Source organism: Ignisphaera sp. (assembly GCA_038831005.1).
Classification (GTDB): Archaea; Thermoproteota; Thermoprotei_A; order Sulfolobales; family Ignisphaeraceae; genus Ignisphaera.
In genome coordinates this window covers 1-53521 of record JAWBKZ010000007.1, presented here as the reverse complement: position 1 = coordinate 53521, position 53521 = coordinate 1, and the positions used below count along the sequence as shown (strand labels likewise).

General features: G+C 36.4%; 47 protein-coding genes and 1 tRNA gene. 31 read left to right on the top strand and 17 right to left on the bottom strand.

Annotated features, from left to right (window positions below; genetic code table 11):
- The 8 genes from QXK50_08380 to QXK50_08345 all read left to right on the top strand — a co-directional run.
- A partial coding sequence (locus tag QXK50_08380) for a DUF3782 domain-containing protein (protein MEM2009164.1) occupies positions 1-638 on the top strand: 638 nt, incomplete at its 5' end.
- A 603-nt stretch (positions 639-1241) separates the two neighbouring features.
- Positions 1242-1445 (top strand): hypothetical protein, encoded by a 204-nt coding sequence (locus tag QXK50_08375; protein MEM2009163.1) that lies wholly within the window; start codon positions 1242-1244, stop codon positions 1443-1445.
- Positions 1446-1646: 201 nt separating this feature from the next.
- Positions 1647-1769: a hypothetical protein gene (locus tag QXK50_08370; protein MEM2009162.1), complete on the top strand. Its 123-nt coding sequence runs from the start codon at positions 1647-1649 to the stop codon at positions 1767-1769.
- 434 nt (positions 1770-2203) lie between these two features.
- The gene (gene pstS / locus QXK50_08365; GenBank protein MEM2009161.1) at positions 2204-3454 is read left to right on the top strand and encodes a phosphate ABC transporter substrate-binding protein PstS; all 1251 of its coding nucleotides are present in this window, start codon (positions 2204-2206) and stop codon (positions 3452-3454) included.
- A gap of 79 nt (positions 3455-3533) precedes the next feature.
- Positions 3534-4451: a phosphate ABC transporter permease subunit PstC gene (gene pstC / locus QXK50_08360; GenBank protein ID MEM2009160.1), complete on the top strand. Its 918-nt coding sequence runs from the start codon at positions 3534-3536 to the stop codon at positions 4449-4451.
- A complete protein-coding gene (locus tag QXK50_08355; protein ID MEM2009159.1) occupies positions 4444-5289 on the top strand; it encodes a PstA family ABC transporter permease in 846 nt (281 codons plus the stop codon). The genes pstC and QXK50_08355 overlap by 8 nt, the downstream gene beginning before the upstream one ends.
- Positions 5286-6038 (top strand): phosphate ABC transporter ATP-binding protein, encoded by a 753-nt coding sequence (locus tag QXK50_08350; GenBank protein MEM2009158.1) that lies wholly within the window; start codon positions 5286-5288, stop codon positions 6036-6038. The genes QXK50_08355 and QXK50_08350 overlap by 4 nt, the downstream gene beginning before the upstream one ends.
- 2 nt (positions 6039-6040) lie before the next feature.
- Positions 6041-6658 (top strand): PhoU domain-containing protein, encoded by a 618-nt coding sequence (locus tag QXK50_08345; protein ID MEM2009157.1) that lies wholly within the window; start codon positions 6041-6043, stop codon positions 6656-6658.
- 672 nt (positions 6659-7330) lie between these two features.
- Here the strand turns inward: QXK50_08345 and QXK50_08340 are convergent.
- Positions 7331-8131, bottom strand: a complete 801-nt coding sequence (locus tag QXK50_08340) for an undecaprenyl-diphosphate phosphatase (protein MEM2009156.1) — start codon at positions 8129-8131, stop codon at positions 7331-7333.
- 468 nt (positions 8132-8599) lie between these two features.
- On the opposite strand from QXK50_08340, the gene QXK50_08335 reads away from it, so the two are divergent.
- The 3 genes from QXK50_08335 (at position 8600) to QXK50_08325 (ending at position 11818) form a co-directional block, all read left to right on the top strand.
- A complete protein-coding gene (locus QXK50_08335) occupies positions 8600-9643 on the top strand; it encodes an ATP-binding protein (GenBank protein ID MEM2009155.1) in 1044 nt (347 codons plus the stop codon).
- A 673-nt stretch (positions 9644-10316) separates the two neighbouring features.
- On the top strand, positions 10317-11186 hold the full coding sequence (locus tag QXK50_08330) for a DUF2099 family protein (protein ID MEM2009154.1): 870 nt from the start codon (positions 10317-10319) through the stop codon (positions 11184-11186).
- A 509-nt stretch (positions 11187-11695) separates the two neighbouring features.
- Positions 11696-11818, top strand: coding sequence for a hypothetical protein (locus QXK50_08325; GenBank protein ID MEM2009153.1), 123 nt, complete (start codon positions 11696-11698; stop codon positions 11816-11818).
- A 690-nt stretch (positions 11819-12508) separates the two neighbouring features.
- On the opposite strand, the gene QXK50_08320 is transcribed toward QXK50_08325, so the two are convergent.
- The 3 genes from QXK50_08320 to QXK50_08310 form a co-directional block, all read right to left on the bottom strand.
- Positions 12509-13717 (bottom strand): pyridoxal-phosphate dependent enzyme, encoded by a 1209-nt coding sequence (locus tag QXK50_08320; GenBank protein ID MEM2009152.1) that lies wholly within the window; start codon positions 13715-13717, stop codon positions 12509-12511.
- Positions 13718-13908: 191 nt separating this feature from the next.
- A complete protein-coding gene (gene gltA, locus QXK50_08315) occupies positions 13909-15288 on the bottom strand; it encodes an NADPH-dependent glutamate synthase (protein ID MEM2009151.1) in 1380 nt (459 codons plus the stop codon).
- Positions 15269-16144, bottom strand: coding sequence for a sulfide/dihydroorotate dehydrogenase-like FAD/NAD-binding protein (locus QXK50_08310; protein MEM2009150.1), 876 nt, complete (start codon positions 16142-16144; stop codon positions 15269-15271). Before QXK50_08310 ends, gltA begins: the two co-directional genes overlap by 20 nt.
- Positions 16145-16996: 852 nt before the next feature.
- Between QXK50_08310 and QXK50_08305 the strand changes: the two genes are divergently transcribed.
- The 4 genes from QXK50_08305 to QXK50_08290 all read left to right on the top strand — a co-directional run bounded on the left by QXK50_08305 (position 16997) and on the right by QXK50_08290 (position 19449).
- A tRNA-Arg gene (locus QXK50_08305) sits at positions 16997-17074 on the top strand.
- 175 nt (positions 17075-17249) lie between these two features.
- Positions 17250-17528 carry a hypothetical protein gene (locus tag QXK50_08300; protein ID MEM2009149.1) on the top strand — a complete coding sequence of 93 codons (279 nt, stop codon included), beginning with the start codon at positions 17250-17252 and terminating at the stop codon, positions 17526-17528.
- A gap of 544 nt (positions 17529-18072) precedes the next feature.
- Entirely contained in the window at positions 18073-18780 is a 708-nt protein-coding gene (locus QXK50_08295; GenBank protein ID MEM2009148.1) for a type I restriction endonuclease, read from the top strand.
- 522 nt (positions 18781-19302) lie between these two features.
- Positions 19303-19449, top strand: a complete 147-nt coding sequence (locus QXK50_08290; GenBank protein ID MEM2009147.1) for a hypothetical protein — start codon at positions 19303-19305, stop codon at positions 19447-19449.
- Between the two features lie 231 nt (positions 19450-19680).
- On the opposite strand, the gene QXK50_08285 is transcribed toward QXK50_08290, so the two are convergent.
- On the bottom strand, positions 19681-20352 hold the full coding sequence (locus QXK50_08285; protein MEM2009146.1) for a hypothetical protein: 672 nt from the start codon (positions 20350-20352) through the stop codon (positions 19681-19683).
- An 827-nt stretch (positions 20353-21179) separates the two neighbouring features.
- Here QXK50_08285 and QXK50_08280 point away from each other — a divergent pair.
- The 10 genes from QXK50_08280 to QXK50_08235 all read left to right on the top strand — a co-directional run bounded on the left by QXK50_08280 (position 21180) and on the right by QXK50_08235 (position 32197).
- Positions 21180-21929 carry a DUF3782 domain-containing protein gene (locus tag QXK50_08280; GenBank protein ID MEM2009145.1) on the top strand — a complete coding sequence of 250 codons (750 nt, stop codon included), beginning with the start codon at positions 21180-21182 and terminating at the stop codon, positions 21927-21929.
- Positions 21930-22279: 350 nt separating this feature from the next.
- A complete protein-coding gene (locus tag QXK50_08275) occupies positions 22280-22705 on the top strand; it encodes a hypothetical protein (protein MEM2009144.1) in 426 nt (141 codons plus the stop codon).
- A gap of 692 nt (positions 22706-23397) precedes the next feature.
- The gene (locus QXK50_08270; protein MEM2009143.1) at positions 23398-26124 is read left to right on the top strand and encodes an ABC transporter substrate-binding protein; all 2727 of its coding nucleotides are present in this window, start codon (positions 23398-23400) and stop codon (positions 26122-26124) included.
- Positions 26125-26308: 184 nt separating this feature from the next.
- Positions 26309-27388, top strand: coding sequence for an ABC transporter permease (locus tag QXK50_08265; GenBank protein MEM2009142.1), 1080 nt, complete (start codon positions 26309-26311; stop codon positions 27386-27388).
- A gap of 1 nt (position 27389) precedes the next feature.
- Complete coding sequence (locus tag QXK50_08260) at positions 27390-28817, top strand: ABC transporter permease (protein MEM2009141.1); 1428 nt, start codon at positions 27390-27392, stop codon at positions 28815-28817.
- A 16-nt stretch (positions 28818-28833) separates the two neighbouring features.
- Positions 28834-29796, top strand: coding sequence for an ABC transporter ATP-binding protein (locus QXK50_08255; protein ID MEM2009140.1), 963 nt, complete (start codon positions 28834-28836; stop codon positions 29794-29796).
- Positions 29783-30775: an ABC transporter ATP-binding protein gene (locus QXK50_08250; protein ID MEM2009139.1), complete on the top strand. Its 993-nt coding sequence runs from the start codon at positions 29783-29785 to the stop codon at positions 30773-30775. Before QXK50_08255 ends, QXK50_08250 begins: the two co-directional genes overlap by 14 nt.
- Entirely contained in the window at positions 30768-30980 is a 213-nt protein-coding gene (locus QXK50_08245) for a hypothetical protein (GenBank protein MEM2009138.1), read from the top strand. The genes QXK50_08250 and QXK50_08245 overlap by 8 nt, the downstream gene beginning before the upstream one ends.
- Positions 30981-31406: 426 nt before the next feature.
- The gene (locus QXK50_08240; protein MEM2009137.1) at positions 31407-31829 is read left to right on the top strand and encodes a HEPN domain-containing protein; all 423 of its coding nucleotides are present in this window, start codon (positions 31407-31409) and stop codon (positions 31827-31829) included.
- A complete protein-coding gene (locus QXK50_08235; GenBank protein MEM2009136.1) occupies positions 31802-32197 on the top strand; it encodes a nucleotidyltransferase domain-containing protein in 396 nt (131 codons plus the stop codon). The genes QXK50_08240 and QXK50_08235 overlap by 28 nt, the downstream gene beginning before the upstream one ends.
- A 362-nt stretch (positions 32198-32559) precedes the next feature.
- Here the strand turns inward: QXK50_08235 and QXK50_08230 are convergent, their stop codons facing one another.
- Together QXK50_08230 and QXK50_08225 are read right to left on the bottom strand one after the other, a co-directional pair.
- Positions 32560-34161 (bottom strand): PQQ-binding-like beta-propeller repeat protein, encoded by a 1602-nt coding sequence (locus QXK50_08230; GenBank protein ID MEM2009135.1) that lies wholly within the window; start codon positions 34159-34161, stop codon positions 32560-32562.
- Between the two features lie 76 nt (positions 34162-34237).
- Complete coding sequence (locus QXK50_08225; protein MEM2009134.1) at positions 34238-35422, bottom strand: hypothetical protein; 1185 nt, start codon at positions 35420-35422, stop codon at positions 34238-34240.
- A 529-nt stretch (positions 35423-35951) separates the two neighbouring features.
- Between QXK50_08225 and larE the strand changes: the two genes are divergently transcribed.
- The gene (gene larE / locus QXK50_08220; GenBank protein ID MEM2009133.1) at positions 35952-36833 is read left to right on the top strand and encodes an ATP-dependent sacrificial sulfur transferase LarE; all 882 of its coding nucleotides are present in this window, start codon (positions 35952-35954) and stop codon (positions 36831-36833) included.
- 85 nt (positions 36834-36918) lie between these two features.
- On the opposite strand, the gene QXK50_08215 is transcribed toward larE, so the two are convergent.
- A complete protein-coding gene (locus QXK50_08215; protein MEM2009132.1) occupies positions 36919-37938 on the bottom strand; it encodes an AIR synthase family protein in 1020 nt (339 codons plus the stop codon).
- Positions 37939-38073: 135 nt separating this feature from the next.
- Here QXK50_08215 and QXK50_08210 point away from each other — a divergent pair, with 135 nt between their 5' ends.
- Positions 38074-39879, top strand: coding sequence for an ATP-dependent DNA helicase (locus QXK50_08210; GenBank protein ID MEM2009131.1), 1806 nt, complete (start codon positions 38074-38076; stop codon positions 39877-39879).
- 256 nt (positions 39880-40135) lie between these two features.
- Here the strand turns inward: QXK50_08210 and QXK50_08205 are convergent, their stop codons facing one another.
- Positions 40136-40930 carry a hypothetical protein gene (locus tag QXK50_08205; protein MEM2009130.1) on the bottom strand — a complete coding sequence of 265 codons (795 nt, stop codon included), beginning with the start codon at positions 40928-40930 and terminating at the stop codon, positions 40136-40138.
- 528 nt (positions 40931-41458) lie between these two features.
- Here QXK50_08205 and QXK50_08200 point away from each other — a divergent pair.
- From QXK50_08200 to QXK50_08185, 4 genes are read left to right on the top strand one after another with little or no spacing between them, the layout of a single operon-like run.
- Positions 41459-42214, top strand: a complete 756-nt coding sequence (locus tag QXK50_08200; protein MEM2009129.1) for a 4Fe-4S dicluster domain-containing protein — start codon at positions 41459-41461, stop codon at positions 42212-42214.
- Positions 42207-43058: an FAD/NAD(P)-binding protein gene (locus tag QXK50_08195; GenBank protein ID MEM2009128.1), complete on the top strand. Its 852-nt coding sequence runs from the start codon at positions 42207-42209 to the stop codon at positions 43056-43058. The genes QXK50_08200 and QXK50_08195 overlap by 8 nt, the downstream gene beginning before the upstream one ends.
- Position 43059: 1 nt before the next feature.
- On the top strand, positions 43060-43827 hold the full coding sequence (locus tag QXK50_08190) for a hypothetical protein (protein MEM2009127.1): 768 nt from the start codon (positions 43060-43062) through the stop codon (positions 43825-43827).
- Positions 43828-43835: 8 nt separating this feature from the next.
- Entirely contained in the window at positions 43836-45116 is a 1281-nt protein-coding gene (locus tag QXK50_08185) for a nickel-dependent hydrogenase large subunit (GenBank protein MEM2009126.1), read from the top strand.
- Positions 45117-45316: 200 nt separating this feature from the next.
- Here QXK50_08185 and QXK50_08180 read toward each other — a convergent pair whose 3' ends face one another.
- The 8 genes from QXK50_08180 to QXK50_08145 form a co-directional block, all read right to left on the bottom strand.
- A complete protein-coding gene (locus QXK50_08180; protein ID MEM2009125.1) occupies positions 45317-45652 on the bottom strand; it encodes a hypothetical protein in 336 nt (111 codons plus the stop codon).
- Between the two features lie 24 nt (positions 45653-45676).
- On the bottom strand, positions 45677-47086 hold the full coding sequence (locus tag QXK50_08175; protein ID MEM2009124.1) for an ATPase domain-containing protein: 1410 nt from the start codon (positions 47084-47086) through the stop codon (positions 45677-45679).
- 66 nt (positions 47087-47152) lie between these two features.
- Complete coding sequence (locus QXK50_08170; GenBank protein ID MEM2009123.1) at positions 47153-47653, bottom strand: molybdopterin-binding protein; 501 nt, start codon at positions 47651-47653, stop codon at positions 47153-47155.
- A gap of 35 nt (positions 47654-47688) precedes the next feature.
- Entirely contained in the window at positions 47689-49557 is a 1869-nt protein-coding gene (locus QXK50_08165; protein ID MEM2009122.1) for a hypothetical protein, read from the bottom strand.
- 124 nt (positions 49558-49681) lie between these two features.
- Entirely contained in the window at positions 49682-50959 is a 1278-nt protein-coding gene (locus QXK50_08160; protein MEM2009121.1) for a hypothetical protein, read from the bottom strand.
- Between the two features lie 191 nt (positions 50960-51150).
- Positions 51151-52005, bottom strand: coding sequence for an ABC transporter permease (locus QXK50_08155; protein ID MEM2009120.1), 855 nt, complete (start codon positions 52003-52005; stop codon positions 51151-51153).
- Positions 52006-52008: 3 nt separating this feature from the next.
- On the bottom strand, positions 52009-53037 hold the full coding sequence (locus QXK50_08150) for an ABC transporter permease (GenBank protein MEM2009119.1): 1029 nt from the start codon (positions 53035-53037) through the stop codon (positions 52009-52011).
- Between the two features lie 166 nt (positions 53038-53203).
- On the bottom strand, positions 53204-53521 hold a 318-nt coding region (locus QXK50_08145; GenBank protein MEM2009118.1), incomplete at its 5' end, for a hypothetical protein.

Below are 53521 nucleotides of genomic sequence, written 5' to 3'. Positions count from 1 at the left end.
GATTTGCTGAACTCTCTGAAAGAGTTGCAAAATTAGAAGAAAGGTTTGCTAGATTGGAGGAGAGGGTGATTAAGCTTGAAGAGAGATTTGCTGAACTCTCTGAAAGAGTTGCAAAATTAGAAGAAAGGTTTGCTAGATTGGAGGAGAGGGTGATTAAGCTTGAAGAGAGATTTGCTGAACTCTCTGAAAGAGTTGCAAAATTAGAAGAAAGAGTTCTAAGAGTTGAAGAAGAGTTACGGGATTTCGGTAGAATTATGAATGCTATAGCTCATAGATTTGGTATTCTAACTGATGAAGGATTTAGAGAAGCTATGAAGTATGTTGTTGAAGAAGCTCTAGGTGTTGCTAGAGTATCTCGATGGATTTACTATGACGATAAAGGTGTTGTTTATCAGAGACCTTCTATTGTTGAAGTCGATATTGTTATAAGAGATAAGGAACACATATTGCTAGAGGTTAAATCAAGAGTTGATAAAAGTGATCTTCTCGAGCTCTACAGAATAGGAAAATTATATGGAGAAGTACATAACCTAAAGCCAAAGCTAGTAATAATAGGGGCATTCTTTGCCAAAGGTGTTGATGAATTAGCAAAAGACTTAGGAATAGAATTAAAACCTATAGTTAAAGCGTATAGTTGAAACATCTATATTTACTAAACCTCGTTACGTTGTTATTAAGGGATACAAAGAACTATTTGTTACTTAATTTTCTAGTTTTGACAAGAAAAATGTGACACAAAGGTTCAAGGTAATGCTATTCCATCTTGAATTCTAATAAATACATATAAACTCCATGACTATTTTATCTATTTATTGTTTAACAAGTGATGTTATCTTAAATTATATAAAAATTATGTAGAAGCTAGCCATAGATTTTTTAAAAGAGTTTCGTTAGTTAAGTTAATTATTGAAAAGCATGTTTCGTGTACTAAAAGATCATGATTTAACTTAACATCTCTTGCCATAGGTATTGTTATTGGTATAGCCATAGGCTACTTAGCAGGATACATATCGCTTCCCTATATAGTAAAACTTCAGCAACTTGTTACTGACCATACAAAGTTTACTCTTGACTGAGCACATCAAGGTCCTCAAGCACTTTTCTTAGTGCTCTATACAAAGGGTTCTTTGCTGAAGAAGTACTTTCAGTAACTATTGATAGAGGCTATGATTCAGCTAAAGCTGTTAGTGATGTAGCTACAGGGGTGTTCGATATGAGTTTCGGTGACTTTAGCTCTTTGGTTGAGTTTAAAGCTAAGAATCCTGATGAAAGAGTTAAAATGTGTAGCTATTGCTCATCTAAGGGCTCCTCATTCTATCGTTACGCTAAGGGACAGGGGTATAGAGGATCCAAGGAACTTAGAAGGGAAGGAGCTAGAGGCATTCACAGGCGATGTTTTCAGAAGACTTTTTCCAGCATTTGCAAAAACTGTTGGTATAAATTGACAAGGTTTCGTGAGTCACTATGGATGTATTTAGAGAGCCTATACTTGTTAAAGGTGAGGTTGATGCTGTATCAGGATTCTACTATACAGTACTTGGTAAATACATCTGTAAACGATGTGATTGTGTTTAAGTATGCTGACTACATACCCATAGACGAGAACTACATTCTAAGCAATAACTGTTTTAATAGAAGCCATGGTGATGAAAATCGTTAGAGATGCCTTAGGAGAGTTTAGAACAGTATTTTCAGCACTCATAATGATTATAGTAATTTTAGGGCTAATGCCTATACACACTATCTATAGAAATACATGCGGCCCTTAGCTAAAAAGAAAACAATTATAAAAACCTAGGTTTATTGTATTGAAAACCTAGCCAAAATAATGATTATATCAAACCATAGAACAAAGTAAACATTATTCATTTATTGTAGTAGACCTTAGTATATACGTTTGACATTATCTTAACTACTTTAGATTCCTTACATCGTATTCTTCACATAGTATAGATCAATAGAATAAAGGTATTCTCTACCAATCTCATACAATCACTATTCATGACTCTAAATCAAGATACATCCTGATCATACTATATAAATACCTACGGTAACTATATATGTTTATAATGAGCTATGTATATATGTATATTAGAGTGTGTATACTGTTTAATGCAATCTATAATTCTGCTGAAGATATTATAGAGTATAGAAATTAATGTTTATATTGTTGAATTAATGTACAGATACTTGGGTGAACGTGATGATAACTTTAAGTAGAATGGTTATAGTTATAGCTGTAGCTGTTATAGTTACAGCTATAGCTGTATACTCATTAACACACATAATGTTAGCTAGCGATAGAAAAGAGCAATATGTTACTCTAACTAGAACTGTCCAGCAAACTATTCACCAAACGGTTACTGTGTTACAGACAACTACAATTATGACAACGGTTACCCCAATTACTACAACGGTCACTGTTCCAGCTACCGTAAGATATACACCTAGACCAGAAGTCAGAGGCTTATCTGTATCTGGTGCTGGCGCTTCCTTTCAGTATCCACAGATAGCTCAATGGGCTCGTCTATTCAAGGAGGTTGCTGGTGTTGAGGTTACTTATCAGTCTGTTGGAAGTGGTGCTGGTCAGAAGATGTTTCTAGTTGATCGTGTTACTGATTTTGCTGCTAGTGATCCACCTTTAACTAAATCTCAATATGAACAGTATAGAGGTCAGGTTATGCAGATTCCATGGATTATGGGGGCTGTTGTTGTTGTATACAATGTTCCAGAGATTAAGGGACATAATCTTAAGCTTACTGGAGAAGTCATAGCCAAGATATATCGTGGAGAAATAGAGTACTGGGATGATCCAGCAATAAAAGAGTTGAACCCAGATATAGCCAATATCCTTCCACGTAAACAGATCATAGCTATCCACAGATCAGATTCAAGTGGTACTACAGAGATATTCACGGTATTCCTAAACAAGGCTGCACCAAACATATGGGGTAAGGACCTCGTTGGTAAGGTAGTTAACTGGCCTATTGATGCTACTGGGAGAGGTATTGGTGCTAAAGGTAATGAAGGAGTTACAGCTACAGTTTTACAGACGCCTTACTCTATTGGATATGTTGAACTAAGTTATGCGCTAGAGAACAATCTACCTATAGCAGCTATAAGGAATGCAGCAGGAAGATTTGTTCTACCTACAGATGAAGCTATAAGGAATGCAGCTAAAGGTGTACCTATACCCTCTTCGCCTCTAGAGGATTTTAGTGAAATGTTTGTAGAAGTAATATACTCTCCACATGAAGGTTCTTACCCGATATCATCTCTGGCATTCCTATTTGTATGGAGAGAATATGGAGATCGCAACAAAGCTCTAGCTCTTAGTGAGTTTCTGAAGTGGATAGCTATAGAGGGATACAGCAATATGGTTCAAGGATATGTAGCTCCTCCGCAACAAGTAGTAGAACTACTTTTATCTGCAGCTAGACTACTAGAGAGCTAGGTAATAGCTGATATAGAGTTAAATACTGATCCTATTAGCTAGAGATTTCGAGACACTATTAAGATGCAAGGTATGGTATATGTCTAGATCGAAACATGATAGGCTTTTTTTGATTTCCTTTCTACCTACAGCTTTCATAATCTCGAGCATTCTTGTGCTCTTTCTCATAATATTCTCCTCCAATTCTCTAGACTCTATCAAGATGTTTGGAGTAAAACTATTTACGGAAAGTATATGGGATCCAGAGAAAGAGGTGTATGGGGTTCTGGCACCTATTATCGGTACATTTACAGCTTCTTTTATCGCTGTCTTTATCTCTCTATTCTTTTCATTACCTCTATCGATACTCATCACCGAGTTCTTGAGGGGTAGAATTAGGGATATATTTTCATCAGTTGTAGAGCTTATGGGCGGTATACCGACGATCGTATATGCTGTCTGGTCTCTAAACTATTTAGCGCCCTTCCTTCGGAGTTACATCATGGAGCCTCTACATATGTATCTAGGATTTATACCTTTCTTCTCCTGTAGACCTGTAACAGGTTTCTCTATATTTACTGCTGGAATAGCTATAGGTATATCTATTGTGCCCTACATGACATCGATTATAGTAGAATCCTATAGATTGATTCCATCGATATACAGAGAAGCTTGTCTAGGTATAGGGGCTACTAGATACGAAACAACAAAGATACTTCTATCTCTAGCCAAGCCAGCGATACTTGCATCAGCTATACTTGGTTTCGCTAGAGCTGCTGGAGAAACAACTATAGCTGTAGTGACTATAGGGAACTCGATGAATCTAAGCCCATGTATTTTTGCACCTGGGTACACAGTATCTGCATTAATAGCCTCTAACTACGAAAACGCAGGTCTGTATATATACGCTGAATCAGTTCTACATGCATCTGCACTAGTGATACTTTTTGCAACACTTATCCTTAGTTTCGCTGGATTGATGATTCTAGATAGATGGAGGGTGAAAATCGTTGTCTAGATGGAGAGATGTGAGAGATAAGCTCTTTATATTATTAGTGATCTTGATGTCTGCTATAGCTCTACTGCCATTACTACACATGATTATAACTATAGCAATAAACGGTATACAGACTATAGCTAGAGCAGGTATTAGATTCTTTACAGATATACCTCCACCACCCATATCGAGAGATATAGGCGGTATAGCTCCATCACTTGTAGGCTCCTTCATAACTACACTAACATCTCTACCTATAACCATAGCCTTAGCATTATCGGCGGCAATACTTTCTACAGAATTTCCCTCTAACCCTCTATCCAGACTTACAGATATTCTCTCTAGATCTTTTGCAAGTATACCCACTATAGTTGTATCAATGTTTGTCTATGCACTAGTTGTTGTTCCGATGAATAGGTTCTCTGCTCTAGCGGGAGCAGTAGCTTTATCCCTGATATCTCTCCCATATGCATATACATCATTTTCATCTGCATTAAGATCTGTTCCACAGACCTATAGAGAAGCCTCTTACTCTATAGGTATGAACAGGTGGCAAACAGTAATCAAGGTGTTTATACCAATAGCTAGAAAAGCTATTGTTGTAAGCATATTGATAACGTTTGCAAGAGCTATGGGGGAGACAGCAACTCTACTCTTTACTGTTGGAAGATATAGAGTTGGTGTAAACATAGATATTAGAGCTCCTACAGATACTATACCTCTACTTATATTCGATTTCATAACAACTCCATTCAAAGTTTATCACGAGATAGCTTGGGGAGCAGCACTAGTACTTCTATTCATCTATATAGCTATATTTATCACAGTTAAAACAATCGTTAAAGAGGTGAAGTTATGAGGTATGCTATAGAGATCAAGAATCTGAACCTCTATATAAGTGATAGACATATCCTTAAGAACGTGTCTATGGATATAGAGCCCAACACAATTCATGTAATTATGGGTCCCTCTGGTTCAGGTAAAACAACTTTATTGAGGGTTATAAACAGACTCATAGACTTGACACCGAATATTAAAGTTTCTGGAGAGGTATATGTATTGGGTAGAAATGTATTTGAGATAGATCCATATACTCTAAGGAGAGATATAGGTATGGTTTTCCAGGTACCTAACCCGTTTCCCCATATGTCTATATACTGGAATATAGCGATAGCTGCTAGACTCAATGGTGTTGCTAGAAACAAGAGAGATCTAGATGAAGTAGTTAGATGGGCTTTAGAAAAAGCTATGCTTTGGGACGAGGTTAAGGATAGACTGAATAAGTATCCAAACGAGCTTAGTGGAGGTCAGAGACAGAGACTGTGTCTTGCTAGAGCGTTAGCCATGAAGCCAAAGATACTTCTACTAGATGAACCAACAGCAAATATAGATCCTGTTAATGCTAGAAAACTTGAGGAGGCTATAGTGTCGCTTAAAAACGATGTAACGATAGTTATGGTGACTCATTCACCACATCAAGCAGCTAGAGTTGCTGATAGTGTTACACTTATATATGATGGAGCTGTAGTTGAACAAGGGGCTGCTTCAAGAATATTTCTCCATCCATCGAATGAGTTCACAGCTAAGTTCCTTAGAGGTGAGATATAGGTATGCTCTTGATAGATGAGCTCGAGAGACTTAGATCTATACTACTCCATATGGCTGAACATACACACAAGGTAATGATCAAGACCTCTGAACTCTTTAACGAAAGCAATACCTCTGTTAGAGAAAGTCTATGGAGAGAGATAGACGAGATCTCATCTATACTCGATAGGATAAGGAGAGAATTCGTAAATGAGGTTCTGGTATTCATAGCCAGAAGACAGCCTTTAGGTAAAGAGCTCCTCATTGCTCATACATTGATAAGTATAGCATACGATGTCTATAGAATATCTAGATACTGTAGAGAGATAGCAAGAATAGACATAATGCTGACACCAGAAAGTATAGCAAGTATCAAGGGAGCTTCAGAAATGTTCAGATATGCAATTAAAGCAGTTGAAAATGCATTAAAAGATCTTGTAGAGCTTAAACCAGTAAACGAAAGAGCAATTCTGGAGATAGACAATAATGTAGATACACAATATAGAGCACTATTAAAAGAGGTTATATCGAGAGAATATGTAGATCGATCAACATCACTAAAAGTACTCATAATGAGGCATATAGAGAGAATAGTAGATCATGCAAACTACATAGAAGACCACCTAAAACTACTAACATAAAACAAAACAAATATTTCCATAAACAAAAACTCAGTGGGTAACCACACAATCATCGGTATCCTCACATTCCCCGAAAAACTCATCATCAAACATCATCAAACTCTCTACACTACTTTAAGTCTTTCTCAAATCAATACAAACATAACCTTCTGCAACAATTCTATACTAGACTATACAAAAGTCTCAATAAATAAACCTTCTACAGACTTTCTGCATCCTTTGATAGTTTCTAACACTATTGATAATGATCTTTGAGTTAGAGACCTTAGCACTATTGAGTTCTCTCAATGTGTGAGTCTATAGTGTTTGACGTGCTTCTCTACCTATCTATTATGAGGTTATAAAAGTTCTTATGTTTATGGGATAGAGAATATTGTTCGTAGAGAATTATGTTGGTTTAACATGATGATTTATAGAGAAGTTGTAGCTAGAGTTCATGTATCTTGAAGTTCTGTTATTTAGTGAATATTGTTGTTGATTTGTGTTCTAGGTATTGGCTGGATGTGTTGAAGCTGGTTAAAGGTTTAGTTAAAGAAGAGTATTGTTATAGTTATGATTATCTACGATCTGATTAATGTTTTTAGGTCATTGAGTGAAGTGATGATGTAGATATAGATATGGTTATACCTTATGTTGCTGTTTCTTCAATTAGTTCAAGGTGTTGTTTTGTGTCTAGTGTATGGTTATAGCTGTAGCTAATCCAATTAAAAGTGCTACTATGCCTAGTCCTGCTGTTAATTTGTATCTGTATTTCTTGGCTATGAACAGTAATAGTTTGATTGTGGCAAAACCTGTGATTACTGATACTAGAGATGCTAGTCCTAGTAATGTGATGTCAAGGTGTATAGTAGTTAGTTCTTCTAATGTTATTGTAAGGATTGTGGCTCCAAGATTTACAGGAATAGAGGCTAGAAAGCTTAGCTTAAGAGCATCATCAATAGTATAGCCTAGGTAGAGTAGTGTTGCTACTGTTACACCTGACCTACTTACACCAGGTGCTATAGAAAGTCCTTGAATAAGGCCTAGAACAAGTGAGTCGAATATATCTATATCTGTGATTTTCTTCAATCCTGTATCTAATCTACTTAAGACTAATGCTTGAAGTAGGAGAATGAAGCCTATTGCAATGGTTATAAAACCTATGAACTCTTCTCTTAGTAATAAGAACTTGGTGAACACTATGTATATAGGTAGACCTGTTAAGCACGATGAAAATGTTGTAATAATTAAATATGTTAACAACTTTGTATTCTTAAACAAAATTATATCGAGAACCTCACGCCTAAAATAAACTATTGCTGCAAAAACTGTTCCACCCTGAACAGCTAATCCGACTAAGTAAGAAATAGTGAGAGGTCTTCTTAACACAAGTGATGAGAAAAGCATAACTATAGTCTTGCTAGAAACAGGAAGCCATTCAAAGATGCCTTGGAGAACTCCTATCCCCAGTATTTCTGCAACAGAGCTACACATTCTAGACAACACCACAACTCATTTTAGCACTAACATAGGGTCAGCTAGACTAATATAGATATCTAGCAAATCTATGGTTTCTATAGCTATACAAAATAATCCAGAACTATCTTAAGTTCATATAAACACCAACTATGTCTCAAATAAACCTCTGAACCTTTTCCATAGCAATCTACTTCAACTATAACCACATCGACAAGAATCTGTATAAGCTATATCAATAAGGTTTGTATTTGAACCAAACCTATATAATGTGTTTAGAATCAAAATAATACAATAATACATTTCTATATCATCTTGAAGCTAGATGTAGTTGAAGATCTATTGAGAATCCTCAATACTTGTTATAGAGAAGAGAGCATCAATATCTAAAGTCTTTAGAGAGAACCTAGACTGTGTATAGTATCCAATGTTCTACCTCAAAATTTATAAGTTCTGACCCAGAATCTAGATTCTGGGGTAGAATAATTGTTATTTGATCCTAGACCTAAAACTAATAGAAATGAGCTTTTCGGAAGAGATCAAGAACTCGAGATACTGCACAAAAATATAGATTCACCTCTCACAATTATTTCTGGTATCAGGAGGATAGGTAAGACTTCTCTATTGAGTGTTTTCCTTAATGAAGTTGATATTCCGAGTGTATTGATTGATTTAAGGAGTCTACATACTAACTATGGTCTACGTGATCTATATTCATTGATTTCAAAAGCGTTTTCATCGAGACTCGATAAGCTGTATGATGTTCTTAAATCTATATCTGGTATAAGTATTAGGGGTGTTGAGGTAGAGATTAAGTGGAGAGGTAGAGGTTCTATTACTCTTTCTTCACTTTTCGATGCTCTCAATAGGAAGAGAATTATAGTGGCTTTTGATGAAGCTCAGAAACTCAGAGGTCCTCGTTCTCAAGAGTTTCTCAATGCTTTAGCACATGCCTATGATTACGATAGAAACATTACATTCATACTTACTGGTTCAGAGATCGGTTTACTTTACGGATTTCTGGGAATCGATAAACATAACTCACCTCTCTACGGTAGATACTGTTTTAATCTCAAACTCGAAAGGTTTGATAGAGATACTTCACTAGAGTTCTTAAAGACTGGATTCAGAGAGCTGAGAATAGATGTAAAAATGGATGTTCTGGAAATAGCTGTTGAAGAATTTGGTGGAATACCGGGTTGGCTAACATTCTTTGGTAATGAATATTCTAAAGGAAATAAGGATATCGTTAAGATAAAAGAGCTAGCAATAGGTGTTGCTTTAGGAGAGCTACAGAATATTGTTAGAGAGAGAGGTAAGAGGTATGCATTGGTTTTAAAAGGAATCGCTAAAGGAATTACGACGTGGAGTAGTCTAAAGAGGTATGTTGAGGAAAAAGAGGGTGTTACGATATCCTCTAGCATACTATACAATATCGTGAAGAACCTTGAAGATATGAGTATAATCCATAATTATCAGTTTCTAGACCCTATATATCGAGAAGCATCGCTAAGAATTCAGATAACATAGCGCTATATCATTAATGAACCACTTTCTCGATGAAACTATCTCTACACAATTCTGTTTAACCTAGACGCTATACTCTAGTACTCTAGATAACGTAGCATGTGTTCAATACCTTATGGAAGTACTGAACATCTAGTCCTTATCCCATATAGTAAAACTTTAACGCATCTATAGAAAATGTATTATGTTTATTGATAACCTCTTCTCTAAAGAGTTTTTAGGTTGATAAAGCAAGTATTGCTCTAAACATTTGAGCAATACAAAAATAAATCACACAATGAGAAACTATATATATGGTTCTTTTAGATAGCTTAAGGCATTATTCAAAGATATTCTGATTACTGATGATGTTTATGGCCAAGGCTTCAACAATTTCGTTAACTTGCTAGAAAAAAGTGCTATAACCTTAGCTCTTGTTTATTGTAACATAAAATTCGATACTATTAAGCAACCTATATGTCTTAAAGCTGATGAAAGAATGTTGAAACATGATACTCTAACTCTTTGATATATAACTTAAGCACCGCTACTCGATACACAGAACTCAATAAATATCGTTCTTTAATAAATATAGCATTACTAGGTATGTGTAAAGCTCAATAGTTTAGAGCAATCTGAAACATAATCTTAAAGTAGTTATGCACAAAACATGTGGTCTGGAGAAGAGGTTTATGGAATGAGGTATCATGAAACCCTTATTATGGGGGCTATAGCGAGAGTATATGAAGATGAATCAATAGAAGTTATTTCAGAACCAAAACTTCAGCATTGTACCTATATGCATAGAGTTTATGGTATACGAAAAGTTTGTGAAGATGTTGTAAAATATGTGTTGAAGCTTAAGATAAAGGAATACGGATTATTTACACCTAAAAGAAGATTCGATTTAGGGAGAATAGTTGCTTTCGGAACTTCTGAGATCATGTCTTGGGGAATAGAGAAAGAGTTTTTTGATTGTGCTGTAATTGTATGTGATGGAGCTGGAACTATTATTGCAAGATCTCCACAATTGGTTCAAGGTGTTGGAGCAGTTATGAATGGTCTTCTCAAGACCTACCCTATCAATGAGGTTATTGAGAGTATTGAGAAACTAGAAGGTTTTGTTCTAGATAAAGATAATGCGACTATAGATCAAGTTGAAGGTATTGTAAAAGCTATTGAGTTAGGATGTAGGAAAATTGCTGTTAGTGTTATAGGTTTGAGATGCTGGGAGATATCTGAGATTAGGAGAATAGAGGATAGGTATAGTGTTAGTGTAACAGTATTCTCTACCTGTAATACCTTAACTAAGGCTAGCTGTATTACATATATAGAGAAAGCTGATTACGTTTGTACAAGCGTAAACCATATGTTGAGAAAAGCATTAGCAAAGAAAACACTAATACAGTTAGGTGTAACAATACCTGTCTATATACTAACAAATAAAATGAAAAACTTGGTGCTAGAGTATATGAAAGATTTTGATGAGCAGTTCATTATCAGGAGAGCTACTCTACCATATGAAGAAGAATACACAACAAAGTGTACTCAATGTGAATGGCTATAGCTATTAGCTATGAAATAGCAAAACAGATGCCCTTACTCCCTAAACATATATCATAATATTATATATATTTTATTTACTAGAAAACATAAACAATACATATGTAGTAATCCATAGCTTCGACCTATATATAGAGTTTATGTAAACTGTTCTATCTAGATACACAAACCAAGTATTATAGATCTAGTGTTATTATAGATCTAGTGTAAGAGTCAACAATAAGTATCTATATCTATATCTAGTAGCAAAATGATTCCCAATCACTATGTAGAAGTGTTGTCAATATACTGTGCTCACCAGATAGAGACATAGAAACCTAAATCCAAGTGGTTTAAAACATGTAAACAGTAAGACGATTAAGAAGAATGCAACACATGTAACTCTGAGATCCATTGAGATGCTGATGCAATTAATTCTCAAAGCCATATCGACATCTAGATATGAGAAACAGAAGATGTGAATAGTGGTTTAGATTTTGTGAAAGAACTCGACACATAATTCTATATGTATATATGGTAAAAAAGAATTATAGGTTAGAGATACTGAAGAAAATTCATAACGTTATCGATAGTCTTCCAGGAAGCATCTCTAGTAATGCTATAGGTTATGTGAGGAAGGGTCATGATAATAATTGATGCTTCATCTCTAGTCAAGTATGTTTTGAGAGAACTCGACTGAATTAAGGTAGAGCTCTATTGTCTCTAAGGATAGTCTATAGAACATATCGTTAAAGAGATTTCTAACACTATATGGAAACACTATGCTATATATAGGAAGATAGATAGAGATATAGAGATACAGTATTGAAGCTAGTAAAGATGCTAAAGATACTCATAGACAAAATAGCTATAGTTCTAGAGAATCAGGATGAATATCTTTCAAGAGCATTACAAGATATTTCTTGAGTATTTACTGCCTATATACGATACACTCCATATAACGCAAACAAGAAAAAATAGAACAAAATTACTAAAATCAAATAAGAATACAAACAGAAGATGGTCATAGAAGCTATTAAACACCATAGATATATAGATACTAGCATAGAGAAATGATGTACATGTGATGATGCTCCTCTATCAACTCTGTATCTTTAGAAACATACCTAAGATATAGTGTATGCTCTTGAGATAAGCAGTATCGCTTCTCTAGATAGAGTATTATCTTTATCATTATCAATATAACCTCAATAAGTTATTATAGTAATATACTCAGTTCTATCATAATCAAACAGATACTTTTTATCGATAATCATGTAGCTTGATAATTGTTAATCTATATCTTAAGCTATATAGTTTATCAATTATTATCATTCTTATGTTACTTCAAATTTCTGAATCCATAGGTTTTATATTGCTATTGATACTGTTTAGGTATCTCTGTAGATGTTCAGTATATTTGTATCCATGATCTGGGAACACCAGTATATAGTCACCTTCATTTAGTTCACCATTTTCTACAAGTTTTCTATAACCTGTATATACAGCGCCACTGCTTAATCCAATTAGTATACCTTCTCTTCTAGCTATATGTATGATAGACTGTATAGCTTCTTCGAGTGAAACCTCTATAACTCCATCTATATCGATATAATGTATCCACTTCATACCTGATTCGATTCGCCTTATACCCTGTATAATTGTTCCTTCTCTAGGTACTACACCATAGATCTTGATTCCTCTGAACCTGCTCTTGAAGTAGAGGGCTATGGCAGACATATGTCCAGAGGTCCCTAGGCCACCGATTATGGCTCTAGGAGCTATACCTGCTTCTCTGATCTGTAGCTCTAACTCTTTTGCTGTATACCTTAGATGAACCTCGAAATTAGCATCATTGTAGAACTGGTTAAGATGTATAGCCTTCTCTTTTCTAGCTATCTCATTAACTTCATCTATAAGCTCTACTGTTAACTGTTTAGTAGATCTTACAACATCAGCACCAAATACCTTTAACATAAGCTCACCTGTTTGTGAAACTGTTGAAGGTATGTATGCTCTAAGTTTAGAGAGATACATATTGGCTATAGCAGCTATAGCTAGACCTGTGTTTGTTGATGTTGATTCCACGAGAAGCCCCAGATTTCTTCTGCCGTAGGCTTCAGCAACTTTTCTATACATATACCATCCCACTCTATCCTTAATACTCATACTCCATGGATTGAATCCCTCTAGTTTAGCCCAAACAACTCTATCATCTATAGAGACTCTAGAGAGCTTCACTAGAGGTGTTGGCCAATTCTTGTAGAGAAGTTCTTCAGTATCTCTAAAAACTCTATAGATACTGGGTTGAATATCTTCGAAAAATCCCATTACCTCGAGAGGTACAAATGTATTCTCAATGCCACGAGATACAGGTATTCTTCTAACCCCGAGTTTCTTAAGTGTTTGGAAAAGCTTGCAGTTCTCTATAACTCTATATCCATCAACAACAATAGCTCTATCTATACCACCTCTACTCAAAATCTCTCTAGCTAAACTAATGAATTCTTGAGTATCTATACCTTCTTCACAGTAGAGATTTTCAACATCTTGCATATACAGATACTGATCACCATCACTACTAGATAACAAAGAGTGTCTTTAAAGCTTTACCCTAGTTTTTGATGTTTATTTATCTAGACTATTGTATAGAATTTAGATTTTCTTAGAATAGTTAAATCAAACAATCTCTATACTTTGTAACATTATCTGAATAGTCTAGAATCAATGTCATGTACACACAATCACTATCTCTCTAACGATAAGTCTCTGTGTATTGTTTGTGTAGCTATTTTACCCCATCTCATAGCCTCTATTACTGTCCCTTCTCCTACCACTATATCTCCTCCAGCATAGACTCTCGATAGAGTTGTTCTCCCTTCTCTATCAACTACTATCCTCCCTTTATTGTCTATCTTTATCTCGGGTACAGTCATAGGTATTAATGGATTGGGGTGAAAACCTATAGCATTAACAACTGTATCAACTTGTAGCGATATTGTTTCACCTGTTGGTATAGGTCTCGGTCTTCCAGTTTCATCTGGTTCACTAAGCCTCATTTTCATTAACTTTATCTCTGAGACAGAGCCATTGCCTATGAACTCTATTGGTTGAACTAAGAACAAAAACTTAACACCTTCTTCTTCAGCATTGCTTATCTCTTCTGATCTTGCAGGCATCTCGTTTCTAGATCTACGATAAACAACAAAAACTTCTTTTGCTCCTAGCCTAAGAGCTGATCGAGCTACATCTAGAGCTGTATTTCCTCCACCAATAACAGCTACATATCTACCTCTACGTATTGGTGTATCATAACATGGGAAGAGGTAGGCCTTCATCAAGTTTACTCTAGTTAGATACTCGTTAGCTGTATAGATGTGGTTAAGATTTTCTTCAGGAATCTCTAGAAGTCGTGGATGACCTGCTCCAGTACCTATGAATACTGCATCGAATTTGTCTAAAAGATCATAGATAGAGATTGTTCTACCAACTATGACCCCAAGTTCTATGTTGATCTCTAGATCAAGTAGACGTTTTACTTCGTAATCAACTATCTTCTTCGGTAACCTAAACTCTGGGATACCGTACATCAGAACTCCTCCAGCAGCATGAAGAGCCTCAAATACTGTTACTTCGTATCCGAGTCGAACTAGATCGTAAGCAACAACTATTCCAGCTGGTCCAGAACCTACAATAGCAATTCTACCTCTTCTACACCCTCTGTACTTATCCTCTATATCCACACCGTGTTGGTGAATCCAATCAGCTACAAATCGCTCAAGAGCACCTATAGCTATTGGTTCACCCAGTTTAGCTAATGTACAGAACTTTTCACATTGTTTTTCTTGAGGACATACACGACCAGTTACAGCAGGTATAGGGCATCTCTCTATGATAACTCTGTAAGCTTCTTCATATCTCTGTTTCTTGATCAGCTTTATGAATCGCGGAATATCTATTCCTATAGGGCATCCCTGTACACATGGTTTAGTAGAACACTGTATACATCTAGATGCTTCTTCTATAGCTTCTTTCTCACTATACCCTAGAACAACTTCATCAAAGTCTTTTACTCTATCTAGAGGATTTCTCTTTGGGATAGATACTCTAGGTCTTATCTTGACCAATACAGCCACCACTCTCTAGAAATCTTCTTAAAGAAATGTTCTCTTCATCTCTATACATCTGTAATCTGAGCTCAAGCTCGTTCCAGTCAACACCAAGAGCATCGAACTCTGGTCCCTCAAGACAAGCAAATCTAGTTTTACCGTAGACTCTGACTCTACAAGCACCACACATACCAATACCGCAAACCATTATAGGATTCAAACTAGCTACAGCTCTAACACCATATCTTCTAGCTACAGAACTACACATCTTCATCATAGCAACAGGCCCCACTATCCAAACTAGATCTAGTTTAAGGCCTTCAGAAAAGATCTTCTCTAGAGCACTAGATACATAGCCTCTAATTCCTCTACTACCATCGTCTGTAGAGATGTAGAGTTCATCACATATACTTCTAACCTTATCTTCGTATATAAGCAAATTAGAACTCCTAGCACCAATAATAGCTACAACTCTATTCCCAGCTTCTTTAAAAGCTCTAGCAACAGGATACAAAGCTGCTACAGCAACACCTCCACCAACAACAGCCACAGTTCCAAACCTAGAGATATGTGTTGGAACACCATGAGGGCCAGAGACATGGTATAGATCTTCTCCAATATCCACTAAGCCCAACTTAATTGTGCTTACACCAACTTCTTGAAACACTACTCTAATCCATCCATCCTCTCTATCCCAGTCAACTATAGTCAACGGAATTCTCTCACTCACTCTATCAACCATAACCATAACGAATTGACCAGCTCTAGCAGCTCTAGCTATCCTTGGAGAATAGATATCGATCTCCTTGATCTTTGGAGCTAGTATCCGCTTCCTCAATACAGTATATCTTGTAGCTCCATATATTTTAATCATCCTCCATATAGTTAATTATCTGAGTATTGATGAAACTAGTAATAAACAAGACTTTATGTATATAGTATAAATATCTAATGTATCGACACTATTAAGCACTACAACACATAATGTAGAGCTCATGAATATAGTAATCAACTAGATATTTATAGTTAAGAAGCTTCATAAACCAAGATCTCTTAGATATATTGCTCTCTAAATCGAGATATCTATACTGATTAACAAACATCTTCTAAACTCTACAAATGGATAGTGTCTCGATATAGAATTATAGTTAATCAAGTTAATACATATTGATGAGAGATAACATCATATCTAGTTAGAGAAGCTATGTAGATCCTTTAACACTATTGTTTCTACATCATGATCCGCTCTATTCTTTCTAGATAGCGATACTAATGCAGATACTATTAGTATCACATTCTCTAAGCTTTCTATCTTATTCACTTCATCTAATTGCTGAAGAATCTTCTAGAGAATCTCTGGAAAACACTTTAGATCAGTTTAATTATCTCAATGATTTTGGTAACTATAGTTGACTACTTTTATCAAGCTATTGTTAATACTCTCTACACTATTAGTTTCAATAATTCTGTTACGGATCCACATCATCCCACATTATACCGAGGATACGGAAAACTAGATAACTAAAAAAGATGGCAATAGAGTAGCAATATATAGGCTTCACTATAGATTAATTCGAATACTCTTTAAAGATAGTATCTATATGTTTTTAACAGCTATAGACAGTAATACACACGAAGAAATAAAGCAGCAGACAAGAATGATCCACGATATACCTGAAACCCAAAAACCACAACACAAAAGACACCAGTAACTCCGCACATAGTAGGGCCCGTAGCCCAGCCAGGAGAGGGCGCCGGCCTCCGGAGCCGGAGGACCCGGGTTCAAATCCCGGCGGGCCCGCCAGCTTTCAATTCAAGTAAAAAGTTTATTAACTTTCCCAATGTTTCAGTTTCTTGGTGTGTATTGAAACATCAGATTTGATGGCTTTGGGCAATAGTAGTTCTGAGCAGTAGAGGAGCGACTCTGGGACTGGAGAAATATAGTATTCACTTTTGTAGAGATCAAAGCGATATATGAAATGTTGGTGGCGAGAAGTCTATCCAAGGGAACAGTATACGAAGTTCTAAAGAGAATGATTAGAAAGGGGCTAGTAGTTTGTAAACTAGAGGGATATACATTCAATCCAAAGATTGTTATGCATGAGGCATTGAGAGCTATAGACATCAAGAGATCTCTAAACGGGAAACGAGGGGCGATGAGTAGTCAGCAGAGAATAGTTGTTAACATAGTTGATGTGGATAGCTCGAAGATTCCTTACGAGATTAGAGAGCTCTTAGAGAGTTTCACAAATTGCTAAAAAGATTACTGGAGAGCTGTTGATTTAATCGCACACACGCCACTGGGGGTTTGGGAACGGGGATCTGTTCCTCTGGGTAAACAATTTCTTCATATATCGTGAGGAGAAGACGGGGTTCCTCCACTACTTCAAATACCACAGACTCCCAGAACTCTTGAAGGAATTGAGTTTTGATGAGGGGCTCATGTTCAATCACACAAAGCACTCATACTTCTACAGACCTGCGGGAATATTCTAACAAAGAATCAAATCACTTCACTTCTGTATGTAGAGCATGTAGTTAGAGAAAACCTCTAAAAACAGTTCGCTTCATGAATAGATCTGCAAACAATCTTTAGTACTCAAGTTTTTTATATTCTCTTAGAGAATTCTGTAGTAGGTGCTATAGAGCTTATGCCCGTTATGGCTCGCACCAGGATTGGTAGATATTATAGGACAACTATTCCCAGAGAGGTCCATAAACTACTAGAGTTGAGGGAGAGCGACGAGGTTGAGTGAGTCTTCGAGAACGGAGTGGTTTATATTAGGAATGCTTGTGGTGAAGATGGTGAGTTGTCTCGATAATCTTATTGAAATAATTAAGAAGCTAAGGGAACGCATCGAGAGGTACAGAAACTTGCTTGAGAAGAACGAAATGCTGACACGATACGTACTGATAGACCCATTGCTTAGGGCACTTGGATGGGATATTGAAAATCCGGAGCAGGTTAGATCTGAAGAGAAACAGGGAGCAGGGGTTCCGGACTACGTTCTCTACGTAGGTGAGGAGAGAATCATAGCGATAGAGGCAAAAAGTCTGGGAACCAGTCTAGACGAGAAGCAAATTATCGAACTAGGCTTTAAGTATGGTTGGCAAAACAAGATACCTTACTTCATCATTACCAACGGCGATAGATGGGATATATACGATTTAAGAGAACTTGGAAGCAAAAAAGTAACCTCAATAAGTATTTCAAAAGGAGATCCAGGAGAGGTGGTATTGAGACTTTTACCGTTATGGCGTTCTCTTTTTGCATCTCAGAAGAAAATCGAGCTAGTCAAACCCCTAATAGAGGAAGTTAAAGCACAACCACCAGCAGTTGAGGGGAAAAAGCCCGCACCTGAAGAGCTAAACCTCGAGCAAGTTAAAAAGTTCTATGATTGCTTAACAGATTCTGGGAAAGTCCTAATCGAGATAGCATATGAAGCGTGGAAGGAAGGAATATTATTAAGTAAAGATGAAATTATTGAGGAGATGAAAAAAGAGGCATAGAAGTTGACAGAAGAGGTTTTACTGGTGTTAAGAGTGGTATCACTAAATGTGCTAAGAAATACGGTTTACCACCTCCTCTACCATCGAAAAAAGAACTAGGTGAAGAATACTATAAAGATGAAAGTAAGAGGTATCGATTGAAAGACGAATGGGGTAGAGCCCTCGAAAAAATATTGGATGCTAAGGAGGTGTAATGTGTAGCTGAAAACTAGTGGGAACATCCTTTTTGTGTCTACAAGAATCTATTTGAAAGCTTCGAACAGCTACACAAGTCCTAGAGGTTTAAGCCTTGATTTAAGTTCTGTCTTGTGAGGATAAGGGAACATCCGAAATTTGAAGGAGCTTCTCATCTATTATGAAGAAAGTTTATCAAGGGATAAATACTCGATTTTTGCAGATGGAGTCAAATGGGGTCAAGAGGATGAGCATCAGAATATTTTATACAACAAGTCAATGCTAATGTCGTTGCTACCGTATTAAGAAAAGCATAAAACAGCTAGAAACGAGGAAGTGACTGGTGTATTGAAGAATAGGTATAGACTCAAGGACTTCAAGAACAGGATGTACATATTTAAGGGCTTATTGAACAACGAGCTAGAGGTATTAACGAGGTTCTGTGTTACTCTAAAACTCGAGGAAGAAGGGAAGACGATGTCTAGGTTTCTATAATAAGAAACGGCTTTGTACTAATGATTAAAGGATTAAAGGGCTGAATGAAAAATCTTTCCATTATTATCATCATGCATCTCTTCTGGCAATGGCTAAGTTCCTGCTGTGTTTTAGAAAGTTCTAATAGAATTCTGCTCAGGATTAGCCAAGCGTAAAATGTGCTCAGTATATATAGCTTGCTTAGCAGTTACTATCAAACATTATATGGATGCTTTACCTTAAACTGGCTACTTAACACTCATCAATAGGATTTGGAAGATCCTTCTTCTTCGTGAACTTCATGTAGTTGAACTCGTCAAGTAGCTTAGTTAGTGGCTTCTTCGTGTCTGGATAAGCTTCACGGCATAATTCCTCTGGAGATCTACCATATGTTTCAATCACCCTTCTAAGAATTCGCTGCATTTCATGCATAAACCTAAGATAGCCTACTTCATTATCAGCATAGCCGTATCCTTTTCTAATACTTTCATCCCACATCATAAAAAGTTCAGGGATAACACCATGCATGATTTTGGAGGCTGATGTAGATCCAATACCGTTGACATTAGAAAGCCTATTATAGATTTTCTTTATGACATCTGAAATCTTCATTTCCTGTCCCTCAACATTTACTTTTTCATCAAAATTAAGGCTTAGCAGGCTCTTGCCGCGGAGCACATTAAAGTATTTATTAAGTTCTTTTAAAGCCTCTCCAAGTGAATTAGGGTTGATCCTGTTAACGTTTCTAATATTCCAGGTTTTAAGAAACCCAATTATAGTATCTCTTATTTGGTCTTCATTGATTTGACTAAGATTTTCCCAAACTTGTCTACGATCTAAAACATACTTCTCGTAAGCTAGGTCGAATTTCCTCTGATCTCTTTTGAACAATTCAACTCCTTCTAATAATACCCGATAATCCAAACACATGCACGTCAATAAAAACATTATTAATCTTTCTAATAAATTTTCATGATCATCTATCACATAGAAAGTAATTTATTCAAGTAACTTAATTATTATTATTGGAGCGATAATGATCGTCTACTATTATCACGAAATAAAGCGAGGTTTTATTCAGTCAATTACTAGAAAATATGCCAAAAATGTGGCACAATAAATGTTGCTAAAGCAAAACTTTGTATGAAGTGCAGAAGCCCATTACAGGCATAATTAATAGTACTTCAAGGGATACCAGATGATTTATATTGGCAACATAAAGCTATACTTTTCCAGATATTTCCAATAATTAAATGTTTCCAGATGTAGTCATATATAGGTAAGAAGAGAAGAGGTTAATGTTAAACTAGGATACAAGAATAAGGTTCCTAGAGCATCTGCTAACAAGAAGTTCAAGAAGATGCTTAGAGATATATTGCTCACCGAATGCCCATACACTAAGTACTGGGTTGATGATGTTATCAGAACTGCTTAGACAAAGCCTAAAATGGGGAATCATAGTTATTTCTCAGTAAGTTTAATTTCTCTCTTTCTTCCAAACCAATAAATCACCCAATAGTTGTATGAGGCAAATATATGATTAATAGAAGGATAAGAAGATATGTTGAGCTGAGTATAGAGGTTAATAGGTTAACGTTAATTAACTAGTTAAATCATTTTCTACTTAGAAATAGCGGAAATAGCTAGTGTGTTGTAGATTGTATGAGATAGTTGTTAGTATTTTATTGTATATACGTTAAGTATTTAAGTATTATAGTTCTAGATCTAGCATATAGAATAGGTGAAGTTTATTGGGTTTTGCGTTTGATTGGAGGACTCTTGAGGAAGTTGTTGAGAGGGCTGTTAGGAGAGCTAGAGCTGAGGAACTCAAAGATGTTGCTGATGCCGTTAAAACTTTAGCAGACTATATGAAGATAGGTTTCGAGAAAGTATTCCAAGTGCTACAGGAACATTCGAAGAGGTTGGAGGAGCATTCTAAAAGGATTGAGGAATTGTCTAGGAGGATTGAAGAACATTCGAAGAGGTTGGAGGAGCATTCTAAAAGGATTGAGGAATTGTCTAGGAGGATTGAAGAACATTCGAAGAGGTTGGAGGAGCATTCTAAAAGGATTGAAGAACTATCTAAGCGTGTAGCAAGGTTTGAGGTTGTTGTTGGTTCTGTAACACGTAGAGTTGGAATTGACTTAGAGAAAACTATTCTTAGTCTATATAGAGATGTTCTTGTTTGGTTTGGTGTAGAGGATGTTGATAAAGTCGAGAAATTTGTTTACATAGACGCAGAGGGTAGGTATATGGGTAAAGGGGATACCTTAGAGATAGATATCTATATCCACAACAAGGAGATATTCTTTATCGAGGTTAAGAGCTTTGTTGATGTAGAAGATGTTATGTGGTTTAACCATAAATGCAGTATAGCATCGAGAATAATTGGAAAAGAGCCGAAGAGAAAAATCATGGTATCGATACACTCTGTTAAAGAAGCGCTAGCTCAAGCAAAGAAATACGAAATAGATATTATCTACGGGGAACTAATAGATTGAATAAGCTATAGAGTAGACTTGTTCTACATAAGCTAAGCCAGATAATATCCACATTGATATGTTGATGTAAAAAACCTGGATCATTTAACTATGTCGAGATTGTCTACATTTTGAAGATTTCTACATAAAAATGGTTTTCTTCTGTTGTTCATTCCTTGTTAATTCTGATCTACATACTGTATCCGATTTGTATACTCTGTATCTAGGATAGTGTCAATAGGCTAGATGCTTAGAGCTACTCTAGAATGCTTTGTGTCCTATGTTCGTAAACAAATATTAACCCTAATGCAGATTAATTCGGCCTGGGATGAGCTATTAACAAGATTTTACAGACTTTCGTAGGTATTTTGATGTCGTATCTTTTTGCAGTAGCAATTCTCATGTTACTGATGTTTACTTTAACACACAATCTGCTTATGAGCCTTGGATACTGTGTTAGTTTCATTGGGTGGTGGGGCTGGATCTTCTGGATCTTCGATGTATTTCCATCTGTAGATATAGCCTTATATATCCTCTTATCAACAATTGTACCCATCTCGATATCTCTGGTGATTGGATTTCTATTATCTAAATACATAGATCTTGGATTAAGAAGTAGAATATATATCTCAGTTTCAGCATACTATATCACAGGCACACTATACTTTATGATGCTGAAGATACTATTGGGAAGAGCTCCAGATATAGACTTTATAATCGTGTTACCAATATGGCTCACAATACTAGTGATAAGCACATTAATCAGCAACAGATTTATTGAAAGCATATCAAAGTAGAGCTATTCAGACATAAACAGAATGCTTCTTTAGGCAGTAGATAAATAATTATGTGGGTATCTTTCATATAGCCTCCTATAGCTAGAGTATCAAGTACTGTGGTGATCTAGCAATACATTCAATATTGTTCTCATTAACACTACTGCAGAGAGTAAAAGAAATATCGATCTATATACTAGAAAATCAGGTTTTCATAGTTGATACAGCCTCTTCTTTATTCGTTAACCTTATCTTTTTCAGTAATCTATATATGAAGTATGTGTGGTAAATATGGCTACAGAAATTAAATTCTAACTGATAAAGACAGTTTTTCCCAAACTATACATCAAGTCTACTTCTCTACAGCCATCGATAAATTCTTAACATCAGTCATAATGATTCAATAGAGAGTGATTTTATTGTATCCATTAACGAAGTAAAAGGTGGTTTACAGCACTTAAAAAATAACGTATACAGACAATAGCTGAAGGAGAGTTTATTTATAACTACAATCGAGTACGAATATGCGTTATATAATTCTCTTACATATTTGAACAAGTTTAGTCACATAAGTTTTTTTATCTCTAACTAGTGTCTCTTTTTTGTAATGCTTGATACATATTTCTTGGTGTATATTTTATTATGTCTATCATTAATGTTTATTAAGTCGAATCACAAGATATATGGATATAGATATACATTAGGTGGGTTAAATGAGTAAAGAAGGTTTAATACCTATATTCGCTATATCGTTATTGCTATTGAACGTAGTTCTTGGTGTGGTAGCGCCATTAACTGCTCAAGCAGTACCACATGGACCATGGGTAGATGAAGTTGTATTTCTTGAAGAAGCTGAAGCAGCTAAAGCAGTTGAAAGACTTTTAGTAGGCGATATACACATATACTTCGACGATATAGGTGATCCAGAGCTCTTTAAGACTGTAAGAGAGAGAGGACTAGCCTACGATATATCGTATGGCTTGTACTACGAGATAACTCTTAACCCTGTAGGTCCTGAGTTCCCTAAGCCACAGAGAGAAGATGTTATATTCAATCCGTTCTCTAATCCAAAGATTAGGGAAGCCCTTAACTATATAATAGACAGAGAGTACGTAGCAAACGAGATCTTAGGAGGACTAGCTATACCAAGGTTTACAGCTATAACACCTAGCTTCCCCGATTACGCTAGATATGCTGACTTAGTTATGGAGATTGAAAACGAGTATAGATACAACTTCGAGAAAGGTAAGAGCATTATATACGAAGAAATGGTTAAGATGGGTGCAGAAATGCGCGAAGGTAAATGGTACTATAAAGATAAACCTGTGAAATTGATATTCTTGATAAGAGTAGAAGATGCTAGAAGAGCTATAGGAGACTATGTAGCGTCCCAGCTAGAGAAAATAGGTTTCATCGTTGAGAGAGTATACGGTAAAAGTGCAGATCTAGCCCCGCTATGGCTAAGAGGAGACCCTGCTGAAGGTAGATGGCATCTATATACAGGTGGATGGATAACAACAGCTATTTCCAGAGATGATGCTGATAACTTTGGCTACTTCTACACTAAGCTAGGTAGACCAGAACCACTATGGCAAGCATACGTAAATGACCCCGAGTTCTATGTTGTAGCAGAAAGACTATGGAATAGAGACTACAAATCAATTACAGAAAGAGACGAGCTCATGAGGAAAGCTCTTTGGCTATCCATGAAGGAATCCCAGAGAATATGGGTAGTCCACCTAACATCTATATGGGTAAGAAGACCTGAACTTGAGCTAGCAGCTGATCTTGCTGGTGGATACTCAGGTTCGTGGTTATGGCCCTACACTATAAGGTTCTCCAACAAAATTGGGGGTACAGTAAAGGTAGGTATACCTAGCATAATGACCCAGCCATGGAACCCAATAGGTGGCAGCAACTGGATATTCGATCAAACCATTATAAGGGCTACAGGTGAAGTAGCAGTACTCCCAGACCCCTACACAGGTCTATACCATCCGCTTAGAGTTAAGAAAGCAGAGGTCTATGTATCTAAAGATCTCGAGGGACAGATTAGAGCATCACTACCGTGGGTAAGCCTAGAATACGTTAACGAGATAACAGTTCCAACAGATGCTTGGTGGAAATTCAACAGCACAACAAACATTATAGAGACTGTACCTCCAGGCACAAAAGCAAAAGTCAAGGTTGTTGTTCAATACCAGGATGATCTATTCAAGAACTATAGATGGCACGATGGAAGTACATTCGATTTAGCTGACATAGTATACATATTCTTATTAACATTCGATAGAGCTAACCCAGCTAGCCCGCTATACGATGAAGCATATATATCTTCATTCCAAGCATTTATGCAGGTATTCAAAGGATTTAGAATTGTTAAAGAAGATCCTCTTGTAATAGAGTACTACACAGATACATGGTACATGGACGCTGAATGGATAGCTGCAACAGCTGCAAATGCTTTCTGGCCATACTATAGCCAAGGACCTGGTCCTTGGCATGTAGTAGCTGTAGCTGCTCGCACTGAAGCAGAAGGAAGGCTTGCATTTACAGCCGATAAATCTGGGAAACTTAATGTTGAGTGGATGAACCTTATAGCAGGTCCATCTCTTGCAATATTAGCAGAAACACTAGATAAATGTATCCAAGATGGATACATACCATATCAGCCGGTGCTAGGTAGATACCTAACTAAGGATGAAGCTGTTACCAGGTACCAGAACCTAAAGACGTGGTACCAGAACTACAAACACTTCTGGGTTGGCAATGGACCATTCTCCCTAAAGTCTGTTGATGTAACTGCAAAGATAGTAACACTAGCTGCTTATAGGGAATACATAGATACTGCTGAGAGATGGGCTATATTCTCAAAACCACCAGTAGCGGCTATTAGCATAAAAGTTCCAGATACTATCTATCCAGGCACTAAAGCTGAAATACCAATTGAGGTAACAGTTGATGGAAAACCATACGAGGTTACATACATAGACTATGTTAAATACGTAATATCGCATGCAGGTGGATCTTTAACAGGCTACGCTAGATGTATTGCTGATGGTAAATGTGTTATTGAGTTGGATGGAACACAAACAGCTTTAATGGTACCAGGTCCTGCTAAAGTAACCGTCATCGGTGTTTCGAAGCTTGTAGGTATACCGACAATAGCAAGTAGTGTGCTAAGAGTTTCAACAGTTATCGATTATGTAGCGCTTCAGCTTGCAAAAACAGAAGCTGATCTAAGTGCTAAAATGTCAAGGTTAGAGAGTACGTTAACAGATAAGCTATCAGTACAAGAAGAAACTATAAATGCTTTAAGGTCGGAGATACAGAGCTTAAGAACAATGCTGTATATATCAATTGGTGTAGCAGTAGTTGCTATAGTTGTAAGCATAGCGCTAGGCTTATTACTAAGGAGAGGTAGTGTAGCAGGTCACTAAATGTATATAAGTTAATCTTTAATTAATAAACATCTATTTTTTAAGTAATGTGCAATTGTTTCAAGTAATTTGAGTATAAATGTTCTAAGAAATTTATTAAAATTTATTTACCTGCATTATATTAATAAAGTAAACAATGTACATAATTAAGCTAATGCTACATAATGTAGAAATGTGATCCGATATGGTTAAAAGTAGAAGACTGCTTAAATTTGTAGGTATTAGGGTGGTCTCTGTAGCTTTTTCTGTTGTTATAGCTATTCTTCTCACAATAGTAATTGCAAACCTTGGGGGGAAAGTAGATGAAATTGTTAAAGCTGAGGCAGAGTTCTACATCTGGGATGCAATAAATAGGAATCCTGCACTAAGAAGTTTAAGCGAAGAAGAGAGAGCTAACCTTGCTAAACAATTCATCGAGAACGAGCTTAGAGCTAGAGGGCTAGATAAACCTTTCGCTGTAAGAATCTTTATATACTTAAAAGATGCTTTATCGCTCAACCTAGGTAGATCGATGCATATAACGAGTAACTCTGGTTCTAGACAAGTTAGAATAATAATTGGGGAGAGGATCCCACCTACAGTTCTTCTCTTTACAACCGCGAACCTCTTAATATTCTTCATAGAGCTATTCGGAGGACTTTACCTCTCCCGAAAATACGGTTCTCTACTAGATAAACTAATTATAGCTTTAGCACCTCTATCATCTATGCCTGGCTGGTTCTATGGAATATTCATGATACTAATTTTCGCTGCATGGCTATGCATACTTCCATGGGGAGGAATGGTTGATGCTCCACCTCCCCAAGACCCGCTTATGTACGCTTTAAGTGTCCTTAAACACATGGTGCTTCCTATGATCTCTTGGCTTATAGCGTACGTTCCCATAGGCATATACAACATGAGGACCTTTTTCCTTATGTTCTCTACGGAGGAATATGTTGAATACGCTAGAGTAAGAGGTGTTCCTGGTAGAATTATAGAGAGAAGGTATATTTTAAGACCAACACTTCCCCCAATAGTAACAAACTTTGTCCTAGTCCTCATATCCTCATGGATGGGGGCAATTGTTACAGAAAGTATATTTAATTGGCCTGGTCTAGGGAAACTTCTCTATACTGCTATAAACCCTGCTAATCCAGATCCCCCTGTGGTTATAGGAGTTGTAACCATATATGCCTATCTTCTTGGTGTAAGCGTTATAGCTCTTGATATTGCCTACGCATTAATAGATCCACGTATAAGAGTAGAAGGGCTAGGTGGATAGAATGTCATTAAACAAAAGAGCTATACAGATACTAAGACCATTAATACGATATAAATCGTTCCTTATTGGTTTAGTTATTTTAGTGTTTATGGTAGGTTTATCTATATATGCAACAATAGCTTATCCTTATGATAGAACCATCAAGATTTGGTACGATTTTAGAGCATGGGAGGATTATCCACGGTTAGCTAGACCTGCATGGATTAAACTTTTTACAGGGTTAAACGAACTCGAAGGAACAATAACACTAGATAGCAGATTAGCTAGAGGTGGTTTTGTTAAAACACGTAAACCTATAGTTTATGGAGGCGAAGTTAAGGGTATTTACATAATCTTAGAGTCTTCCTTTAGATATAACTACGATGTTTTGCCAAGCCAAATAGTTAGATGGCTGTATGTAAACTCGACAAAACCTGTGTATATTGTTATTGAGTGGATTAAACCCGATGGTACAGCTATAAACGTATCAAAGTTAATGCTTAATCAGGGAGAATACTATGCTGATTTATCAGGAGAAGGTCTTGATTTTGTGCTAGAGTATTCTAAATACATAACCTTGAAACTAGGTGAATCTCCAAAGTATCTTTTAGATGGAATTATTGTGTTGATGGGAAAAGAAGATAAAAGTATCCTCTATAGAAACACTGTGACTCCTTCTAAGGGTACATACAGAGTTGTTGTGAGAGCTGAATCCAGCGATGTTAACGCTAACGTAGATATAAAAATAAATATCTATGGAACTCTCTATGGTATTGCTGGAACAGATGATCGTAGAAGGGATTTGTTCATAGCTATTGCCTGGGGTGCACCGCTAGCACTAGGGTTTGGTCTTGTAGCTTCAGTACTTACAACCTTTATTCAGATGTTTGTTGCAGCTCTAAGTGCTTGGTATGGAGGAGAAGTTGATATGGTTATACAGAGGGTCAACGAAATATTTATGGTGTTACCGTTTCTACCTATAGTTGCAATGATAGCGCTTTTCTATAGACTTACGATATGGTCTCTGCTAGCTGTAGTAGTAGCGCTTGGTATATGGGGTGGTGGTCTAAAGACTTTTAGGGCTATGTTTCTACAGATTAAAGAGATGCCATATATAGAAGCTGCTAGAGCTTATGGTGCAGGAAGTATGAGGATAATAATTCGGTACATGCTTCCAAGAGCTTTACCCGTTATTATACCGACAATTGTTATAGCAACTCCTTCGTATGTGTTTTTAGAAGCTGCATTAGCTCTTCTAGGTCTCTCTGACCCTACATCTATAACCTGGGGTAAGGTTCTTGAGGAAGCATACGCTGGTGCAGCTATGTATAGAGGCTATTATCACTGGATCTTGTTTCCCTCCGTAATGCTAGTCCTAATATCAATAGCCTTTGCTTCAATAGGCTTTACGCTAGACAGAATATTCAATCCTAGACTAAAAGAGATGTAGACTTTGTGTGAAAGCTATGAGTGAAGTACTAGAGGTTAAAAATCTAAAGCTTTACTATAGAACTTTAGCTGGTATTGTTAGAGCGGTTGATGAAGTTAGCTTTACTTTGAGAGAAAGAGAGACCTTAGCAATAATTGGGGAATCTGGTTGCGGTAAAACAAGTCTATCTAGAGCTCTTATAAGATTCTTACCTAGAAATGTATACGAGTTCTCAGGTAGTATAAAGTTAGATGGCATCGAGGTTATGAAGTTAAGTGATGCGGAATTCGATAAACAGATAAGATGGAAGAAAATAGCCTATGTAACTCAAGCCGCAATAAACTCGCTGAACCCTGTTATAAAAGTTGTAGACCATTTGATAGAACCACTAGTTCTACACACAAATATGTCTAAAAATGAGGCTATAGAACGGGCAAGAGAAGTTATTAAAAAAGTAGGTATTGCAGAAGATTTTCTATGGAGATATCCCTTTGAATTAAGTGGTGGTATGAGGCAAAGAGTTGTTATAGCCTTATCTATAATAACGAACCCTAGGGTTGTGATTCTAGATGAACCGACATCAGCTCTAGACGTTATGACGCAAGCCAATATAATGAACTTGTTGAAAGAGCTTAAAAATACTGAGAATCTATCATTTATATTTATAACACATGATATTGCTGTATCTAGTGAATTAAGCGATAAAGTTGCTGTTATGTATGCAGGTCAAATCGTTGAGCTAGGATCTGCAGAGAAAATGTATACAGATCCTCTACATCCGTATAGCAGAGGTCTACTTGGTAGTGTTCCTAGGATACACACAGATAAACAAGTAGTTTTTATTCCTGGAACTCCACCAAGCTTAATTAATCCTCCTTCTGGATGTAGATTCTATCCAAGATGTCCACAAGCAATGCCTATATGTGAAAAGACTCCTCCTCCAGTAATAGCGACAGGTCCAGAAGATTACGTGAGGTGTTGGTTATATGCAGAAAAATAACGATCAAGAGAAAAACGATATACTTGTTGTAGAAGATATAAAAGTTTGGTATCCAATAAGAAAACTGTTCTCGATAATAGGGTATATTAGAGCAGTTGATGGAGTTTCTTTCAACATAAAAAGAGGCGAGATAACAGCTATTGTAGGTGAAAGTGGTTGCGGTAAATCAACACTAGCTAAAACAATTGTTGGACTTATACCCATAACGAGCGGTAGAATAGTATTCGATGGAGTTGATATAACGAAGATCCCGAGGACCCAGATAAGGAGATGGTACTCAAGACAGGTAGGCTATATTCAGCAAGATCCTTACGGTGCTATGCCTCCATTCATGAATATAAAGTCGATACTTGAAGAACCTATGAAGATACATGGTGTATCTAAGCAAGAGCGTATAGAAAAAGTATACAGTATACTGATGGAGGTTGGATTAACACCTCCAGAAGATTTTATGAATAAATATCCTCATATGCTTAGCGGTGGACAGCTACAACGTGTTGCTATAGCTAGAGCACTAGTTCTTAGACCTAAGCTTGTAGTAGCTGATGAACCTGTGTCTATGCTTGATGCATCTGTTCGTATTGAGATACTCACCTTATTTAAGGAGTTAAAAGAGAAGTACAACTTATCAGTAATATACATAACACATGATTTTGCAACAGCAAAATATTTTTCAGATAACATAATCGTTATGTATGCAGGTCAATTTGTAGAAAAAGGGCTATCCATGGAGGTAATACATAGCCCAAAGCATCCATATACAAGAGCTCTGTTAAGTGTGTTACCAGATCCAGATCCCCGAAATAGATCTATAATGCGTAAAACTCTTCCAGGTGAACCACCAAGCTTAATTAATCCTCCTTCTGGATGTAGATTCTATCCAAGATGTCCACAAGCAATGGATAAGTGTAGAAACCAGGAACCGCCCATGGTTCAGCTAAAAACAAATATACAAGTCAAGTGTTGGCTCTATGCCTAGAACTACCATAGGATTACGAGAGCTTGTCATAGGTTTAATTCTTCTTTTCCTAGGATGGATCATAGCGTTCCTAATGGTCATATACGAAACATGCTACAGCGTACCTATATCCATATTAAGCTATATCTTATCTTTAATAGGCCTAATTCTCTCAACATATGGTTTATCATCTATCCTTTTTGTTAAGAAAAAGAAAATTAAATAAAACAATTGTTACTACATTAATGTGAACCACCTAGGTTTCTTGTTCTTAGTTTTGATCTTCTATTTCTATGATGTGAAGGTGTTTATGCATAGAACAAGGAACAGCATTAAGAAGAAAGCAACTAGTCCGCAATTCTCAGACTATAACCTATAGACAGTAAAGCAATTAGTGGGTATAACTATAGAGATATACAGGCTATATACCCTACCGTTAGATGCCTTGTAATCAAGTAATGAAATACATAGTATTATAATAACGTTATAGCTACTACGATAAAATACCTATCATAATCATCTCTTAGTCTTCTCAACTTCTTAAATCTTAAATTGTGTCTAGTGCACAGGTTTACATGCTTTAGGAGGTTTTCTGTTGTAACTGAAAAACTATTATATATGGTACACAAAATATTGTCTACGGGTTATAGTTTTGTATAGTTTTGATGAGAGTGAGTTCAATAGATGGATTAAGAGTGCTAGACTAACGCTTGAATCTGCTAAAAGAGATCATGTTAATAGAGATTACAACTGGTCTTGTTTTAAAGCTCATCAAGCTGCTGAAAAAGCTCTCAAAGCTATTCTATGGGGATTAGGTAGCCCGAGAATAGGGCATTCGCTAGTTGAGTTAGGTAATGTCTTGAAGAGTATAGGTATAGAGATCTCTATTGATATCTATGAAGCTCTCGTGAGATTGAGTAAATTCTATATACCTACGAGGTATCCTGATGTATGGAGTGAAGGGGTACCTGAAGACTATTACACAGAAAGTGAATCTAGAGAAGCTATAGAATTTGCTGAAAAAGTTATTGATTGGGTGATAAGTGTTTGGAGAAAGTTGTTGAAAAGCGGATAAAGAGAGCTGGATGGGCTTTAAGTAAAGCGAAAGAGTTTACTGAATGCATAAAGAAGATATTTAGAAGCATCGTTTTAGTTGTGCTCTTTGGCTCTTATGCTAGAGGTGATTTTAATGAGTGGAGCGATATAGATATTCTGATAGTGGTTGATGATGTGCTACCGAAAAAACCTACAGAGAGAATAGATATGGTTGTACCCTGTATAACTGCTGTAGAAGCTCCAATAGAGCCTATAATAATCTCGAGAAACGAGTTTGAGAATCTAAAAAAGAAGAAGAATCCAGCTATAGTAGATGCTATAGATAATGGGATACCCATAATAAACAATACTGATAATCGATACAATACCCCTGATATTGCTACATAAGTCATAAGAGTTAATTCAACAGATACATAATTATTGCTCACAAATACTGCTTAACACTACCTATACAGTAAACCAATAAGTGATATAGCAAGATAAGGTAGACCAATACTGTAAAAAGTTCTGCTAGTAGCTGGCCATAAATAGGTATAAAGATAATGTCCATAGTTGAAGCTATGATAAGCTCTTGCTTCACTCTAGATAAAAACACTATAGATCTACAAAACATGAATAAAACATGATACGATAAGGAAATCTAGATAGAGAAAATAGTGATGAATATAGCTACATTTTGCTTAACCAAAAGAAAAGGGAAATCTATCTATATTCCAGCAGTTTAGCTTACATAGATATCTTTCTTTTACTTATCTATGTATGGAGTATGCATATACTCTTGTAGCTTCATGGTTTCCGATATTATCTATAGCCAATACATAGAACTCGATCTCTCTAGTTTCTTCAGGTATTTTGATTTTTGTAGTGTATGGGAATGGTTTTTCTCCAAAACCGTAACCTCCTATGGGCTCCACAATATATCTTATCGAAATATGCATAGGTTGGTAGCTCCATTCTAGTCCATTAAGACTATAAACTAGATAGACTCCATAGAGACCGCTTTCTCTATCACAAACTGATGCATTTACTAGAAGTTCTCCATCACTTAATTCAGTATTTACGCTATATATGGTAGGCTTGCTAGGGTCTACGAATTTGTATAGAGTAGTTGGATTTACAATAACGTATATCTCGCCATAAGCCGTACTAACTTTAGGCATCCAGATCTCTTCTTCTTCAAATCTAAGTTCATAGAGCTTAAAGAGTCCTCTCCATAAGAAGTAGAGCTTGCTATACTTATTGGGGTACAGAATCGGTAGGATCACAACATCATTTGATGTTAGAGGTCTTCCACCATATTCGTTATTCTCTATAGTGAAGTTCCCTAAAGTGTTTCCATCGAGATCAAGCTTGAAGATGTTCAGCGGTTTTTCTCCCAAATCTCTAACAGCATATATGTATTGGTTATCAACTGCGATATAGGGATTGGTATTAATGTCTCCCCCTACCCCTAAGTATTTCCTCCACAGCAGTGTTCCATTCCAAGAAATAGCCAAAATATTACCTATAGAGTCAGAGAGTATAACTCTATCCTTCCTATATATAGGTGTACCTATTATGTTGCTGTATTTAAAAATCCATAGAATTTCTCCTGTTTTTGGGTCTAGTGCATAAAGATTTGTTGATGGTTCTGAAGTCACGTAGAGAACATCATGTCCATAGGTTAGACCTCTAACATTTGCCCCAACTTTACTACGCCACTGAAGAACACCATCTTCTGTTACACAGAAAACATATCCCTCATCTCTAACACTTCCAACAAAAATTCTTCCTCCAGCAACTATAAGATTTGATGTTACTGAAGCTTTAGATGATGCATTAACTTCAGATTCAAGCTTAACACTCCAAACAACTTCACCACTATCTTTATCGAAGGCAATGAGATAGGCATCGCCTTCGGGCGTCGAAGAAGTTCCAACATATAGGTACTTCCCTAATCCATAAGCTTCAACAAATCTCCATAAACCTAAGGCTTTCCATCTAGATACTGGTTGTGGATAAGATACAGCTCTTCCTTCAAGACTATCAGAGTAGACTTCAACACCCCACACCAAATCTCCATTTTCTCTATTGAGTGTGTAGACACCTTGATAGTCCGCTAAGAGGATTTTGTCTTTCTCCACAAGAGCTTCAGCTAATACTCCACCAATATTGGCTGAAATACTGATCTTAAAGGCTAGTTCTGGAACCCTAGGCAGATTAGAAGCATAATACATGTCGTTTTCTTCATCACCTTTCTCCATAATCCATGGAAGCTTAGGTGGATAGAACTCCATTGGGATATTCCCAGGTTCCTTAGATGGAGCTATTTCCTCTAAAACTATTCTCTTCATAAAATAGATGATATACATGGCAAAAACTGATAAAGAGATTATTAAGAGAACTATTAAAACAAAAACTATTTTCTGTTTAATGATCAATCACCGTTCAAGGTCCTTGATACAATATCTCTATCTCTGTATAAGTTTTTGACGAAACTGTTAACTGAAGAACAGCACTCTCTTTAGTGTATGAAAAGGATTTTCCTTCATCTTCAGTTTGCTCCATCAATATTTGCCAATTGTTTGCCCTTAGATAGTCTCTATACCATGATACTACATTGTCTACACTATCGTAAGTACCATAGGTTATTTCTATAATCTTTATTCCACTAATTACCATCGAGTGGTATTTAAGCATTACAGAACCGGGATATCTCTCAATTGGTTCTGTTCCTGATTCAACATCTTTAGAAGGAAGCTTATACGAACCGTAGTGAATAGATATCAAGGTGTATTTTCTTTCGTTTGTGGGAGCATTAATTATAACTCCGACTTCTTCCTGAGCTTTTAGAAGATGTAGACTTATCTTTTCTGAAGTTTTTCCCTCACTTTTTACTGTCCATCCTCTGGATTGAAGCTCGTTTTTATACCATTCTGCTACTGTACTAATATCAGCTGTGATTCCATATTCTATCAATATAATTGTTGGAAAACCTTCCTCTCTACGATATGAAAGCATTACAGAACCAGGATACCTCTGAATAGGCTCTTCTCCACCAACTTGATCTGAATTTGGTAATCCTTCAGAAACTGGAGTAGTTGTAATTCCTTCACTAGTTAATTTCTCGATATCACCTACAACCACACAATAGACTGTACCTGGTTTACCGTCTACTTTTGTTGGAGCTCCACTCAAAGCCCAAATCCCAACCCCCTCTCTATCCTTCTTAAACAGTATTGCTCCCCACTCAACAGAACCTTCAGGTGTTGATATAGTATTGATCCCGTAGTCTGCAACAACTTCATAACCAGCTAGATTACTCTTATACCAATTCAGGATATCTTTTGCAGTAGCATTTCCAACGAGATAAACTTTATAGATAACTCCTTCACGTGGTATACCCAATAGTGTATAATAATAGCTAGCCAGAAAATGTTCTATAGATCCCCTATAAACTGGGATACCTGCTATTGGAGTACTACTTGTTGATGTAACTATAGCTGTTGGTGTAACTGTAGGATTTGAGGAGTATCTAGACGATTCAGTAATGAACAAAACTGTAGCAATTATGCAGGCTATAGCTATACAGGCTATAACTATCACTATATATAGGTGTTTTCGTGAAAACATTTAACATCACTATAGTGATTTGAATCAGGATGTAGAAGGTTATGCTCTAGGAAGTTTATAACTTTTTTGGAATTCATGTGAAAGATATGAATATAGATTTTTACCTATTGATATAATCAAGAACATATCAATCTACTTGACACCTCTAGAGTAGCGCAAAATCGTTACTAGAGATAATCCTGTAGTAACTGTTTAGTATATCTCTAAAATATATTCGCTAAGTCTAGCATAGTTTTATGGTTATTCAGTAAATCTATAGGATCTAGACTTATCTTTTCCAGTTTCTTCAAAGTTTCTATGATGACACATAACCGTTGTTAGTGTCTTGATCTCGATATCTATACTATTAGTATCTTGTCTCTAATTATGGAATATAGTGTACCAAGAGACTGTGCAATACTAATAGATGTATATAGATGTATCTAGGATATGCCGGTAAGCAGAGCCATCCATGACTAAAGCTATGAACATGTTTTGAGTCTATGGTTTTCTTTAGAGTATATTAGGTTTTGAGAGTATTCTGTTGTCTATGGTTGATGCATATATGGTGTTTACTGATCTAGGTGATGTTTTGGAGAAGCTCAAGAAAATGAATGTAGATGTCTATACAAAGTTTATGCGTCTTGTTAATTGGTTTAGATCTATAGATGGAAAGGTTATGGTTATGTTCTCTGGTGGTGTTGATAGTTCTGTTGTTCTATCTACTGCTACAGCTGTTCTCGGTACAAGTAGAGTTGTTGCTGTTACCTTCTCTATGCCTATTGTTGATGAAGAAGATCTTTATTGGTCTAGTGAGATCGCTAAATCTCTAGGTGTTGAAAGAATAGTTATTGAGGTAGATATTCTTTCTGAGAAAGAGTTTGTTTCAAATCCTGTAGACAGATGCTATGTATGTAAGAGGAAGATGGTTGAGAAATTGAACGAGTATATAGATCTTCTGGATATAGATGTGGTTATCAATGGAACAAATGCATCTGATCTACATACATATAGACCTGGATATAGAGCTTTGAGAGAGTATGGTGTTAGAAGTCCATTAGCAGAAATCGGTATAACGAAAGAAGATTCTAGAGAAATTGCTAAAGCTTTCAATCTCCCTAACTGGAGTAGAGCTTCTTCGAGTTGTCTAGCTACAAGAATACCGTATGGTTCTCCAATAACTCTAGAAAAGATTGTGAGGATAGCTAAAGCAGAAAGAATAATTAAGGATCTAACAGGTTTATCTCTGGTTAGAGTCAGGGATCATGGAAATATAGCTAGGATAGAAGTTGATAGAAACGAGAGAAGGAAGTTTTTTAGTGAAGAGCTTATGGATAGAGTGGCTAGAGAGCTAAATAGGCTTGGCTATAGATATGTAACACTAGATCTCAATGGCTATAGGTCTGGAAGCTTCGATACATTAACTAGCTAGATATAGAGTAAACCTATAGATATGGTGTATCTATATAGAGATCCTTTACCAAACACTATGTATGTCTCTATAGCTTCTACCTATACTATCTACGCCATTTTTCCCAAACTCTATAGAGTTCATCTCTTACGTATAGTGTAGCTATCTTCTCTATAGATCCGTTCTCTTTATGGAGAATGACATAACCATCTAGAGCATCTACAACTCTACCTATAACTGTTGCTCTTATTCCCAAGCTATTCAACAAGTTTAAAGCTTCATCAACTCTATTACTAGAGACTACAGCTATTAATGTACCTGAGCTTATCAGTCTTAGTGGATCTATCTTAAGAGCACTAGCTATAGCCATAGTCTCTTCAGCTATAGGTATCGATTCTTCCCAAACCTCTATAGTTTTATTAGATGCATACGCTATCTCTATTAAGCCTCCAAGCAAACCTCCTTCAGTAGGATCATGCATTGAAGATACATAGCCTGCTTCAGCTAGAGCTAGAGCTTCTCTAACAACACTTATATCCTTAATGAATCTGCTTCCTCTTTCAACAATATCGCTAGAAACGCCAAGCTTAATCAAGATATCTCTAAAGTCTGTAGACAGGATAGCTGTACCCTCTATAGCTATAGTCTTGGTTACAATAACAACATCGCCTACTCTAGCTCCTCTTGTCGAAACATATCTATTCTTATCTCCAACACCTATAGCAGTCATAGATATAAGCACTCTATCTAGATCTAGAGTATATTCAGAATGTCCACCAACAATAGATACCTCTAAATCTTTAGTAGCTTCATCTATACCCTTGGTTATAGAGTCTATAACTGATTCATCTATATCTCTAGGTAGAAAGAGTACAGGAAGAAGCCATCTAGGCTTAACACCTCTAACAGCAATATCGTTACATGCTATATGGACAGCAAGCCACCCAATATTCTCTACAGCACCAGTTATAGGATCGACATGCATTACCAAAATTTTCCCATTACCGATATCTATGATAGCGGCATCTTCACCTATAGAGGGGCCGACTATAACCGAGGGATCTCTAATACCTGTTCTACTCAATATATATCTTGTTAATAGTTCTGGAGGTAGTTTACCGCTCAACAAGATCACCATAAATTTCATGTGGAGTATAGTTTGATTAGTGTTTTTATCTCTATATACTATATAGGTTCAAAAGCTATTGAAGTATAGACCTATATCTTATCTACGGAACAAGTATATAGGTATCTCGTCTTGGTGAACAAGTTTCCCTACGATAGACCTAGAATTGGGCAGATAGAGCTCTCGAAATTTCTCTATACGAATCTTAGAGAAGATGTTGTAGCTATTGTGTCTGCTCCAACAGGTTTCGGTAAAACTATTTCTATTCTGTATGCATCTAGAGCTCTAGTTGATGAAGGTAGATTTGATAAGGTATTCTATGTGGTTAGAACTAGAAATGAGCTTGATCCTGTTATTAGAGATGGTAGGAAAGTTGGGATGAGATTCTCGATACTATATAGTATAGCTAGAATGTGTCCTCTTGCTAGAGGTAAAAACATATCATCTGATGGATTTTGGGCTGTATGTAGTTTGCTAAGGATTAAGGGTTTATGTGAATACTATAGAAGAACGAGATCTCTAGATATTCCCCAGATATTCTCATCGATATCGAGTTCTAGAGACCATACAGATTTTGCAGATAGATTGTCTAAAGAAATTGGTGTTTGTCCCTACTTCACATCTCTTGAGTTACTGGATTATGTAGATCTCTATGTAGCTACATATCCATACATATTTAAGGAGAGCATCAAGAGCTGGATATTTAGTGATAGAGATTTTTCACAAACACTTCTAGTTATTGACGAAGCACACAATATACTGAATATAGGTAGCTTGATGGGTGAATCAATATCTATAGATGTTCTAGATAGAGCTATCAGAGAATTAGAAGAACTTTCTCTAGATACAGATACTCTGGATTTTCTAAAGAATCTAACCAGTATTAAGGTAGATGATGTTGGGAAAGGATACACATTCATAGGTAGAGATAGAGTGGGTCTTGATAAAGGGGTAGCAGATAGGTTGATGGAGATAGCTATTGAAGCATCGCTCGAGATGTTTAGAGAACATAATGATATAGATAATGTAGAGGATCTTGATTTATCGATATATAGAGTAGCTAAGTTCGTTAAATCAGCTGTAAACAATCATTTCGAGATATTTGTGTCTAGAGAAAGACCTAAAGGATTAACGATACATACACTACCTATAGATTTCGATGTAGTTAGAGAAATTATTGAGCAATTCCCATCAGCTATACTTATGAGTGGTACTTCTCCAGATAAATCATTTATCGAGAAAGGCGTAGGGATCAAGAAGCATATAGAGGTTGTAGATGTTGAAGAATATGGAGCTAGGAACTATCTGAGAGAAAATGCTGTAGCAATAATGTTTACAGGTGCTACAACAAGCTATAGAGAGAGAACAGAAAGAATGTTTAAAACATATAGCAAGCTCATCGAGACTCTCTACAGAGTTCATAGAGGAGGTGTGATTATGGTTATCTACCCTAGCTATGAGGTTATGAACTCTATAGTATCGCTTATCTCCAGCGATATAGAGATGGTTATAGAATCTCTAAAACCATTATCACAGATAATAGACGAGATAGCGAGAAAAGAGAAAGTTGTGGTAAATACTGTTGCAGGTGGTAGGTTAGCTGAAGGAATAGAGCTTACAGTAAATGGAGAGAGCTTGATTAAAACTGTAGTTGTTGTTGGTGTACCTTATCCTCAGCCAGACGACTATATAGAGTTCATTAAAAGAGATCTGCAGAAGAAAGGATACATTTATACAGAATACTATAGAGATCTAGCTATAATGAGAGTTCTTCAAGCAGTTGGTAGAGCCATAAGATCAGAAAAAGATTATGCACTTATAGTGTTAGCAGATAGAAGGTATCGACAGAAGAAACTTTTAGAAAAGATAAAGCTAAACATAAAAGCTGTTACAGACAGCATCAACACAATAGAAAAGATAGTATCATCACTTAACCAGTAAACCGGCTAGATAAACATAAGTATAGGTTCTTCAGCTATCCACCTTCTTTCACACTACATAAACATATCTACTACAGCTTCTAGATACATTAACCCTCATACGACAGTTAGGATCAGAAAGCAATATATTCAGTTCTCAAAATTTTTTAGTGCGGTTTGCTGTAGATGATGAGCCGTGGCACATCTGAGTAATGATGTTGGTGCCGTAGCCGTCTGAAACAGATCCTTTTTGTATAGTTACACTATTGTATGAGTCTCTACTTCTGTTTTATAATGTATAGAGCTGGATAGACTAGGCATGGGACTATATGGCCTAGATCTATACCTTTCTTTCTATATATTGTATCTACCTTAAGTAGCTCTGTTAACGATTCTCTCGGTATATCTATACTCTTTTTAGCAATCTCTATGAATAGTCTTGATAACGTTTTATTAATATCTCGTGTCTCGGTATACACTTTATCACCTTGATTGACTATATCTAGAACCTTCTGTACATTTGAGAAACATTCAAAGACTGGATGATGCTTCGATAGAACATCCATTACATGTCCTAGAGATAATCCTTCTAGAGATATTCTCCTCTCGGATATATCTGCTTTATCGAGTAGATTATGGTATCCTCCACCAATATTCTTCAAAACTTTGATAAATTCTATCGAGTCTAGAGCATCTGTAGAAAGTGTAGCGTTAAAGACTCTCCGTAGAGCTTTACGGAAATCAGCTTCAGCTTCTTCTTGAAACACATCAATATATATGAGATATACAGACGCTATACACATTTCTATAGACATATTATAGCCAATGTTTTGTAGAGTAGTTGATAAAGCTCTAGCGATATTTCTACCGATCTCTATACCGCCTAAACCTCTCTCACCTCTCTTAAACTCATCAACAATCCTCAGAACTTTGCTATATATCTCTATAGCTGAAGAAATAGATGAGAGTATGCAGAGATCATAATCATTAGATATACTGTATCTATGAGGAGCAGCAATCTTGGGATAACTACCACATGTATAGAAAACAGCTTTAACAACATCCATCAACAATTTATTCTTCACCAGAAAAAAGTAGAAAGATTAAACAAAATAAGACTTCTATCACTAATGCTCTAGCCAAGAAGCATCATAGTCGATAACCATACATCTAGATATACAACTACATCTGGATCCAAGCTTTTAAGTCTGAATTCTGTCTACATCTAGACTTTAGGAGAGTAGCATTAGCGCTATAGATGGTGATACATCATTTCTAGCGAATTTTTCGTTGGTAGATGTAGAGATCTAGATACCATCATTAAGATAATCAAAAACGTTGTTAATGGTGCTAGAGTCTTTGGATATAGAAGTGTTGATGGAGATATTGTTTGGGGTGAAATAAATGGTGTAGATGATCTCCCTCTAAATGTTTCTGATATTCAGAAACCAGGCTTCTATAGACTATCTAGAGGTGGTAGATTTAGGCATAGTTTTTTATCACCAAAGATATATCTCCATCCACCTGAACAAGTAATTTCAATTGTATTACCGAACTATGAATCTATAGATAGTGATGTTGTTGATGTAGATAGAGTTGTATTGTTTGGTATTAAGTCTTGCGATCTAAAGTCTATCATGATTCTAGACTCTATTCTAGGTCTAAATAAACATCCTATCTATACTAGAAGAAGAAGCTCTATAGAGTGTATTGTTGTTGAAGAGTGTCTAGAGCCTGGAGAAACATGTTTCTGTGGTGCTCTTGATGCAGGTCCTGATGTTCATCGAGGTTTCGATATAGCTTATGCTAGACTTGATGAAGATGTTGTTCTGTTTAAGTATGGTAGCAATACTGGTAGAGAGATTATCTATAGAGCTAATCTAGAGAAAGCTGATAAAGATACCGTCTCTATATATCGAGAACTTATAGAAAAAGCTAGGAGGTCTACAGAAGCTCGTATACCCAGGATTAACGAAGTAAATGAAAAACTAAAGAAATCTATAAGCGATACAGAGCTATGGAGCAGATTAGCATCTAGGTGTATTGGATGTGGAAACTGTAACTATGTGTGTCCAACTTGTTTCTGTATCGAGATAGAGGATCAAGTTTCAGAAAGATTTAGCAAAAGAGTAGCCAAATGGATTGGATGTTTAACGTATACCTATGGCCAAGTTGCTGGAGGTCATTTTAGAATCCACCTCTATACAAGGTATAGACATTTTGTACTACATAAATTCATTTTCTATCCTATGCAGATAAATAGTATAGGATGTGTTGGATGTGGTAGATGTGTTACTTGGTGTCCTCTAGGAATAGATATAAGGGATACACTTAGAAAGGTTGCTGAATATGGATAGAGAGGGTATAGAGAAACAAAACATATTCACAGTTAAGAGAGCTATGGTTGTTAATGAAGTTGAAGAAGCACCTAATGTAAAGACGCTTACCCTAAAGATCGACAATGACTATAATGCATTGCCAGGTCAATTCAATATGCTCTATGTTTATGGTTTAGGAGAAGTACCGATATCTATAGCTAGTCTCCCTACATCTATAGGTAGATCTATAGCTATTGAACATACTATCAAAAGTGTTGGAGCTATAACGAAAGCTGTTGTATATAAAGTTGGTGTAGGTTCTATTGTAGGGATTAGAGGTCCTTATGGGAGAGGATGGCCTTTGGATGAGGCAGAGGGTAGGGATCTGGTTATCATTGGCGGAGGTATCGGTGTAGCTCCTCTAAGACCTGTTGTAAAGTATTTAGAGAAATTTAGAGAGAGATTCGGTAGAATCAATATACTGTTTGGTGCTAGATCTCCTAGAGATATCCTCTACAAATATGAACTAGATTCCTATAGATCTATACCGAACACAAAGCTTATGCTATCTGTTGATACTTATTCAAGTGATTGGAGGCATCATGTTGGATTTGTTACCGATCTGATAGACTATATAGATATTGATGTAAGTAACTCTATAGCCTTTATATGTGGACCCGAGGTTATGATGAGAACAAGTATTAGAAAACTTCTGGATAGAGGGTTCCGAAAAGATATGGTTTTTCTGTCTCTAGAGAGAAGGATGAGGTGTGGTGTAGGTGTTTGTGGTACATGTCAATTTGGTCACTACTTCATATGTAGAAACGGCCCTGTCTTTAGCTATAGTGATATAGAGGACTACATATGGGTAGAAGGGATATAGAATGTATGGTATAGCTATAGTTAAAGCAACTTCTTGTTCCGGCTGTATAAATGAACTCATATACTCTTTAACATCTGATCTCGATATGATCAAGACATACAGAATAGATTTCTTTCTAGAGCTTGTAGATAGAGAGACTATTGATGAAGTAGATATACTGTTTGTAGAAGGCTCTATATCTAGTGAAGAACAAGAGAAACTATTGATCGATTTGAGAAAGAAAGCAAGAATTGTTGTAGCTTTAGGTACATGTGCATTAATGGGTGGTATACAGAGCCTTAGATCGGGAAGCAGTATTGATGAGGTTAAGAGGTGTGTATATCCAGAACCTCATCTAGTAGATGTCTATGGTGATGTGAAACCTGTGGATCAAGTTATACATATAGATTTCTTTCTCCCCGGATGTCCTGTAAATAGTGATGCAGTTACGTCTTTCCTTAAGAAGTTCTCTTTAGGTGGTCTGCCTATACATATATATGAGAGTGTTTGTGGTGAATGTAAAAGAAGGAATATATCGTGTGTAATGGTTTCGAAAGGTATAGCTTGTTTAGGACCTGTGACAGTTAATGGATGTGGAGCTCTATGTCCATTGTTTAACCGTGGATGCTATGGCTGTTACGGTATAAAGAGCTACGATATAGATGAACACAACTTTAGTGAGTTCATTAAGGTGTTGCTGGATAAAGGTATGGATAGAGATAGCGTCTCTACATTAGTTAAAGGATATAGCTTCAAGTTGTATAAAAAGCTCGTAGGTGGTGATGTATAGAAAGGGTTTTGACTAGAGTCGAAGGAGAGGGAGAGATAGTGATTATCGATAGAGAAGGTAGTGTTGATTCTATTGTATACAGAATTTCTGAAAGCCCTAGATTCTTCGAGTACATTGTTAGAGGTAGAGATATATGGAGTGCTATCGATATTGTTAGCAGAATATGTGGATTATGTGGTGTTTCTTATGTATATACAGCATCAAAAGCTTTCGAAAAATGTCTAGGCATAGATGTAGATGAAGAAATTGAAAAAATTAGGGTTGCTCTACATCTAGCTGAAAGAGTTAAGAGCCACATGATACATATATTCTATCTAAATCTACCGGACCTCGTGCATACAAGATCGTCTATAGAGTTCATCGATAGGAATCCAAAGATAGCTAAAGATGCTTTAAGAGTTATAGCATGGTCTAGAAAAGCTATGGAGATATTTGGTGGAAGATCCCATAACGTCGTGAACATAAGGATTGGCGGTATCTATAGAGCACCAGAGAGAAATGATATAGAGAAACTCTATAGAGAATCTAGTGAAGTTATAGAGAGTTTCACAAGGTTTGCAGAATTTTGTCTAAGTTTAAGAACTGTTCCAAAGCATCAGCATAAACTTTCTGTAGCATCTATATACAGTAAAGAGTATCCACATACAGGTGACCATATCTCTCTTAACGGAACGATCTATAGTGTAAGCAAATTCTATAGAGATATCTCTATAGGTATTCAGAAAAGATACTCAAACGCTCTACACTATAGGATAAAAGGTATTGAAAGCTATATAGTTGGACCTATAGCTAGATTTAACCAGTTCTATAGCTATCTGTCGAAAACAGTTAGAGAGTTTATTGAGCTATATGGATGGAGACAACCTTTAGAGAGTATATTCCAGGGATTTGTGGCACGTATTGCTGAAACATATGAAGCATTACTATATCTAGAAGAGTTCTTCAACAACTATTATAGGTATATCCATATACAGAATGAGAGATACAGAGATAGAGAATCTATGGATGTTTGTGAATGTGAAGCTGTTGTAGAAGCCCCTAGAGGTATTCTCTATCACAGATATAGGATTGACCAAGGCGGAAGAATAGAGTCATGCGATATAGTTACACCTACAGCTCAAAATCTAGCTGCAATGGAGGATATAGCTTCAGAAAGACTTAGAGGAAGAAAGATAGATGATGAAGAAACAGTATCGATGGCTAGGAAGATAGCTGTAGCATTTGATCCATGTATCTCATGTTCAGTACACACTATACCGATAAAGATACATAGAGCTTCAACTAAATAGCTAAACTATCTCTATCGAAATCATCTACATCACAGTATAGCATAGAGGACTTCATCTCATCTTCTAATTCAAGCGATAAAGCATGGTGGTGGGGAGCTTTATTGATTTACGTAAGGTTTTAGGTATCTATATAGAAGACCCGATCTCTTGTGATAGAGGGTTTGGGAAATGATGATCAATTCAACAATGTTAGGCTTTGATTACGGAACATATTTGTTAAGTAATTTAGATAGTCTCTCCTTAAATTTCTGAGGATATGTTAAAAGAAGTTCGGTTAATTCGTCTTCACATGTATCGCAATTGCTAGCAATTTTTGTTATAGGTTTAACAATTGTCTTTGCTGCGAATCTGATATCATCATCGTTATGGTAGAGATTTCTCAAAACATCTAGGAATTTGTCTGGCTCTTCTACTACAAGAGATATACAGTCTCTACCGTAACTGATTTGACAAACAATATCAATCATATCGTATAGCCCAGGAACATATTCTCTTGAGATCTCTTTAATAACTTTCTTAAATCTATGGATATTCATAGATATTCTCTACCTCGAGACATGTTACCTGATATTGATTTTGTATGGAGCTACTATATGTTTTAATGCCTCTGATAGAGTTTCTAGAAGAGTATCAAAATCAACTTTGTATAGTCTAGGGAAATCGTTTTGTTTCCATACATAGACATAGTTCTCTATACTTTTATTAACGATTTCGTAGAAGAATCTTATAACTATATCGCATAAAGATGAGAGAATCTTATATACCTCCTCTATATACGACATTAATCCTATGAGAAGAACACCTCTAGACCTTAATGCCTGAACCAGGTTGCTTATATCGTTAAATCCTTTGGCTATATCTCCATGGATAAGTGGATATAGGATCTCTAGACCGTGTACAACAACTATATCTGGTCTATATCTATCGATACTACTCACTATATGTATAATGATTTCGTCAGAAGACATTGAGTATGGATTTATAGATTCTATTGCTACTACATGTCTCGATACCAAGTTCTTCACATCATCAATATCTATTCCAAATCTTGACGCCATACTCTCGATAAAGTACTCTACCACATGTGGAGGTTCTGTAAAGCTTATAACCAAGATCTTTAGATTATTCTCTAGAACAGGTTCAGCTATAAAGAGTGTAGATATATACATCCTGGAGTCTGGTGGATAGACTATCAGTATAACTCCATCAGCAGGTATACCACCTAAAACATCTCTGAATAGAGGTATCTTCAGATTATAGAATCTACCAATTCTATTAATCTTAATAGGCACTGGTGGGATAAAGACCTCTAGACCTTTTCCTTCAACAATACGGAACGGTATTTCTGATATATGGATAGGAGATCCTCTAGCTTTTCTAATCTCTATATACCTAGAGACTATCTTTCTTTCTATTCTAGATTTAAGCATTAGAACAACATCAGCTACAAACTCTATAGAGCCAATATCTATTCTCTCTACATCTATAGGCATCTCTGCAACAACTATGATGATACCATTTATAACTAGCGTTAACTGATAGAAGTAGTTCTGTAGCCATGCACGTTTATCTGGATCAGAAACATATGTGAATAGCGCATTAATTGAATCTACCACAATAACCTTAGGACTATAACTATCAATAACTTCAGAAACTGTTTTAACAACTCCATCAATATCTCTAGCTGTAGGAATTCTGAGAAACAGTAACATGTTCTGTTTCTCTTGCTTTTCTAGATCTATACCCAGTTTCTTCATATTGTTGAAAAGCTTTTCTCTATCTTCTTGAAAAGATATGTATAGACATCTGTGTCCTCTTAATGCATTTGAGTAGCATATTGTTGATGCAAGTGTTGTTTTACCTGAACCAGGATGACCAGCAACAACAACCATAGATCTAGGGGATAGTGAACTACCCAAAAGTTCATCTAGTTCATTAACACCAAAAACATATTTTGTATCTTTACTCAATATTGCTACCGTATACCCACAGTTGTGGTCGAGAATAAATATCTTACAGAAACTATAGAGAAAATTCTACCTATGTGTATCTCTATGGGGTTCCTCAAATCTGTGTACCTCTTCTACTAGATGCTCAACTATATCTAGCAGTATCTTCACCCCTATCTCTATAGCTCTAGGAGAACCTGGTAAAACAGAAGCTATTTTTCCTGTAGATAGTATGTATAGTTCTGCTCTACTGAGTATAGCTCTAGCTCCTTCTAATTCATACGATAATCTTCTAAATAATTCTCCAAATCCCTGAAGCCTTCTCCAAGCCATTGACTCAACTACATCAACAGTTATATCTCTAGGGCTTGGACCTGTACCACCTAGAAAAACTATAACGTTTGCTTCTCTAGGTGATTCCATTACTACACGAACTATATCTCTATAACTATTCGGAACAATATCTACCTTAACAACACTATACCCTCTACTTTTGATAAGCTCTACAGCTTTCTTACCACTAACATCTTTTGAATGATCTCTAGAAACAGTATCGCTTACAACTACCACATGGAAAAAAATATCCATCCTATTATACACCATACTGTATTAGTTAGCTGAATCTATCTGTATTTCAGTATATCGAAAGAATGTCTAGAGATTTTTACTGTAGCTCTAATCATATTCTCTCTCTCTTTTACCTTCTCTATAACGGTATTGCCTAAAGCTGATCCCTCTATTCTATCAATATTTAGCTTAGATCTATCTACAACAATATCGAAGTAGTGTTGATGCATATTATTGTTCACTATAGCTATACTCTTTGAGTTATAGACGATAACAGAGGTATTCGATACTTCAGCTACTTCAGCTTGATTTAACTGAAGCGTTGTTTCTTCATCTTGTTGTATCCTGAAATCCATCTTAACACCTACATATCTATACACAATATCTCTTATAGCTTGTCTAACTGGTTCTGGGAAATGGTATAAGAGGTTATGAGGATATCTAGTTATGGGTGCCACAAATACACTTGCATTACCATGATTAACTTCGTATAGAGCTGGATATACTCTACCTCTTCTATCTACAGCATACATATGAACTAAAACTTTTCCAGATGTCTTTAGGACTGGACCTAGCGGATAAACATACTGTTTTCTATGACTTCTACTATAGAAACTTCTTCCATCTGTAAAACCTATAGCCTCTATAATTCTCTCAATAATAGGGCTATCTCTATCAATACCAATAATATCGTAGCCATCGATACCTAGAGCACCTTCAACTATTTTCTCAACAGCTGAAGCTGTTAGAAATACACTTACACCTCTATCTATAAGTCTGGCTATGTCTATGTACCTTACATGATCTTCTCTAACGAGAACCATATCGTTTTGACCAATATCTTCGTATCTCTTAACGGTTATAGGTATCCCCATAAGCCCTAGAACATCCTCTACATAGTTATCGTATGGTTTTCTTACAGCTATTTGAAGAGCTATAGATATAAGCCCAAGTCTGCTAGATGTGACAAGGTCCTCAATCTTTCTAAGGTTATGCAACACGTTTCTAGCTAATTCTACATGTTCTTCTCTATCTCTAGATACATACTCAAGTCCCTGGAAAAACGTTATTTCATCAACATCCCCGAGAAAACTATACCAAAGCTGTTCAACAAAGAACTCTGGAGCAATGGTTGTAGGTATACCTAAACCGTTATAGGAATCGAACCAAACGCCCCTAAGCTTGTTACCAACAATACCTCTTATATAGTCTATAATGAATAGAGAGCCGTATCTATATGTGCCTTCTCTTGATTCTGTACCAACATATATACCATCGAATATACTGGCCATAGCATAGAGGTCTAGACCTCTATGGAGAAATTCTTCACGCCATTCAGCAACCTTCAACACAATATCGATACCTTTATTAACATCTCTAGCTTTGCTAACAATTCTTTTTGATAATGATTCAAGTAGGTTTCTAGAGTATATAGACCACATTCTCTGGATCTCTTCATCAAATTGAAGGAGCTTCAAAAGCGATAAGTTGCTGAGGTTCAACCCAAACATCTTATTGAAATTCTCTAGATCTCTCTGAGAATAGCACCAGTTGACCCAAAAATCATCAACAATAATCTCATCGAATATCTGTGCCTGCTGAACTACAGCCTTCTCAAAAATCTCCATATTCCTATCGTCACTTATACATGCAAGAACTCTCCACCAATCAGCATTATCACCCATACCAGATCCCCACGTACCTATAGCAACACCTCCAGCAATCCTGAAATCCTTCTCGAATGCGTCTGCAAGTCTCGATACTACATCGGTATTGAGTAACATACCCTCTCTATAGTTCTCTATATAGACTTTCTCGAAACCAAAATCCTTCAAGAACCTTAATAACAAATCTAACTGCTCATTATTCTTCAAAAGATCCTTAACTGAATAGGTAGTGATATATAGAGCTAACCTAGTTTTCAACCAACCACCCCAAGAAATTAGACATTAGGGATACTAATAAGCGTATGCATAGACAATTATAGAGTAATAGAGTATATAGATAAAAAATCATTATACGTTACATATATGGACAGCTAATTTAAGACTACTTTGAAGCTAGATGCCTCCTAATAATTATGCCAACAAGTATACCAAGCAATAGAAGAGCTACACCTACTCCAGCAATGTACGTGAAATCTGTTCTACTCACTGTTTGAGTAACTATTTGAGTAACCATTACAGTCGATGGTACTGATACTGTTGATACTGCTGTTGATACCGTTGACACAGTTAATGTTACAGGTATAGTTGATGTTACAGGCTGGGTAACTGTTTCTCTTACTGTTTCTCTTACTGTAGTAGCAATGGTACTCTTTTCTGTTATTGTGCTTACAGCAGTTATTGTGCTTACAGCAGTTATTGTGCGTGCAATAGTTACTGTTTCTACAGATTTTATAACTGTTGCGCCAACAAGGAATGAAGCCTCATAAAGTCTCCACTTAAATTTACCTCCACCTACTAGATTAGATCCCCACTCAATCGTGTAGTCTATCATTTGAAGAGTGTTATTTATGACGTCTTCTTTAGTCCAGAGATCTGGTTTTAGTGATGATAGTATATTTGTTGCAAGAGCTATGAATTCTTGTATGGGTATACCAACTCTACCGTTGCTTATTGGAGTAGTGATCTCGAAAGATACTGTTGTATGGCTATCTGCAGATCTATCAATATTACCTACATAAACATTGAATTCTCTATATTCAAGAATGTTGTTTATGAGGATTGGTGCAACAGCAACAGCTTGAGGTTCACCTGTTACAGGCCATGTTGGATGTCTATAGTGTCTAACTATTACCAGAACATCACCAGCTTTTGTACCTCCATCACGAATAGACTTAACAGTCCACAGATAGAGTGCAACAGTAACAGGTAGAGTACATTCTTCTTCGTATATGGTGTAGTTTGCAAAGAATATGGCATATGGAAGTTCTGTCAATTTCTTAGGTATTCTGTAGAGTGGATGAGCAGGTGGATTACTACCCCATATATTTCTACCATACCTGATACCTGGACCACCTTGCACACCTAACTGTTCAGGAAGATTTGTGAACTCTCCATAGACTTCAGCATATGTTCCCGTAAAATTCATAGTCATTGTTCCTTGAGCTCCTGCAGCCAGGTTCCAGAGATTAGCTATAAACGATGCATGATCAAGGTCAACCGTAGTCCATCTGTTATCAGGTCCAGCTGTTCTTGTACCCTTGAATGCTGTTGGAAATATTACCGCCAAACCCCCAGTTTCTCCATAAACACTAACTATGGGTATTACTACTAAAATTAATTGTAGAAGGACGAATACCACTATAGAGCTTATTCTCTTCATTTACTTCACCCTACTATCACATGTATTGTATGTGTTCACTTAATAAACTTTATTATTTCTTACATTTTTGTCAATATTAAATATGGTATAACGAGTAATGTAAAATAACATGAAAATAAAATATTGCAAATATTGTATTCATAGAATACTGTATTATGTATGCTCTTAATTATTGTTTATAGCTTGTTATATTAAGATTCTCTTAGTCTAGGATTAAATATATTCTCTAGACCTACAGCTATGAGTGATAGCGATGTAGTTAAAGCTACTATTGTTAATCCTGGTGGTAAAAACAGCCACCAAGCACCTGTTACATAGGCTAAGAAGTAGTTTGCCCAGAAGAGCATCATGCCTAGCGATAGATGTTTAGCCATACCTTCTGTAGATAGTATTAATGCTAAACCTGCTTCACCTGCTATACCTGTAGCCATGAATATTGCGAAAGCTGTCACAATATATGGTCCAATGGTTGGTATCAACTCCTCGAATACTATCCTTGTATCACCGTAACCTGCCATTCTCGATAACGCCACGAACTCTCTTTCTCTTAAGCTCATGAACTGGGCTCTAATGGCTCTTGCAAACCATGGCCATGTGAATGCACCAAGAGTTGTAGCTATTATATGGGGACCTCTAGCCTCTGGTGGAAGATACGAAGCTATTAGTACAGCTACAAGCCAGTTAGGTATTGCTAGAAATATGTTTGTCACAGACATTAAGATCTCATCTACAATACCACCCTTTATACCTGCTATTGAACCTATTGCGAGCCCTATAGACATAGCTATAACCGCTGTTAGGAATCCTATCATTAGTGAGACTCTTATACTGTAGAGGAATTGAGCAAAAACATCTCTTCCAAAACCGTCTGTGCCCAAGGGACGTTCAAGTGATGGAGGTTGATTTCGAGATCCTTTGGCAAAAGGATCACGTCCATATATTAGTGGTCCAGCGAGACCCATAAACAGTATTATTATGAATACTATGAATCCTATCAAGAATCGTTTGTTTGTAAATATTGCGTAAACAACTAGAGGTATCTTCATGCGTTATCCCCTTCCTCCTATTCTAATCCTTGGATCTATTAGAGCATAGATGAAGTCCACTAAGAAGTTTGCTGCAAAAACTGTAGCTATAACTATAAGGAATATACCTTGTATCAATGGATAGTCTAGAGCACCTATAGCTCTAGATAAGAAGTAGCCTACACCAGGATAATTGAATACCGTCTCTACTATGAATACACCAGTTATAGCGAAGCCAAGCTGTAGAGCTAACCCTGTTACCTGTGGCAATAGTGAGTTTTTATATGCGTATCTAAACACAGTTCTATCTTTAACACCTAGAGATTCTGTGTATGCTATATAGTCAGATCCAAGTTCAGCCGAGATCACTACTCTCATTGATCCCATCCAGTTAGCTGATTCAACTATGTATATGGATAGGAACGGTAATGTGTAATGCCATAGGTAATCTACCAGGAACTCGAGTGTTAACGAGGGCTTTAGTCCAGAGGAGTACACACCTGATTCTGGGAACCACCTTAATCTAAAGGCAAAGACAAAGAGTAGGAGCATTGCTAGCCAGTAGTAGGGTATTCTAGCCACTATAAATGAGTATCCAACAACCAATTTCTCGACTATGCTTCCCCTCTTGTAGCCTGCATAGGCCCCTATTGTATTGCCTGTGTACCATGCAGCTAGTACTGCTGGAACAACAAGAGCTAGTGTCCAGGGTAGAGACATAGCTATAACGTCTGTTACCTTCATTGGATACATATCTACAGATATTCCAAAATCACCTCTAAAAGCTCTGCTCAAAAACGTAAAGAATTGAACATGTAGAGGTTTGTCGAATTGAAATATATCTAGAAGCTGCCTATATATTTCTGGAACCATAACCGGATTGTATATCCACTGCATGATTATTTGCTGCATCCTTATGGCTAAAGGGTTACCCGGAATAGCTCTAGGCAGTATAAAAACTGCACACACCGCTATAAAATACGTTACTACAAACAATGCAACCTTTCTTGCTATATATAGCAACAATGTTTTATCGATACCCAATTTAACCATATCAACACCAAAAACATTGACCATATAAAAGCTTTTAAATCTTTATGATTAGTGTTCAAGAAAAATGATTACTGAGTAATGTATAGAGAATATTGATGTAGCAAGCAAGTATACAAGACCATTATGAAACATATTTTATGGAAATATAGAAAATAAAAAATTGGTTTTATTTCTTACCTAGAGTTAATATAAACCATCCAACTATAGCGCCTACTACCAATAGGACAGCCCAAACCACTGCGGCAGTCATCCAGTCTACTTCTCTTTCCTTAATAGTCACAGTAGAGTATGCAGTTCTCTCAATTTGTTGAACTAATGTAACTGTAACAGTAACTGTAGCTCTAGGAGCTACTGGAGTCGTTATTGGTGAAGGAGTTGTTGTTGGTGTTGTTGGTGTTGGTGAAGGAGTTGTTGTTGGTGTTGTTGGTGTTGGTGAAGGAGTTGTTGTTGGTGTTGTTGGTGTTGGTGAAGGAGTTGTTGTTGG

Coding starts and splice junctions, on each gene's coding strand:
- QXK50_08370 (MEM2009162.1), top strand. CDS start 1,647: ATGAAAATCGTTAGAGATGCCTTAGGAGAGTTTAGAACAGTATTTTCA.
- pstS (MEM2009161.1), top strand. CDS start 2,204: ATGATAACTTTAAGTAGAATGGTTATAGTTATAGCTGTAGCTGTTATA.
- pstC (MEM2009160.1), top strand. CDS start 3,534: ATGTCTAGATCGAAACATGATAGGCTTTTTTTGATTTCCTTTCTACCT.
- QXK50_08350 (MEM2009158.1), top strand. CDS start 5,286: ATGAGGTATGCTATAGAGATCAAGAATCTGAACCTCTATATAAGTGAT.
- QXK50_08345 (MEM2009157.1), top strand. CDS start 6,041: ATGCTCTTGATAGATGAGCTCGAGAGACTTAGATCTATACTACTCCAT.
- QXK50_08340 (MEM2009156.1), bottom strand. CDS start 8,131: ATGTGTAGCTCTGTTGCAGAAATACTGGGGATAGGAGTTCTCCAAGGC.
- QXK50_08330 (MEM2009154.1), top strand. CDS start 10,317: ATGAGGTATCATGAAACCCTTATTATGGGGGCTATAGCGAGAGTATAT.
- QXK50_08325 (MEM2009153.1), top strand. CDS start 11,696: ATGGTAAAAAAGAATTATAGGTTAGAGATACTGAAGAAAATTCATAAC.
- QXK50_08320 (MEM2009152.1), bottom strand. CDS start 13,717: ATGCAAGATGTTGAAAATCTCTACTGTGAAGAAGGTATAGATACTCAA.
- QXK50_08310 (MEM2009150.1), bottom strand. CDS start 16,144: ATGATTAAAATATATGGAGCTACAAGATATACTGTATTGAGGAAGCGG.
- QXK50_08300 (MEM2009149.1), top strand. CDS start 17,250: ATGTTGGTGGCGAGAAGTCTATCCAAGGGAACAGTATACGAAGTTCTA.
- QXK50_08295 (MEM2009148.1), top strand. CDS start 18,073: ATGGTGAGTTGTCTCGATAATCTTATTGAAATAATTAAGAAGCTAAGG.
- QXK50_08275 (MEM2009144.1), top strand. CDS start 22,280: ATGTCGTATCTTTTTGCAGTAGCAATTCTCATGTTACTGATGTTTACT.
- QXK50_08270 (MEM2009143.1), top strand. CDS start 23,398: ATGAGTAAAGAAGGTTTAATACCTATATTCGCTATATCGTTATTGCTA.
- QXK50_08265 (MEM2009142.1), top strand. CDS start 26,309: ATGGTTAAAAGTAGAAGACTGCTTAAATTTGTAGGTATTAGGGTGGTC.
- QXK50_08260 (MEM2009141.1), top strand. CDS start 27,390: ATGTCATTAAACAAAAGAGCTATACAGATACTAAGACCATTAATACGA.
- QXK50_08255 (MEM2009140.1), top strand. CDS start 28,834: ATGAGTGAAGTACTAGAGGTTAAAAATCTAAAGCTTTACTATAGAACT.
- QXK50_08250 (MEM2009139.1), top strand. CDS start 29,783: ATGCAGAAAAATAACGATCAAGAGAAAAACGATATACTTGTTGTAGAA.
- QXK50_08245 (MEM2009138.1), top strand. CDS start 30,768: ATGCCTAGAACTACCATAGGATTACGAGAGCTTGTCATAGGTTTAATT.
- QXK50_08230 (MEM2009135.1), bottom strand. CDS start 34,161: ATGTATATCATCTATTTTATGAAGAGAATAGTTTTAGAGGAAATAGCT.
- QXK50_08225 (MEM2009134.1), bottom strand. CDS start 35,422: ATGTTTTCACGAAAACACCTATATATAGTGATAGTTATAGCCTGTATA.
- larE (MEM2009133.1), top strand. CDS start 35,952: ATGGTTGATGCATATATGGTGTTTACTGATCTAGGTGATGTTTTGGAG.
- QXK50_08195 (MEM2009128.1), top strand. CDS start 42,207: ATGGATAGAGAGGGTATAGAGAAACAAAACATATTCACAGTTAAGAGA.
- QXK50_08190 (MEM2009127.1), top strand. CDS start 43,060: ATGTATGGTATAGCTATAGTTAAAGCAACTTCTTGTTCCGGCTGTATA.
- QXK50_08180 (MEM2009125.1), bottom strand. CDS start 45,652: ATGAATATCCATAGATTTAAGAAAGTTATTAAAGAGATCTCAAGAGAA.
- QXK50_08170 (MEM2009123.1), bottom strand. CDS start 47,653: ATGGATATTTTTTTCCATGTGGTAGTTGTAAGCGATACTGTTTCTAGA.
- QXK50_08160 (MEM2009121.1), bottom strand. CDS start 50,959: ATGAAGAGAATAAGCTCTATAGTGGTATTCGTCCTTCTACAATTAATT.
- QXK50_08155 (MEM2009120.1), bottom strand. CDS start 52,005: ATGAAGATACCTCTAGTTGTTTACGCAATATTTACAAACAAACGATTC.
- QXK50_08150 (MEM2009119.1), bottom strand. CDS start 53,037: ATGGTTAAATTGGGTATCGATAAAACATTGTTGCTATATATAGCAAGA.